At 38.8% G+C, this 57671-nt stretch carries 57 protein-coding genes (2 of these 57 cut by a window edge); 29 read left to right on the top strand and 28 right to left on the bottom strand.

What is annotated here, in order from left to right:
• The 5 genes in view from CGC57_RS02245 to CGC57_RS02225 are tightly spaced (at most 17 nt apart) and all read right to left on the bottom strand, a layout consistent with a single transcriptional unit that may run on beyond the window.
• Positions 1-164 carry the beginning of a hypothetical protein gene (locus CGC57_RS02245; protein ID WP_095897791.1) on the bottom strand. It extends 316 nt beyond the left edge of the window, so only the first 164 of its 480 coding nucleotides appear in the window; the start codon lies at positions 162-164; its stop codon lies beyond the left edge, outside the window.
• Between the two features lie 17 nt (positions 165-181).
• Entirely contained in the window at positions 182-799 is a 618-nt protein-coding gene (locus CGC57_RS02240; RefSeq protein WP_095897790.1) for a porin family protein, read from the bottom strand.
• A gap of 5 nt (positions 800-804) precedes the next feature.
• Positions 805-1035: a ferredoxin gene (locus CGC57_RS02235; protein WP_002680813.1), complete on the bottom strand. Its 231-nt coding sequence runs from the start codon at positions 1033-1035 to the stop codon at positions 805-807.
• Positions 1036-1039: 4 nt separating this feature from the next.
• Positions 1040-1291 carry a DUF3098 domain-containing protein gene (locus CGC57_RS02230; protein WP_095897789.1) on the bottom strand — a complete coding sequence of 84 codons (252 nt, stop codon included), beginning with the start codon at positions 1289-1291 and terminating at the stop codon, positions 1040-1042.
• Between the two features lie 16 nt (positions 1292-1307).
• Complete coding sequence (locus CGC57_RS02225) at positions 1308-2186, bottom strand: cell division protein FtsX (protein ID WP_002680866.1); 879 nt, start codon at positions 2184-2186, stop codon at positions 1308-1310.
• A gap of 226 nt (positions 2187-2412) precedes the next feature.
• Between CGC57_RS02225 and CGC57_RS02220 the strand changes: the two genes are divergently transcribed.
• A complete protein-coding gene (locus CGC57_RS02220; RefSeq protein ID WP_095897788.1) occupies positions 2413-5292 on the top strand; it encodes a SusC/RagA family TonB-linked outer membrane protein in 2880 nt (959 codons plus the stop codon).
• Between the two features lie 12 nt (positions 5293-5304).
• On the top strand, positions 5305-6447 hold the full coding sequence (locus CGC57_RS02215) for a DUF1735 and LamG domain-containing protein (protein WP_095899445.1): 1143 nt from the start codon (positions 5305-5307) through the stop codon (positions 6445-6447).
• Between the two features lie 32 nt (positions 6448-6479).
• Here CGC57_RS02215 and CGC57_RS02210 read toward each other — a convergent pair whose 3' ends face one another.
• Entirely contained in the window at positions 6480-6737 is a 258-nt protein-coding gene (locus CGC57_RS02210; protein ID WP_095897787.1) for a chaperone modulator CbpM, read from the bottom strand.
• Positions 6738-6739: 2 nt separating this feature from the next.
• Entirely contained in the window at positions 6740-7651 is a 912-nt protein-coding gene (locus CGC57_RS02205; protein ID WP_095899444.1) for a DnaJ C-terminal domain-containing protein, read from the bottom strand.
• 108 nt (positions 7652-7759) lie between these two features.
• On the opposite strand from CGC57_RS02205, the gene CGC57_RS02200 reads away from it, so the two are divergent.
• Genes CGC57_RS02200 through CGC57_RS02190 form a run of 3 tightly spaced genes read left to right on the top strand, consistent with a single transcriptional unit; the run spans position 7760 to position 12566 of the window.
• On the top strand, positions 7760-9334 hold the full coding sequence (locus CGC57_RS02200) for a GDSL-type esterase/lipase family protein (RefSeq protein WP_002680851.1): 1575 nt from the start codon (positions 7760-7762) through the stop codon (positions 9332-9334).
• A 41-nt stretch (positions 9335-9375) separates the two neighbouring features.
• The gene (locus CGC57_RS02195) at positions 9376-10881 is read left to right on the top strand and encodes a LysM peptidoglycan-binding domain-containing protein (protein ID WP_002680976.1); all 1506 of its coding nucleotides are present in this window, start codon (positions 9376-9378) and stop codon (positions 10879-10881) included.
• Positions 10878-12566, top strand: coding sequence for an MBOAT family O-acyltransferase (locus tag CGC57_RS02190; protein ID WP_095897786.1), 1689 nt, complete (start codon positions 10878-10880; stop codon positions 12564-12566). The genes CGC57_RS02195 and CGC57_RS02190 overlap by 4 nt, the downstream gene beginning before the upstream one ends.
• A gap of 53 nt (positions 12567-12619) precedes the next feature.
• Here CGC57_RS02190 and CGC57_RS02185 read toward each other — a convergent pair whose 3' ends face one another.
• The 3 genes from CGC57_RS02185 to CGC57_RS02175 all read right to left on the bottom strand — a co-directional run bounded on the left by CGC57_RS02185 (position 12620) and on the right by CGC57_RS02175 (position 16732).
• On the bottom strand, positions 12620-13990 hold the full coding sequence (locus CGC57_RS02185; RefSeq protein WP_095897785.1) for a M16 family metallopeptidase: 1371 nt from the start codon (positions 13988-13990) through the stop codon (positions 12620-12622).
• 10 nt (positions 13991-14000) lie between these two features.
• Positions 14001-15269 carry a M16 family metallopeptidase gene (locus CGC57_RS02180; RefSeq protein ID WP_095897784.1) on the bottom strand — a complete coding sequence of 423 codons (1269 nt, stop codon included), beginning with the start codon at positions 15267-15269 and terminating at the stop codon, positions 14001-14003.
• Positions 15270-15370: 101 nt separating this feature from the next.
• Entirely contained in the window at positions 15371-16732 is a 1362-nt protein-coding gene (locus tag CGC57_RS02175; protein ID WP_095897783.1) for a TlpA family protein disulfide reductase, read from the bottom strand.
• Between the two features lie 197 nt (positions 16733-16929).
• On the opposite strand from CGC57_RS02175, the gene CGC57_RS02170 reads away from it, so the two are divergent.
• The 11 genes from CGC57_RS02170 (at position 16930) to CGC57_RS02120 (ending at position 30173) form a co-directional block, all read left to right on the top strand.
• Positions 16930-18594: an outer membrane beta-barrel protein gene (locus tag CGC57_RS02170; protein WP_095897782.1), complete on the top strand. Its 1665-nt coding sequence runs from the start codon at positions 16930-16932 to the stop codon at positions 18592-18594.
• A 2-nt stretch (positions 18595-18596) separates the two neighbouring features.
• The gene (locus CGC57_RS02165) at positions 18597-19637 is read left to right on the top strand and encodes an OmpA family protein (protein WP_095897781.1); all 1041 of its coding nucleotides are present in this window, start codon (positions 18597-18599) and stop codon (positions 19635-19637) included.
• Between the two features lie 78 nt (positions 19638-19715).
• Entirely contained in the window at positions 19716-20366 is a 651-nt protein-coding gene (locus CGC57_RS02160; protein WP_095897780.1) for a phosphatidylserine decarboxylase family protein, read from the top strand.
• Between the two features lie 12 nt (positions 20367-20378).
• Entirely contained in the window at positions 20379-21443 is a 1065-nt protein-coding gene (locus tag CGC57_RS02155; protein WP_095897779.1) for a CapA family protein, read from the top strand.
• Positions 21444-21480: 37 nt separating this feature from the next.
• The gene (locus CGC57_RS02150) at positions 21481-22200 is read left to right on the top strand and encodes a YebC/PmpR family DNA-binding transcriptional regulator (RefSeq protein ID WP_002682057.1); all 720 of its coding nucleotides are present in this window, start codon (positions 21481-21483) and stop codon (positions 22198-22200) included.
• A gap of 105 nt (positions 22201-22305) precedes the next feature.
• Complete coding sequence (gene gltS, locus CGC57_RS02145) at positions 22306-23532, top strand: sodium/glutamate symporter (RefSeq protein WP_095897778.1); 1227 nt, start codon at positions 22306-22308, stop codon at positions 23530-23532.
• An 8-nt stretch (positions 23533-23540) separates the two neighbouring features.
• Positions 23541-23858, top strand: coding sequence for an Imm45 family immunity protein (gene imm45 / locus CGC57_RS02140; protein ID WP_095897777.1), 318 nt, complete (start codon positions 23541-23543; stop codon positions 23856-23858).
• A 358-nt stretch (positions 23859-24216) separates the two neighbouring features.
• Positions 24217-26973, top strand: a complete 2757-nt coding sequence (locus CGC57_RS02135; RefSeq protein ID WP_095897776.1) for a sodium-translocating pyrophosphatase — start codon at positions 24217-24219, stop codon at positions 26971-26973.
• Positions 26974-27061: 88 nt separating this feature from the next.
• Entirely contained in the window at positions 27062-29104 is a 2043-nt protein-coding gene (locus CGC57_RS02130; protein ID WP_095897775.1) for a M3 family metallopeptidase, read from the top strand.
• A gap of 15 nt (positions 29105-29119) precedes the next feature.
• Positions 29120-29545 (top strand): PaaI family thioesterase, encoded by a 426-nt coding sequence (locus tag CGC57_RS02125; protein ID WP_095897774.1) that lies wholly within the window; start codon positions 29120-29122, stop codon positions 29543-29545.
• A 4-nt stretch (positions 29546-29549) separates the two neighbouring features.
• Complete coding sequence (locus CGC57_RS02120) at positions 29550-30173, top strand: L-threonylcarbamoyladenylate synthase (RefSeq protein WP_095897773.1); 624 nt, start codon at positions 29550-29552, stop codon at positions 30171-30173.
• A gap of 59 nt (positions 30174-30232) precedes the next feature.
• On the opposite strand, the gene CGC57_RS02115 is transcribed toward CGC57_RS02120, so the two are convergent.
• Both CGC57_RS02115 and purH read right to left on the bottom strand, forming a co-directional pair.
• The gene (locus tag CGC57_RS02115) at positions 30233-30970 is read right to left on the bottom strand and encodes an MlaE family ABC transporter permease (RefSeq protein ID WP_040361783.1); all 738 of its coding nucleotides are present in this window, start codon (positions 30968-30970) and stop codon (positions 30233-30235) included.
• Positions 30971-30992: 22 nt separating this feature from the next.
• Complete coding sequence (purH, locus tag CGC57_RS02110) at positions 30993-32525, bottom strand: bifunctional phosphoribosylaminoimidazolecarboxamide formyltransferase/IMP cyclohydrolase (protein WP_095897772.1); 1533 nt, start codon at positions 32523-32525, stop codon at positions 30993-30995.
• A gap of 224 nt (positions 32526-32749) precedes the next feature.
• On the opposite strand from purH, the gene CGC57_RS02105 reads away from it, so the two are divergent.
• From CGC57_RS02105 to CGC57_RS02085, 5 genes are all read left to right on the top strand, one after another.
• Complete coding sequence (locus tag CGC57_RS02105; protein ID WP_002681509.1) at positions 32750-33997, top strand: ABC transporter permease; 1248 nt, start codon at positions 32750-32752, stop codon at positions 33995-33997.
• Positions 33998-34057: 60 nt separating this feature from the next.
• Entirely contained in the window at positions 34058-34738 is a 681-nt protein-coding gene (locus CGC57_RS02100) for a hypothetical protein (RefSeq protein WP_095897771.1), read from the top strand.
• Positions 34735-35514 (top strand): hypothetical protein, encoded by a 780-nt coding sequence (locus tag CGC57_RS02095; protein WP_095897770.1) that lies wholly within the window; start codon positions 34735-34737, stop codon positions 35512-35514. Before CGC57_RS02100 ends, CGC57_RS02095 begins: the two co-directional genes overlap by 4 nt.
• A 198-nt stretch (positions 35515-35712) precedes the next feature.
• Entirely contained in the window at positions 35713-37308 is a 1596-nt protein-coding gene (locus CGC57_RS02090; RefSeq protein ID WP_095897769.1) for a flotillin family protein, read from the top strand.
• Entirely contained in the window at positions 37309-38910 is a 1602-nt protein-coding gene (locus CGC57_RS02085) for a DUF4139 domain-containing protein (RefSeq protein WP_095897768.1), read from the top strand.
• Positions 38911-39007: 97 nt separating this feature from the next.
• Here CGC57_RS02085 and cysK read toward each other — a convergent pair whose 3' ends face one another.
• The 5 genes from cysK to CGC57_RS02060 all read right to left on the bottom strand — a co-directional run bounded on the left by cysK (position 39008) and on the right by CGC57_RS02060 (position 43658).
• A complete protein-coding gene (cysK, locus tag CGC57_RS02080; RefSeq protein ID WP_095897767.1) occupies positions 39008-39916 on the bottom strand; it encodes a cysteine synthase A in 909 nt (302 codons plus the stop codon).
• 34 nt (positions 39917-39950) lie between these two features.
• On the bottom strand, positions 39951-40793 hold the full coding sequence (locus CGC57_RS02075; RefSeq protein ID WP_095897766.1) for a serine O-acetyltransferase: 843 nt from the start codon (positions 40791-40793) through the stop codon (positions 39951-39953).
• A gap of 244 nt (positions 40794-41037) precedes the next feature.
• Positions 41038-42540, bottom strand: coding sequence for a glutamate--tRNA ligase (gene gltX, locus CGC57_RS02070; protein WP_095897765.1), 1503 nt, complete (start codon positions 42538-42540; stop codon positions 41038-41040).
• A gap of 6 nt (positions 42541-42546) precedes the next feature.
• A complete protein-coding gene (locus CGC57_RS02065) occupies positions 42547-43209 on the bottom strand; it encodes an aspartate kinase (RefSeq protein ID WP_095899443.1) in 663 nt (220 codons plus the stop codon).
• Between the two features lie 89 nt (positions 43210-43298).
• The gene (locus tag CGC57_RS02060) at positions 43299-43658 is read right to left on the bottom strand and encodes a YraN family protein (protein WP_002681532.1); all 360 of its coding nucleotides are present in this window, start codon (positions 43656-43658) and stop codon (positions 43299-43301) included.
• A gap of 178 nt (positions 43659-43836) precedes the next feature.
• On the opposite strand from CGC57_RS02060, the gene ybiA reads away from it, so the two are divergent.
• The 5 genes from ybiA (at position 43837) to CGC57_RS02035 (ending at position 46671) form a co-directional block, all read left to right on the top strand.
• Positions 43837-44661, top strand: a complete 825-nt coding sequence (ybiA, locus tag CGC57_RS02055) for a riboflavin biosynthesis intermediates N-glycosidase (RefSeq protein WP_095897764.1) — start codon at positions 43837-43839, stop codon at positions 44659-44661.
• A 5-nt stretch (positions 44662-44666) separates the two neighbouring features.
• Positions 44667-45074 carry a hypothetical protein gene (locus tag CGC57_RS02050; RefSeq protein WP_095897763.1) on the top strand — a complete coding sequence of 136 codons (408 nt, stop codon included), beginning with the start codon at positions 44667-44669 and terminating at the stop codon, positions 45072-45074.
• A gap of 171 nt (positions 45075-45245) precedes the next feature.
• Entirely contained in the window at positions 45246-45563 is a 318-nt protein-coding gene (locus tag CGC57_RS02045) for a DUF4298 domain-containing protein (protein WP_095897762.1), read from the top strand.
• A gap of 21 nt (positions 45564-45584) precedes the next feature.
• Positions 45585-46178 (top strand): hypothetical protein, encoded by a 594-nt coding sequence (locus tag CGC57_RS02040; RefSeq protein ID WP_123862249.1) that lies wholly within the window; start codon positions 45585-45587, stop codon positions 46176-46178.
• A gap of 19 nt (positions 46179-46197) precedes the next feature.
• Entirely contained in the window at positions 46198-46671 is a 474-nt protein-coding gene (locus CGC57_RS02035; RefSeq protein ID WP_095897760.1) for a hypothetical protein, read from the top strand.
• A 14-nt stretch (positions 46672-46685) separates the two neighbouring features.
• Here the strand turns inward: CGC57_RS02035 and CGC57_RS02030 are convergent, their stop codons facing one another.
• From CGC57_RS02030 to CGC57_RS02010, 5 genes are all read right to left on the bottom strand, one after another.
• Complete coding sequence (locus CGC57_RS02030) at positions 46686-47804, bottom strand: ABC transporter permease (RefSeq protein WP_095897759.1); 1119 nt, start codon at positions 47802-47804, stop codon at positions 46686-46688.
• 7 nt (positions 47805-47811) lie between these two features.
• The gene (locus CGC57_RS02025) at positions 47812-48918 is read right to left on the bottom strand and encodes an ABC transporter permease (protein WP_095897758.1); all 1107 of its coding nucleotides are present in this window, start codon (positions 48916-48918) and stop codon (positions 47812-47814) included.
• A 3-nt stretch (positions 48919-48921) separates the two neighbouring features.
• Positions 48922-49659, bottom strand: a complete 738-nt coding sequence (locus CGC57_RS02020) for an ABC transporter ATP-binding protein (RefSeq protein WP_095897757.1) — start codon at positions 49657-49659, stop codon at positions 48922-48924.
• A gap of 19 nt (positions 49660-49678) precedes the next feature.
• Positions 49679-50626 carry an ABC transporter ATP-binding protein gene (locus CGC57_RS02015; RefSeq protein WP_095897756.1) on the bottom strand — a complete coding sequence of 316 codons (948 nt, stop codon included), beginning with the start codon at positions 50624-50626 and terminating at the stop codon, positions 49679-49681.
• Between the two features lie 77 nt (positions 50627-50703).
• Positions 50704-51543, bottom strand: a complete 840-nt coding sequence (locus tag CGC57_RS02010) for a hypothetical protein (RefSeq protein ID WP_095897755.1) — start codon at positions 51541-51543, stop codon at positions 50704-50706.
• A gap of 254 nt (positions 51544-51797) precedes the next feature.
• Here CGC57_RS02010 and CGC57_RS02005 point away from each other — a divergent pair, with 254 nt between their 5' ends.
• The gene (locus CGC57_RS02005; protein ID WP_095897754.1) at positions 51798-52127 is read left to right on the top strand and encodes a DMT family transporter; all 330 of its coding nucleotides are present in this window, start codon (positions 51798-51800) and stop codon (positions 52125-52127) included.
• 8 nt (positions 52128-52135) lie between these two features.
• Here CGC57_RS02005 and CGC57_RS02000 read toward each other — a convergent pair whose 3' ends face one another.
• The 6 genes from CGC57_RS02000 to CGC57_RS01980 form a co-directional block, all read right to left on the bottom strand.
• A complete protein-coding gene (locus tag CGC57_RS02000; RefSeq protein WP_095897753.1) occupies positions 52136-52537 on the bottom strand; it encodes a hypothetical protein in 402 nt (133 codons plus the stop codon).
• Between the two features lie 45 nt (positions 52538-52582).
• The gene (locus CGC57_RS12855) at positions 52583-52903 is read right to left on the bottom strand and encodes a hypothetical protein (protein ID WP_123862248.1); all 321 of its coding nucleotides are present in this window, start codon (positions 52901-52903) and stop codon (positions 52583-52585) included.
• A gap of 148 nt (positions 52904-53051) precedes the next feature.
• Positions 53052-53279, bottom strand: a complete 228-nt coding sequence (locus CGC57_RS01995) for a DUF1016 N-terminal domain-containing protein (RefSeq protein ID WP_040361770.1) — start codon at positions 53277-53279, stop codon at positions 53052-53054.
• Positions 53280-53375: 96 nt separating this feature from the next.
• The gene (locus CGC57_RS01990; RefSeq protein ID WP_095897752.1) at positions 53376-54305 is read right to left on the bottom strand and encodes an HlyD family secretion protein; all 930 of its coding nucleotides are present in this window, start codon (positions 54303-54305) and stop codon (positions 53376-53378) included.
• Positions 54306-54432: 127 nt separating this feature from the next.
• The gene (locus CGC57_RS01985) at positions 54433-55746 is read right to left on the bottom strand and encodes a TolC family protein (RefSeq protein WP_095897751.1); all 1314 of its coding nucleotides are present in this window, start codon (positions 55744-55746) and stop codon (positions 54433-54435) included.
• 75 nt (positions 55747-55821) lie between these two features.
• Positions 55822-56451, bottom strand: coding sequence for a TetR/AcrR family transcriptional regulator (locus CGC57_RS01980; RefSeq protein ID WP_095897750.1), 630 nt, complete (start codon positions 56449-56451; stop codon positions 55822-55824).
• A 204-nt stretch (positions 56452-56655) separates the two neighbouring features.
• On the opposite strand from CGC57_RS01980, the gene CGC57_RS01975 reads away from it, so the two are divergent.
• Complete coding sequence (locus tag CGC57_RS01975; protein WP_095897749.1) at positions 56656-57432, top strand: C40 family peptidase; 777 nt, start codon at positions 56656-56658, stop codon at positions 57430-57432.
• A 35-nt stretch (positions 57433-57467) separates the two neighbouring features.
• A protein-coding gene (dapB, locus tag CGC57_RS01970) for a 4-hydroxy-tetrahydrodipicolinate reductase (RefSeq protein WP_095897748.1) crosses the window boundary here: on the top strand, positions 57468-57671 show its beginning. Its footprint extends 501 nt past the window's final position; only the first 204 of its 705 coding nucleotides appear in the window; it begins with the start codon at positions 57468-57470; its stop codon lies beyond the right edge, outside the window.

The following is a 57671-nucleotide window of genomic DNA, read 5'->3' as shown; positions in this document are numbered from 1 at the left end:
AAAACTGTATTCATAGGAGTTTTGAGACTGTTGTAAAGAGGTTGATTTAAATCAATAGTATAAGTGAAATGCGCTTCACCCAAGTAAGGATTGCGTTTTTGCTGTTCTTTTTCACAACCCCACAATCCTATAAAAAGTATTATAATAATTATAAATCTTCTCATCACTTCTTACTTGTTATCTAAAACCTATATCCCACTCCTACAGAAAGTGTTCTATTCTTGAAATTATAATCAGGACTAATACCTATGTGAGTAAGGCTAGTCTCATCTGCTTCAAAAACACTAGTGAGTCCTTGTACCCAGCGAGCTTCAAAAAACCAACCTGCATCGGTCATATAAGCAATACCTACAGTCATTGCTCCATCAATGATGTCTAGAGCATCATCTTTCACGCGTGTTACAGGGTCGGTGCCAGCATCAAAGTAGAAGTTAGGTTTATCAATGCGATATTCTAACTGAGGACCTATGTGCAAGTTAATACCCTTTCCCACATTGAAACGTGCAAGTACGGGTAACGAAAGATAATCTAAATTCAGTTTAGCTTTGCCATAAGTATTAGAAGTAATATTCGCTCCACGTCGGTTATAAATACCTTCTACTTGTAGAGAAAACAAATTAGAGAGCGGAAATTCTAACGTAATTCCTGCATAGTAGCCGTGATAAGGCTTAAAATTAGCACCATCACTCACGTTGCCTTTTAGAGTAGCATAGTTATAACCAGCTTTGAGCCCTATGTATTGCGCTTCTACAGCATAAGAAGCTAATAAACATAATGCTAATAATACTATTTTTTTCATTGTTTTTATATTTTTTTAGTAGTTATAATCTTTACAGGGCAAGCTTTTTGAGCTTTTTCACAATCTTCAAAAATGCTATCATCATAGCTTTTGAGAGTAAAAAAACCTTTTTTCTCAGTAGAGCGCAACAGCACACTTTTTCCATCCTTTTTAGACATTTGGAACTGCTCAGGCGCCATTTCTACACAATAGTTGCATCCTATGCACTTTTCACGTTGTAAGGTTACAATCACCATAGCCTTATGCGTCTTTTTTCTTATCTTCTTTATTAGGTTTTACCAAAATAGCATATATTTCAATAGCAAATCCTAAAAGCACCAAAGCAGGGGCTAAGTGTATACGTCTGAAATTGAAAATTGAAGTGTCAAATACTGCAGGATTATCACTTCCACCGCCGCTCATTAGTATAAAACCAATTGCAATTACAGCCAACCCTATCCCCATTATAAGATAGTTTTTCTTTCCGAATATAAAAGTTGAATGATGTTTCATATTTATTACTTGTTACCTAATAGTAAAGGTCATTTGTGTTTAAATTTAAAAATCGTTGTGTAGCAAAATAGGTGCTCAACCAACTGATGAGAATCCCCATAGCGAGAATTCCTATAAAAACGATACATAATATTGTGTTATCTAACAATATAGAAAACTCAGGATATGATTTTACAATTGCCAAGAGTGCCCCGTAGAATAGCAGTATAGCGAGGAAAGCACTCAAGATACCCAAACGTACATTGGTACGAATAAATGGGCGACGTATAAAACTACGAGTGGCACCTACTAATTGCATTGTTTTGATAATAAAACGTTTAGAGTAAATAGATAGGCGAATAGAAGCATTGATGAGCAGTACTGATACAAAGGAGAATAGTGCGCTAAACACTAAGGTAATAAGTCCTATTCTGTTTACATTCTCGTGAATAAGTGCTACAAGTGATTGGTCGTACACTACTTCTGATACGAAAGAATTTTGCTCCAATTCACGTTTAATTTCAGCCATTCTATCGGGTTCAGCATAATCAGCTTTTAAACTCAAGTCTATGACATTTTGTAAGGGATTGGTGCCAATAAAGCTCACAAAATCTTCACCTATGTCCTTGCTAAAGGTTTCGGCAGCTTTATCTTTGGAGATAAATTGCAATGATTTTACGAAAGAAGCTACTGAGAGTGTTTTTTGTAACTGAGCGATATCAGCACTTTTAGCTTCGTCTTTAATGAGGATAGTAACGGTTACTTGTTCTTTGAAGTGATTGGCTAACTTTTTAGTACTGAACACTAAAAAACCAAAGAATCCCAATAGGAAGAGTACTAAGGTAATGCTCACTATTACCGAAAAATAGGAAGTGAGTAATCGTCGTTTGTTAAAAGAATCAATAGACCGAGCCATTCTTGTTTTTTTCTATTTATAAACTAAAAATCAGGCAAAAGTATAATATTTTTTTGAAATAGCAAAAAATTGGTTATGAGTTATTTGTTTTTAGGTGTTGGTAAGTCCTTTTTTATTCTTTATATTTCTAAAATCGTGATAAAAATAATACTTAAAAAATGCTAAAATTTTTGCAAAAGTAAATAAAAATTGTATTTTTGCGGGGTATATTTATAAATATATCGCTATGAAACAGAAAATACAACTTCTTTTAATCTTGTTGCTCCTAACTTCAGGAGCCCTCCAAGCTCAAATGAAAACCATTACTGGGGAAGTTTTCGACGAGAACAATGAGCCTCTGCCATTAGTTGAAGTAATTATTAAAAACACAAATTCATCAAAAACAACCAAAGGTGTTTCAACAGATATAGATGGTAAATTTGAACTCAAAGCCAGAGTAGGTGATATACTTGAGTTTAATTTTTTCGGGTATGAAACCCAAAGAAGAAAAGTAGAGGGTAAAAATAAAACTATCAACTTTAGGGTGGTTTTAAAAGAACAAAAACTGGAGGTTTTTACTATTATTAATATTCCCCCAGAAACTATGGCTTTAGGGATCCAAAAAGTCCCATATCGTTTAACCTATCTACAACAAGCTGTATCAAGTAAAGATCTCACTCAAGTCAAACAAGTAAATTTTGTGAATAGCCTTGATGGTAGGGTTGCGGGTTTGCATATCCAGCGCAGTGCGACGGGTATAGGTGGGGCTACTAAAGCTACTATGCGTGGGGCTCGCTCGCTTTTTGGTGATAACAACATGCTTTATGTGGTGGATGGAATGCCTATAGCTAACCAAGCTGAAAGAGGGTTTGGAGGCAATGGCAGAGATACTAGCGAAGGTATATCCGACCTTAATCCTGAAGACATTGCAGAGGTCGTAGTACTACAAGGGGCACAAGCCACTGCCCTCTATGGAGCATCGGCTGCTAATGGGGTACTGCTTATTCGTACTAAGAAGGCTAATGACAATCAACTCAATATTAACCTGTCTTCCTCAGTAGAATTTGTAAATAAACTAACAAAACCTGAGTTCCAAGAAACCTATGGCAATGAGTTAGGACAATACACTTCTCTCTCTACTCGCGCCTTACCTAAGGGTACTAATTTCAATATCAATGATTTTTATAGAACAGGTCACATATACCAAAATTCACTAAATGTTTCAGGTGGATTTAATTTTGAAGGTGGCAATAATAAAACGTATGCTTCAGTAGCATCTTTGCAGTCAGGAGGGATAGTGCCTAATAGCGTATACAACCGTTATAATGCTTATTTGCAAAATAGCACTTCTCTGTTAAAGAAGAAGTTGAATATAGATCTTTCAGGTAACTATATCCGTCAGTATGAGCGCAATCAGGTTGCTTCGGGCATCGCTTTCAACCCTATAGTAGGTTTATATCTATATCCAAGAGGTGAACAATTTGCTCAAGAGCGTTATTTTGAGCGTTATGATGCTGTAGCAGGTTATGATAAACAGTATTGGATAGCGGGTTCAGGGACTCCTGATACTCCTGCTAATTTAGGAGAAAATATCCAAAATCCTTATTGGATTGCCTATCGTAATTTGCGTCCTGCTACTAAAAATCGCTATATGTTTTCAGCTAAAGCGAACTACAAAATTATGGATAATTTAGAAGTGGCAGCTCGTTTTCGTATGGATAATACTTCTTCAACTATGGACGACAAGCGTTATGCTTCCACACTTCCTGCTTATGCGGCTGCTAACGGTTACTATGCTCATTGGAAAGAAACCTTTAAACAACAATATGCCGATGTTATCGTTCATTACAATGAAAGATTTTCGGATTTTGGATTAGACGCTCATATAGGAGCTTCTTATGAAGGGTATGATACTCAAGTAGATGGTTATAGAGGAAATTTGATAAATGTAAACAATTTCACTCAAAGCAATATTGCAGCTCCTACGGCGATTTCTCACCCGTTATGGGGAAAAAGAAGCAATACTGCTTTCTTTGCAATGGCTGAAATAGATTGGAAAAATAAATTATACCTCACTCTCTCAGGTCGTGCTGATAAACCATCCGATTTTCCTTACACAAGCGAAAGTACAGTCTTCAGTCCGTCAATAGGATTAGCAATACCCTTATATAATTTTATAAATATAAATAAAGATATATTGAGCTATGGCAAATTGCGTGGTGGCTACAGCCAAGTAGCCGCCCCTATGAGTTATGCGGGGTTAGGCGTTGCTGAAACTTCTCGTGCTTGGATAGGTGATTCGTATACTTTACCTAACTACCCTGCTGATTTACAATTAGAACGTACCACCTCTTACGAAGTAGGTTTAGATACCCGATGGTTTAACAATCTTTCATTGAATGCTACATTCTATCACACCCGCACTAACAATCAGTTAGTTCCTATTTTGTGGCAACAAGTGGGAGAGGTACAAAATCAAGGAGTAGAAGTAGCACTTGGATACACTTATTCTGAGTATAACAGAGCATTGAAAGGAGAAACTCAACTCATTGCCTCTACTAATAAAAATGAGATACTGAGCCTACCTAGTGAGATTGCCAATGGTATGTACACCTTGCGTGAAGGAGGTGAAATAGGCGATATATACGATAGCAATGGCAATAAATTAGGCTCTACAAACCCTGATTGGCTCTTAGGCTGGAAAGGAAAATTGAGCTATAAAAATTTTGATTTAGATTTCTTGTTCAAAGCGCGTTTAGGTGGAATAGTTCTTTCAGAAACAGAACGTTATTTTGATCGTTATGGGGTTTCTAAAGCCTCTGCTGATAATCGAGCTAACTTTGTTCCTTTTATAGCTAATAGAACAGATGCTGATTATCATTATTCGGCTACTAATATTCGCTTGCAAGAAGCTGCTCTTACCTATCATTTTAGAGAAGGTTTTATTGTGAAAGGATTGAAAGACCTCAGTGTGTCATTAGTAGGTAGCAACTTGCTAATGCTCTACAACAAAGCACCTTTCGATCCCGAAATAGTGCCTTCTGTAGGTACTTATGGCAGTGGCTATGATAAGTTTATGTTGCCTTCCGTAAGAAGTTACGGATTGAATGTGAAAATGCAATTCTAAAATTCTATAATGATGAAAAAAATATTTTTAATACTCAGCTTGCTCTCAATAGTAGCTTGTAAAGATGAAACTACCGAAAAAATTGCTCACCCCAATATTGACCAAAAGGTGTATTTTGTAGGCAATAAAGCACAAGAGGTATTTGTACAGCAATACCAAGAAAACCAATTGCAAAATGTAAAAGCCCGACTTATTTATCCGGCTGAGAAAAACCTTTTTGCAGATCTCCTTACAGGGGATGCGCAATATCTCGCTGATTATAATGAACGCTATGGCGTAAATTATAAATTATTACCTGCTGATAAGTACAATGTTGATGAAATTATAGTCTTTGGTAAAGGTGAAAGAGAAACTCCTATAAGAATTACTATAAAAAATCTCATTTTCGATGATGATGAAGTGTATGCCCTTCCCTTGCAAATTGTGAATAGAAAAAGCATACAAGCAATTGAAGGACAAGAACATTTGCTGTTGGTGATCCGTCCTAACAGATATAGTAAAGTGTTGAAAATGGGCACAACCTCGGTAACTTCTACCGAAATTCTTTCTTCAAGTAATGTTTTTCAGCAGTGGAGTTTTGAAACTACAGTGTATGTAGAAAGTCTTACAGGTGAAATACCAATTGTGGGACTCAATAAAAATACAGTAAATCCATTAGAAATAGCGTTTAAAAACGGACAATTACAAGCACAACTGAATGCTGTTACTGCTCTCGAAATTCCTACAACAGCTTTTGCTCCTCAAGTAAACAAATGGTATGCTCTATCGTTTACTTATGATGGTAACACTTTGCGTGCTTTTGTAAATGGCAAACCTGTTGCTACTCAATTGTTACAAGGAGGAGCTCTTCAGCTTAGAAATCTATATATAGCAGGTAGTAATCAGCGTTTGAGAGAGCTGCGCTTTTGGCGAAGAGCTCTTACCCAGCAAGAACTTAAAGCTAACCTATGGCATACTTTACCTACTAACAAAGACTTACAACTCTATTTGCCTCTCAATGGCAAAAAAATAGATTTTAATACCAAAGTGGTAACCGACGACGAAACACAACTTTGGGATTGGTCATCTTATGGAATGCCTACAATCAGTTTGCCTTCAGGAGCTTCTTTTGATAGTGCTACGGGCAATGGTTATAGATTTCCACCAGAAAATTAATAAATAAGCAAATTAGCCATTGGCTAATTTGCTTATTCACTTTTTACTCCTCTAAGTTCTTCAATCTGTTGTAACAAATGATGAATGATTTCCAATCCTGCCATATTTACTTCAAGGTCATAATGCCAATTTGTAAAGCGTTCAAAAGCAGAAAGTTGGTCGTAATGAAGGTAAGTAGTATTGTTGATAACCTCCGTTTGTATGAGTCCGTTGGAGGCTAAGTCGTCAAAAAAAGTAATTTCTATATTGTACAAACGAACGATGTCTTCTCTTGATATTCTCTCTTCCATAACTATGAATTTTTAAGTTGTTCAAACAATTCTTTTTGTTTCTCAGTAAGATTTTTAGGCAATTGTACTTGGTAAGTAACAAAGAGGTCGCCAAAGCTATCTTTTTGTTTGTATACGGGGAATCCCTTACCTTTGAGTCGCACTGTAGTACCGTTTTGGGTTTCAGGGGCAACCTTCATTTTTACCTTGCCACTTAGAGTCTCTATTTGCACCTCTCCACCTAACATAGCGGTATAAAGGTCGATGTTTACAGTTGTTTTTAGGTCGTTGCCATTACGTTCAAACTGAGCGTCAGGTTCTATGTGGAAGGTAATGTACAAATCACCATTAGGACCTCCGTTATAGCCTTCTTGTCCGTGACCTTTGAGTTTGATTTGCAAACCTTCATATACTCCTGCTGGCACAGTTATACGTATGTTCTTGCCGTTCACCGTAAAGGTGCGCTGTTGGGTAGTAGCTACTTCTCGTAATGGGAGAGACATATCGGCATAAAGATCTTGCCCTTTAAATTTACCTGAAGCACTACTATAGCCTCTGCCAAAACCACCTGCACGTCCCCCAAACATATCTCTAAAGAAATCAGAGTAATCCTCATTTGAATAGTTGCCTTCACCAAAACCTTCAAATCCTCCAAAACCGCCAAAACCACCACCACGAGCATATTGCTGTTGTTGGGCTTTTTCATACTCCTCACCGTGTTGCCAATGTTCACCGTACTTGTCATATTTAGCACGGTTTTCGGGATTGCTGAGTACTTCGTTAGCCTCATTAATTTCTTTAAATTTTTGCTCTGCCGTCTTGTCGTTGGGGTTCATATCAGGGTGATATTTTCTTGCCAATTTGCGGTAGGCTTTCTTTATATCATCTTGAGTAGCAGTTTTTTCTACTCCTAGTGTTTTATAATAATCAATCATATTTACTAAAATTAAAGTACGCAAAAGTAATACTTTTTTTTTATTTGTGATACGTAGTTTCCAATTATTTTGTAATTTTGCCCCCTGAAGAAAACTAAGTACCATTTTGTGAACACATCATATTTTAAACAATCGTTTTTTATTGTTTTGCTGGCTACCCTCATCTTTATAGGTTTTAAGGAGTTTTTGCCAGCACGCATATTTCCTGAAGCCAAAGCTATGGATAATGTAGTGGTAGATAGCTTGATGTTAGAAGCTATATCAGGTAAGGAAATTGATAAAGTGCTCAGTCAGGCAAATGATTCAATGGCTACTACTAAGAGATTGAAAAAATCCGATGAATATCTCTTTGCTTTTTTTAAGAAGTTACACGAACTCGAAACTACAAAAAAAGGAAAGATAAGAATAGGCTACTACGGCGATTCTATGACCGATGGTGACTTAATTGTACAGGATTTAAGAGCTCTCTTTCAAGATGCTTTTGGCGGACAAGGAATTGGATTTTTGCCTATTACTTCCGAGTCAGCTAAGTCTCGAGGAAGTGTATGGCACACTTATTCTAATACTTGGAAAACACAATCGTATGTAAATGTAAAACGCCCTAAACGTCCATTTGGGGTGTGTGGGCAAGTGTTCTTTACTCAAGGAAATGGCACTTGGGTTCAGTACAAATCATCTAACCAAAAACATATCAATCAACTGTATGCCCCCGTGCTATATTATGGTTCATCAGGCAATAAGGAAGCAAAAGTAGAAATTATATATAACGATACAGTAAAAGTAGTAAAACCTTTGTCAACTAATAAGTTACTGAATACTCTGTCTCTTACCGAAGGTCATAATACTAAGTCTGTACGTATTAATTTTATCAAATCTGATAGTATTCCTATCTATGGAGTGAGTTCAGGAGAACGACAAGGTGTATACGTTGATAACTTTTCAAGTCGTGGTAATTCAGGCTTGCCAATCTCTCTTTTCAATGTAGATTTGATGAACCGATTTGATGATGCTCTTGGCGGATATGACCTCATTGTGTTGCATTTCGGTGCTAATGTCCTAAACTATGGTACTTTGGATTATTCTTGGTATGAAAGAGGAATGACCAAAGTAGTAAACCAAATACGCGCTTGTTTCCCTAATACCTCTATTCTTATCGTCTCAACTGCCGATAAATCAACTAAGGTGAATATGGAAATGCAAACTGATAAAGCGGTAGTGCCTTTGGCAAATGCCCAACACAAATACGCACGCAATACTCATTCTGGTTTTATCAATTTGTACGAATTGATGGGAGGAAAAGGTTCTATGAAACAATGGGTAGAAGCTAATCCTTCACTTGCAAGTAAGGATTATACTCACTTCAATGCACGAGGTGCTAAAAAGGTTGCTCATTTGTTGTATAATAAATTGATGGAAGAGTACGAACATTACAAAGACCCTCATAATAGTCAGAAAGCTGATGTTTTTGGTGAAAAAATAAAAGAAATACAAGAAGTACACCCTACTACAACCACTACCGCTACAACTACTGTTGCTACTGCTACACGTACTGTACAGCCTGCTACACCAGCGCGACAACAACCAGCTGCACAACCAGCACATCCTGTACAACAAGCACCAGCAGCTCAACGTACTCCTAAAGATAGTGTTAAACCCAAAAAAACAGATTTATACGAATTGTAATACTAAAAAACACTAATAACACACTAAAAGACACAATTATAATGAAAAAGAAACAATTAGTAAAGAAAATCATAATGGGGAGCTGTATGCTCTTGGGGGTAGCACTCTATTTAAGAGCTAACTATACCTCAGCAGAAAATATCTCCCCTCCTTTGGCTGCCAAAGATACCCTCTCAATGTATGCCAAAAACAACGCCCCGAAAGAGTACAACAATATGTACAATACTTCGGTGCTTAATCCTTTTTTTGAAAAATTAGCTACCTTAGAAAAATCTAAAGATCGCAAACTGAATATCGTACACATAGGCGACTCACACATCCAAGCTGATGTAATGCCCAATGTGATGAGACAGCGTTTGCAAGAAAGTTTTGGCAATGCAGGTTTAGGCTTGGTTTTTCCTTACTCTCTAGTCCGTACTAACGGCGGGCGCAATGTAAGTTTTACTTCTAATATCTCTTGGGAAGTTCAAAAAAATACTTCTTCACCTCTCGCAGGAATCACGGGTTACGCTCTTTCTACTAATAAGAAAGATTTCGTGATAGAACTGAACCTAAAAAATAAAGATTACGCTTTTAATACCCTTAAAATTATTACCCCTAAAAATCAACGCCAATTTGAGTTAGCAACCAATGTAGGTAAGGTAACCGCTCCTTTAAAACCTTCAGCTCCTAAGATGATTTCACACAAGGTAACCCAAGGAGAAACCCTCTATGCGATTGCTAAAAAATACCACACTACGGTAGCTTTATTGCAGAAAAACAATCGTTTGAAAGGTAGTAACATCCGTATAGGACAAGTGTTGCATATCGCTTCTGCAAAAGGAATTTCAGGCACTGTACCTGCTTCCACCCCTGCAACTAAAGTGGATATGAGCAATGCGACTATCCTCAAAGCTAATTCACTTTATAACTACTATGCTTATGAAAATTTAAACGTTTCTGATAAAATATACTTAACCCCTAATACCGAAAGCAGTTCGTATACGCTTAATGGTATAGTACTTGAAAATGACCAAAAAGGAATTATTTATCACACTATTGGTGTGAATGGAGCACATTTTTCTGATTACAACAAATCTGAATTGTTCTTTGAACAAATAAGTGCTCTCGAACCCGATTTGATAGTGATTTCCTTGGGAACTAATGAGGCTTATGGCAGGCTTGCTCCTGAAAGATACGATACTGAGGTGATGAAGTTTATCAACACTATACGCACTCAGTATGGCAACTGCCCTATTATACTCACTACTCCTCCTCCTTTTTTGTATAGAAAAAAAAGTACCACTTCATTGTGTGTAGAATATGCTGATACATTGATAGACAACGCTGTAAAGGATGACTATAGTGTGTTCGACCTCTATCGTGCCTTAGGGGGTAATGAAGCAATGAGTAGATTTATTCAACAAAACCTTATCGCAGGTGATCGCGTACATTATACCAGAGATGGTTATTTAGAACAAGGTGCGCTTTTCTTCGATGCTCTTATGAGTAATTACCTAAACTACAAAAAACAATCTAAACACTCTTTTAAATCCATTTTAAATTGAATACAGCAGCATTAGCCCAGTGGTTTACCGATAATTTTAGCTTCACAACTGAACAAGTAAAACAATGGTTTACCTATAACCCCAATCACCCTCTACTATTTAATAGCAGTTTGTTTTTGGGGCTATTTTTGGTGTTTTATTTAGTGTATATTTTCACTAAAAAACACGTCCATTTCCGTACAGTATATGTTACCTTATTTTCACTGTTTTTTTATTACAAAGCAGGTGGTAATTACTTTGTACTACTAATACTCTCTTCGGTATTAGACTATTTTTTTGCTGGACAGATTTACAAAACCCAAAAACCTGCTGCGCGAAAATTCTTCTTGGCAGTGAGTATGATAACCAATTTGGGGATATTGTTCTATTTTAAATATACAAACTTCCTTATTGATAGTTTTAACGCTATTTTCCAAAGCAATTTTGCGCTGATGGATATCATATTGCCAGTAGGGATCTCATTCTATACTTTCCAAACGATGAGTTACACAATTGATGTGTATCGTCGTGAAATAGAACCTGCTAAGAGCTTTTTAGATTTTGCTTTCTTTGTGTGTTTCTTCCCTCAGTTGGTAGCAGGACCTATTGTAAGAGCAAAAGATTTTATTCCACAAATATACAAGAAGCTCACTCTCACTAAAGAAGAAACCTCATTGGCTCTTTTCCTTATCATAGGAGGATTACTCAAAAAGGCTGTGATTTCCGATTATATTTCACTAAACTTTGTAGATAGGGTATTCGAGGCTCCCAATAGTTATACTCCTTTTGAAAACTTAATGGCAGTCTATGGCTATTCATTGCAAATTTATTGTGACTTTTCAGGTTATTCGGATATGGCAATAGGCTTAGCCCTACTGATGGGCTTTACGTTGCCTATAAACTTCCGTACGCCTTATCAATCTAAAAATATTACCGAATTTTGGCGACGTTGGCATATCTCACTTTCAACGTGGTTGAAAGACTATTTGTATTTCTCGGTAGGAGGGAACAGACGAGGTACTTTCTGGGGCTACTTTTTCCCTACTTTATTTTTTGGAGCTACACTATTTTGGGCAGTAAAAATGTACAACACTACTCCTATACCGCTTTATATTGTAGCAGGGGTGATAATAGTATTTGTATTAGCTATTTTAGTAGCCAAAGATAGAAAAAAATCAGTGCGTAGCCATTTCAACCAAATGACAACGATGCTCTTAGGAGGATTATGGCACGGGGCTAATTTGCGTTTTATCATTTGGGGAGCTCTTCACGGACTTGCCTTAGCTGTGCATAAAACTTTTATGGACTTTTTCCCCGCTAAAAAAGAAGATGAGAAAAAAGGTTTCTTCGGTAGTACTGCCAATGTGATATTTGTGATAATTACCTTTCACTTTGTGGCTTTCTGTTGGATATTTTTCAGAGCAAAAGATTTTGATATTGCCCTTACAGTGATGAATAATATTGCAGAACTACAATTCGATTGGCACAAATGGCAAACTATTATTGAGGGGTATAGAAATGTATTCCTACTAATGGCAATAGGCTTTGTATGGCATTTCTTCCCTCAAAATATGAACGATCAACTGAAAAATTTCTTTGGTAGTATGCCTATACTTTTCAAAGCAGTGATAGTGGCGCTCACTTTCTGGGTAGTATATGCTACAGCCTCCAGTGGGGCACAACCTTTTATATACTTCCAGTTTTAAGAATAAGAAATAAAAAAGGCTTCGCTAACTCATAGCAAAGCCTTTTTTACTTTTCACTTCTCATTTCCATAGCTGTCAAACTCCTTCATAGGAATTTTCTTTCCATCGAAGTTGATGTTTTTAAGTTCATCAGCTATGTCACTACCTTTGCCTACAATGATGATTCTGAAGTTTTTTAATAGAAAATAACTATTAGCAACTCGTTGTACATCTTCTTTAGTTACTGCATTAATCTTGGCGATATAGTTCTTGTAAAAATCTTCAGGTAGGTTGCGCACTTTTATATTGATAGCGTAATTAGCAATCGTCTGTGGGCGTTCAGTAGCTAATACAAACTGACCTAAATACTGTGCTTTAGCTTGTGCTAACTTCTCTTCACTCACTATAGTAGTTTGTATGCGTTTTACTTCTTTGAGTATCTCAACAATGGCAGGAGCTGTTACGGCATTGCCTACTTTGGTCTTGATGCTGAAACTGCCTTTTGTCCATTTATCGGTTTTAAAAGTAGAAAAAGCACCATAAGTATAGCCGTGTTCTTCGCGCAAATTCATATTGATATAACTACCAAAATCTCCACCTAAAATGCTATTGGCTACTAATAGAGGGAAGTAATCAGGGTGCGACATCTTGAGGTCGATGAGGTTTGTAACTTGTATTTCCGATTGTACTGCACTGGGCAAATCTATAAAGTTGATTTGCGTTTCACTCACATTCTCAGGGATATATAAAGCAGAAGTTTCTTCTGAATAAGGTTGCCAATCAGCGAAATGTTCGTTTACTAAAGTAATTATCTCTTCGGGATTTACATCTCCTGTTACTACTAAATAGGCATTGTTAGGCACAAAACGCTTGCGGTAATAGTTGGTTACATCGTCTAAGGAGAGGGCAGCAATCTGGGCTTCAGTAATGTATTCACCGTAAGGGTGAGCCGTACTGTAGCGCAAGGTTTGCCGTACGCGTTTCATAATCACTTCAGCATTGCTTTCGTTAGCACGGATACTTTGGATAATCCGTGCTTTTTCTTTTTCCATATCCTCCTCAGTGAAGTTAGGATTCAGGGCAGCATCGGCAATGAGCGCTAATACTCGCGGAAAATATTTAGAGAGTACTTGAGCATAAGCGCCATTAGGAGCGATAGAGAGTGTTGCAGCGAGATAGTCTATTTCCTCGTTAAAATCGTCTTTATTGATAGAGGTAGACCCATTGCCCGCCATTAGTGAAATAAGGTCGGAAATTCCTTTCTTTTCTTTCTCTAATTCTGGACATTCGTCTAAAGAAAGACGGATGCCTACTTGAGGGAGTTGGTGATTTTCTACTATCAATAGCGTAAGTCCGTTTGGAAGGCTATGTGTAATAGGAGTTCCTAAATTGATAATAGGAGCAGCTCCTGGGGTAGGTTGTATAGAGCGGTCTATATGTGTCATTTTTGTTTACTTATTGAACTGAAGGTAAATAATTGAGGTCTAAACGTTGTTTTTTGTCTAAATACTTGCGAGCAGCCTCTCTAATATCCTCACGAGTAATAGCACGATAGTAATCTATGGCTTTGTTGATGAGGTTTGTATCTTTATAGAAAGTATAGTTATCAGCTAAAGAGAGGGCAATTCCTTCCATATTGCTGTTTTGAGCCACAAAGTTAGCCTCTATTTGGTTCTGTAACTTTTCATATTCTCGTTCACTGATGAGTTCAGTTTGTAGTCTTTCAATTTCCTCATCCATTTCTTGTGCTAAAGTTTCTAAACTCACCCCGTCCATAGGGAGCGCTCCCATTATATAAACGCCATAATCTTCTTGAGCATCCGAAAATGCCAATACCTGTAAAGCTGTTTGGTGTTCGTCAATCATTTTTTTGTAGAGGCGAGCACTTTTGCCATCGGTAAGGATATTAGAAAGCAGGTCAATAGTATACGAATCTTTGTCCGTCATTGCAGGAGTGCGATAGGCATATAGTTTAAGAGGAATTTGAATGTTAGGGTCATATTCGGTTACCTCAATAGTTTCAGTGATAGGAGCTTCTTCTATTTTGTTGCGTTGTATCGCATTACCCGTATTAGGAATCGTTGCGAAGTATTGCTCTATCCATTCTTTGGTAGTTGGGGTATCAAAATCGCCAGCTACTACTAATACCGCATTGTTAGGATTGTAGAATTTCTTTTTGAAAGCGATGAATTCTTCTAAGCTGGCAGCATCTAAATGCTCTACTTCACCAATCACTGTGCCGGAGTAGGGGTGTTTTTTAAAAAGGTAAGGATTGATAGCTGAACGATACATTATTCTACCGTAAGGAGCGTTGTCTATACGTTGGTTTTTCTCTTCTTTTACCACTGAATTTTGAGTACTTACTCCAATCTCATTGATAACCGGGTGGAGCATACGTTCAGCTTCCATCCACAAGCCTAATTGCAGGTTGTTAGAGGGAAAAACTTCGTAATAATACGTTTTGTCTTGTGTTGTAAAGGCATTGTTATGCCCGCCATTTGCTGATACAATATCAAACCATTTGCCACGAGCAATATTTTGAGTACCTTCAAAGAGGAGGTGTTCAAAAAAGTGTGCAAAGCCGGTGCGGGTAGGGTCTTCGTCTTTAGCACCTACGTGGTACATTACCCCTATAGTTACCACAGGGGCGGCATTATTAGGGTGAAGAATCACGTGTAGTCCATTAGGGAGGTCGTATTCTTCAAATATGAGAGATTGAGCCATAGTTAATTTGTGAATTTGTCAATGATTTAATCAGAAAAAAACTTTGCTAAAGCCTTTTATAGCCTTAGCAAAGTTATCAATCAATATGAAAAAAGTCTCTGTTATAGATTTGCGTTGATAAGTTCTTTTATCTTAGCCTCAGAAGGGCGAGGAGCATTGATACTGATAAGTTTTCCGTCTTTGCTTACCAAGATAAAACGTGGAATACCTGTAAGGTCGTAGTTTTCTGCAAAATCAGGTGACATTTGTACATTTTTGTGCAATTGTACACCAGTTAATTTTTCAGTGGTTACTGCATTTTTCCAAGCCTCTTTATCATCATCAACAGAAAGACTTACGAAAGTGATATCTTTATCTTTGTACTCTTCTTGTAGTGCTTTGAGTGCAGGTATTTCTTTACGGCAAGGTAAACACCAAGTAGCCCAAATATCAATGTAAAGTAATTTGCCTTTGAGGCTTTCAGAACTAACAGTATTGCCTTGTATATCTTGCGCTTCAAAAGCAGGAAAAGGATTACCATCTTTTAGGCGTTCGAGGTTAGCCAAGCGTTTGTTAATTTCTGCAACACCTTCAGCATCTTTCACATTAGCTTTTACTATTTCAGCGAGTTTTTTGTTGTTTTCTGGAGTATTTGCTACTGAAATACCGCTGATAAGTGAACGAGAAAGACTTTTTTTGATGTTTTCAGATTTGAGAGTATCAAAGTGTTTGATAACTTTATCCCAAGGATTTTCATTCTCTTTGGCACTTTGGTATTTTTCATAGAACTTACTTATAACTAAAGCTTTGTAATAACCATAGATGTCAAAGTCTTGAGAGAGATCGTAGTCCACACGAGCCAATTCATCAGCTATTTCTTTAGGAAGTTTTACCTCTTCACCAGTAAGTTCTTGGTGAGCACCCTCATAAAGGCTTTTCATATAAAGCAATTCATAATTGATGGCTTTAGCTTCTGTAGTTAAGAATTTTTTAGAGAGTTCTTTTTCACCATTGAGAAGGTTGAGGTATTGTTGTCCTATTGCTATGATACTCTTTTTGAAGTCTTCAGGTTTTTGAGCAAAAGTTTTTTCCAATCCGTTTTGCACTTGAAAGTAAAGAGCATTTTTCTTTTGTAAATAGTTATTGATATCTACATTAGCTCCAGTGAAAGTGGCTGCAATAGGATTGCTGTTGAGGTTGATATTCAGAGCTGTTTCTTTTCCTTTTTCCAAATAAACAGGCACTTGAACACCGTACATAGGGTTACCAATAGTGTAATAGAAGTAGTTAGTATCTACTTTCAAAGTATCGCGGAAAGTCCCGTCTTGATTGATATGTAAATCGGACTTGAAATCACCTCCTGTAATTTTCAGAGGCAGACCGTTATAGCTATCAATTTTACCAGATAGCACGATGTAATCAGCTCGTTCACCACAAGCTACAAAGCCTAAAGAGGCTAACGACAAAATAAATAGTTTTTTCATTGCGATTTGATGAAATAAATTAATTAGGTTGCGAAAGTACGAAGTTTTTTTTGAATAGCAAAATATTTTTCAAATTAAGAGTTTGAAAATTTGTTCATTAAATAATTAGTTTGTACTTTTGCAATTGAGAATTAACCTAAATTTAAAAATTAGGTTTTATAACTAAAAAAACATACTATAAAAATTATTTAAAAGAAATGAGAAAAACTTTTTTAAGCGTTAGCGCTTTCGTGCTTTTATCAGTTTCGGCTGTTGCACAAGTAAAGGACATTAGTTTTGCAGTAGCACCTACTGCTGACTATGTGTGGTTTCCAAAGAAAACAGCTGTAACTAATGGCTTTATGGCGGGAGGTTATGTAGGTTTTGGTTTTGGTAGAAATTTAGAACTATTAGGTTCTTATAAACATTCAATAGGGTTGAAATCAACTCTTGATGGTTATGATGCTCCTGCTGCTATTAGCAATGTATTTGAAGCTAAAGATGTATCTATATATCGCTGGGGTGGAGAGCTAAAAGGCAATATCCCAATGGCTTATTCTTTTCAGCCTTATGTTACTTTAGGTTCAGGTGTGCAAACTATCAAAGCTAATGATTTGAGTCAAAATCAAGTGTATTTTGGTTTAGGGATAGGTTCTAAATTTAATCTTGCCCGCCGTCTTACTTTGAATATAGAAGCCAAAGCTACTCACTTTTCATTAGACTCTAGAAATATACTTTATAAACCAACAGAAGCTAACACATCGGCTTACAATAGTTGGATAAACAATAATGTAGAAGATAAAAGTCATTTGGCTTGGAGTGTAGGTGCTGGTTTAGAACTTTATTTAGGAGGTCGCAATCCTAATGAATTAACCGAGTTAGACCAAGTATATACAAGTCTAAAAGGTTTTAAAGTAGTGATAGAACCTACTTTGGGTTACTTAAACTTCAGCGATGACAGCAATTTGCGCGATGCTTATTTTGGAGGTTTGGCATTGGGAGTAGATTTCACTGAGTACATAGGTGTTAGAGGTTACTATCACCGTGCTATGAAAGATGAGAAATTCTCTGCTGAGTTTGATAAACTATCTATATATGGGGGAGATTTCTTAGCCCGATTGAATGTAGCCAAAGGAGTAGTTCCTTATTTGCAAATAGGTGTGGGCTATATGAAAGTAGGTGATGACTATGTAGGCAAGGTAGTTAGCAATACCAATACCTCAGGTATTTTTGCCAAAGGAGGTGTAGGGTTAGCAATACCTTTAGGAAAGCGTGTTGAGCTTTTTGGGGTAGCTAATTTGATGTATACTACTCGTAATGAAGATGTATCTTCTGCCTTGAGTTCAGTACATAAATTGCAAAGCAATGTATTTTATAATGCAGGGGTAAGAATTAAGTTGGCTAAATCAGTAGAAAAAGAATTGTATGAACAAGAATTAGGCGCAGCTGAAGCTGCTAAAGTTTGGGTTGCTACCCCTACAACTACAACAAATGTTGCGTCTACTGTTTCTCCTGAAAAACGAAACTTAGCTTACTACAACAGCCAGATAACCGCTACTGAAAAACAATTACAAATGGCTTACCAAAATGGTGATACAGCAAATGCTAACCGTTTGTTAAAAGAAAAACAACAGTGGGAAAATCTTAGAAACACCTATGTAGCTGAGCGTTTGCCTTATCCAGCTTCAGAGCAAGTGCGTTTAGTACGTATGACTCCTGAAGAACTACAACAGCTAATAAATGATGTAGTAAAACGCATTAGAGAAGGAGAAGTAAAAAGTCCTGAACAACGTATCGACCGATTGGAAAAACTTCTTTTGGAAATGCAAGATTCAAAAGGTGAAATTCAAGAAGAGAAAATAGAAATACCTGCATCAAAATAACTATGAAGTATATCTATTGCATTATAGGGGGGCTATTATTGTGTGTACATAGTATGTATGCACAAGTAGCCCCTAATAAAACAAAAACAGAGATAGTAATGACGGTAGATGAACTGCAATATCTATTAGAACAAATAGGGAGAGCAGAACTCACCAATCTCAGAGATAAGGAGTTGGACAGTATGCTATCGGCTGTAAAATATAAACAAAAAGAGATGCCTTACACTTCAGTAGTAGCTGAAGAAAGTAAATTTGCTACCAAAAGCCCAACAATAGTAGTAGGAACAGCGAGTAATACTGCAGTAGTACGTACGGCAACTAATACAGCTATTGTGCGTACAGCTACCAACACAGCTATCGCACGTAACACTGCAATACCTCGCACCGCAAGTACTACAACCTCTCGTGTAATGCCTCACACTACAGTGACTCCTATGGCAGTATCTCAAACAGGAAGTAGTACTACTGCTATCGCACAACAGGTGGCACAATTGTCGAAAAGTGTAGATCAGTTACGCAAACAGCAACAATTGCTCTTAGCTGCTTTAGCTGCCAATACAGGAGTAGGAATAGCTACAAAAAATGCACGTGCAACAACAGTTACACCTACAACAGCATCTCAAACTCCTATAGTAGTCCAAAATGTAACAGCTACAGGAGTACCTATGCAAATTTCCGCTGAAAGGCGAAGTGAATTGGAGCAGTTGTTAGCCGCGTATGGACATAAAAAAGCTGTGCTTTATTTTGCCAATAACAAGTCAGAGCCCTTAACTTACGACCCTACTACTATAGATGAGATGGTAACGATGCTAAAAACACATCCCGAGTTATCAATACTCTTAGAAGGGTACGCAAGTGAGGTAGGAAGTGTTGCATATAACAATGTATTGTCGATGCAACGCGCTGTAAATGTAGCTCAAATATTGAAAGATAAAGGAATAAGTAGCGAACGTATATTAACTGCTTTTAAAGGAATAGACCCACAAGTTACTCCAGCTGAAGCAAGACGTGTAGAGCTAAGAGTTGTTATTCATAGCTATTAGCCATTTGATTGACAATTAGTAATTGATAATTGCTAATTGTCAATTTTTTCTTATCTTTGCCCCCTAAAATAAATAATAATGTTTCATAAAGAAGGTTTTAAGATTATTCTCGTAACGCTATTTATAGTGATAGGAGTATCGCTAATAGCGCATTATTTTGTTGATATACTATGGCTTAAGAAAGGTATACAACTCTTGGCTATTATATTTCTTATAGCTATTTTACAGTTTTTTAGAAATCCTAAACGCGTAACACCTCAAAACGATCAGCATATCATAGCCCCCGTAGATGGCAAGGTGGTGGTGATAGAAGAAGTGTTTGAAAAAGAGTATTTCAAAGATAAGCGCTTGCAGGTATCCATTTTTATGTCGCCTATTAATGTACACGTAACTCGTTATGCATTAGGAGGTAAAGTTACTTATAGTGAGTATCACCCAGGGAAGTACTTAGTAGCGTGGCATCCTAAGGCTTCCGAAGAAAACGAACGTACTACCGTTGTGGTAGATAATCCTGTATTTGGCGAAGTGTTATACCGACAAATAGCAGGAGCCTTGGCAAAACGCATTGTAAATTATGCTAAAGTAGGCGATACTGCTGTACAAGGAGAAGACGCTGGATTTATTAAATTTGGGTCGCGTGTAGATGTGTATTTACCTTTAGGAACTAAAGTAAAAGTAAAATTGGGCGATAAGGTAAAAGGAGGTGTGCAAGTAATTGCTGAAAAATAAAGTTATATTGCAATGAAAAAATATTTCTTCTCAATAGCACTTATAACAACTTTTTATGCTTCTGCTCAAACAGATAGTCTTATAGTTACTACAACTAAGGATACCCTCAGTATAGTAGCAGTAGGTGATGTGATGATAGGTTCAGGTTTTCCTGACGGATATCTCCCCAAAGATGATGCTGTTGAGAGCTTTAAATACGTAAAACCTTATCTAAAAGGTGATATTGTATTTGGAAACTTAGAAGGAGCAATTCTTGATAGTGGGACTTCTGATAAATGCAAAAACTCAGCTGAAGGTACTTGTTATGCTTTCCGGATGCCCGACCGCTATGGCAAAATTATCAAAGAGGCAGGTTTTAACCTGATGAGTACTGCCAATAACCACGCTAATGACTTTGGAGAAAAAGGACGACGCAATACTGCTAAAATATTAGATGAAGTAGGTATATATCACGCAGGACCCGTAGAAAATAAATCGGTTATATTTGAGAAAGATGGAGTAAAATACGGTTTTTGTGCTTTTTCACCTAATAGCAATATGTTATCGGTGAACAATATCAACCAAGCTACTGATTTAGTAAAGGAATTACGCCCGCAAGTAGATATTGTGATTGTATCGTTTCACGGAGGGGCTGAAGGCTCTAAAAGTACCCGTGTACCACGCGCTAATGAAATTTTCTTTGGTGAAAACAGAGGAAATGTCTATAAATTTGCGCACTCAGTAATCGATGCAGGTGCAGATATTGTGTTAGGACACGGACCTCACGTAACACGTGCTGTGGAAGTATATAATGGTAAGTTTATTGCCTATAGTATGGGTAACTTCAATACCTATGGACGTTTTAGCTTGCAAGGACCTAATGGCATAGCTCCTTTGTTAAACATCAAAATCAATCGCAAAGGCGACTTTTTATATGCCGATGTACTCTCTGTAAAACAAACCAAAGCCAATGGATTGTTACTCGATGATGATTGTAAGGTATTTGAAGAGATGAAACGCCTTACCAAACTTGATTTTCCTGAAACTCCCTTGCACTTTGAAAACGATAGAATACAACTAAAAACTATAACTAACTAACCCCTAACGACTAATAATTAAAAACTAAGTAATATAAATGGGAAGAGCATTTGAATTTAGAAAAGCCCGTAAATTTAAACGTTGGGCTGCAATGGCAAAGACATTTACCCGCATAGGGAAAGACATCGTAATGGCAGTGAAAGAAGGTGGTCCTCACCCCGAAAGTAACTCGCGCTTGCGTGCCGTAATACAAAATGCCAAAGCCGCCAATATGCCCAAAGAAAATATTGAGCGCGCTATTAAAAAAGCAAGCGAAAAAGATACTGCTAACTATAAAGAAGTACTTTTTGAAGGTTATGCCCCTCACGGTATCGCTGTGCTTATCGAAACTGCAACCGACAACAATAACCGCACTGTGGCTAATATCCGTAGTTACTTCAACAAGTGTAATGGTACTTTAGGTACCTCAGGATCAGTAGAATTTATGTTCGACCACACTTGTAACTTCCGTATCAATGCTACAGGTATAGACCCTGAAGAGTTGGAACTCGAAATGATAGATTTTGGAGCTGAAGAAGTGTTTGTAGATGAAGATGGTATCCTTATCTATGCACCTTTTGAGAGTTTTGGAGCTATCCAAAAAGAATTGGAAAGCCGAGGTATTGAAATCTTATCTTCAGGATTTGAACGCATTCCACAAGTAACCAAAGAACTCACCCCTGAAGAACAGGCTGATGTAGAGAAACTTTTGGAAAAAATCGAAGAAGACGAAGATGTGCAGAATGTGTATCACACTATGAAAGAATCGGAAGAATAATCTTGTAAATTTAAACTCTAAACTTATCATTCCCACCCTTTTCTATTTTTAAGAAGGTGGGAATGCTTGCTAATAAAAAACAAAAACTTTTTAACCCTAACAGTAATGAATACCATTATCATCGACCCTTATTACACCCTGATTATCGCTACCCTTGTATTGTTGGTAGGACGTTTGTTAGTAACAAAAATAAAACTCTTACGCGACTTCAATATCCCTGAACCTGTAGCAGGTGGACTCTTGGCGGCTGTTGTCATCTATCTGTTGTATATCAAATACGAGATTTCATTGGACTTCAATACGAATCTGCAAGACGCTTTTATGCTCTTTTTCTTCTCTTCTATCGGGCTCAGTGCCGATTTCTCCCGACTAAAAGCTGGTGGTAAAGGGCTTATCATTTTCTTAGGAGTAGTAGCACTGTTTATTGTCGTACAAAACTCCGTAGGAGTAGGTTTGGCAAGCGCATTGGGACAAAATCCTATTATGGGCTTGATTACAGGTTCTATTACACTTACGGGCGGACACGGAACAGCAGGTGCGTGGGGCAAGATTTTAGAAACTAAATATCATATTGAAGGGGCTACGAGTCTCGGTATGGCTTCAGCTACTTTTGGATTGGTACTCGGCGGACTTATAGGAGGTCCTGTAGCGCGAAAATTAGTAAATAATTTAGGAAGAAAACCTGTAGAAAAACAGAATGACAATGTAGCGGATACTGTAGTAGAAGTTTTTGAAAATGCAGGTAAACAGCGGTTGATTACTTCAAAATCAGCGATAGAAACAATGGCTTTGTTTGCTGCTTGTCTGTCGTTTTCAGCTATTATGGTTTCACCTACAGTAACGGCTTGGTTACCTGAAAAACTTACTATTCCACAATTTGTATGGGCTTTATTCTTTGGGGTGCTCTTACGCAATATACTCACCAACGCCTTCAAAGTGAATATGTTCGATCGTGCTATTGATGTATTTGGCAATGCCTCATTAAGTCTGTTTTTAGGGATTGCCCTCTTAAACCTAAAACTTTGGACGTTGTTAGACATAGCCGTGCCAATGTTCATTATCTTAGTCGTACAAACCTTTGTAATGTGTACGTATGCTTATTTTGTAACTTTTCGCCTGATGGGCTCTGATTATGATGCAGCGGTACTCTGTGCAGGGCATTGTGGTTTTGGTTTAGGTGCTACCCCTACAGCAGTGGCTAATATGCAGTCAGTTACTGAGCGTTTTGGATCTTCACATAAAGCCTTTTTGATTGTACCAATGGTAGGAGCATTCTTTATAGATTTTATCAACGCCTTTATTTTGACTACTTTTATAGGTTTCTTACAATAGTTGTTATAATGAAAAAATTGATAGATTATACAGAAACATCTATTCCAAGAGGAACGATATTCAAATGTAAAGGAGTATATCCTTATGAAGAAGTTGTATATTTTCTATTGTATGAATTAGGTGATAGTTACGGTTTAATGGTAATTTCGGGTTATAAAGCAGGATTAACTTACGTGCTTTTCCCTAAAGAATCTATACCAGAAGGTTACAAATTCGGACTAAGAACAGATTGGCTAAAGGAAAATTGGCAAAAATGGGGCTATATAGATTGCCAACTAAAAGATGTTTATATCTGCGAGAATACCGAAATTTTTTCTCTATTATAGTAAATCAGAATTGGTTTACAAATTTTGCGTCACTACACTTTGCCAAAGTCTGAAACTTTGCCAAAGTTGATTACTCTGAAAATCAATTACTTTTAGAGTATGTTACGTAGAAAAACTATACTTGCAAACGCCCTTAAAAGTGAGAGCTCATTTATTAGCAATCTGTTTGTAGAATAAAGAGAATGAAAAACTTACTTTTTTAGTGTAAACCTATTTCAGGATATGACAACTATCCTCTATCTCCTAATCTCTATTCCCTAACTCCTAAAAAAATTAATATTTTTTTAACTATTATTTTTTCGTTACAATTATCTTTCGTACTTTTACGCCCTAAATTTAACTAATTACTAATATTTGTATGGATAAAATGATGTTATATTTACCGTTAGTCCTTGCTATTCTTGGACTTATCTTTATGATTGTGAAGGCTTCGTGGGTGAACAAACAAACCACAGGCAATGAGCGAATGCAAAGTATTTCCAAAAGTATCAAAGAAGGGGCAATGGCATTCCTCAATGCTGAGTACCGCATTTTGGGTATTTTTGTGATTATTGCTTCTATTGCTCTATTTATTGTTTCTCGTATGGTAGAAACTTCTCACTGGCTTATTGTAGTAGCTTTTGTGTGTGGAGCTTTCTTCTCTGCCTTAGCGGGAAATATCGGGATGCGTATTGCTACCAATGCTAATGTACGCACTACCGAAGCAGCTCGCACTAGCTTGCCAAAAGCTTTGAGAGTATCCTTTGGAGGTGGTACTGTAATGGGATTAGGAGTAGCAGGTTTAGCTGTATTGGGCTTGAGCTTGTTCTTCATTCTTTTTGTAAACACTTTTGTAGGAGGAGGCAAACCTTTCTACGACGAAATGACTCTTGTACTCGAAGCCTTAGCTGGTTTCTCACTTGGTGCTGAGTCTATCGCGCTCTTTGCTCGTGTAGGTGGTGGTATTTACACCAAAGCTGCTGACGTAGGAGCTGACCTCGTAGGTAAAGTAGAAGCTGGTATCCCCGAAGACGACCCTCGTAACCCTGCTACTATTGCCGATAACGTAGGTGATAACGTAGGTGACGTGGCTGGTATGGGTGCTGACTTGTTTGGTTCGTATGTGGCTACTGTACTTGCTTCAATGGTATTGGGTAACTATGTGATTAAAGATATAGCAACTGCCAATGGTGGTGCTTTCACCGATGCTTTTGGTGGTTTAGGTCCTATCTTATTGCCGTTAGTAATTGCTGGTGTAGGTATCATTGCTTCAATTATTGGTACTTTCTGTGTAGGTATCAAAAACAACGATGCTAAAGAAAAACAAGTACAAAGTTCACTAAATACAGGTAACTATGTAGCTTTAGCACTTACTTTAGTAGCTTGCTATTTCCTTATCAAATATATGTTGCCCGAAACTATCCAAATGAGTTTCTTTGGTGAAGGAGTAAAAGAAATCGCAAGTATCAATGTATTCTACGCAACTATCGTAGGTTTGGCAGTAGGCTTACTCATTTCAGCTATTACTGAACATTTTACAGCTTTGGGTAAAAAACCGGTATTGAATATCGTACGCAATTCATCTACTGGAGCTGCTACCAATATTATTGCAGGTTTAGCTACTGGTATGAAATCTACCTTTGGTTCTGTATTGCTTTTTGCTGTGGCTATTTGGGGTTCTTACTCTTTAGCTGGTTTTTATGGTGTAGCGATTGCCGCATCAGCAATGATGGCTACTACTGCTATGCAATTGGCTATCGATGCTTTCGGTCCTATTGCCGATAACGCTGGTGGTGTAGCCGAAATGAGTGAATTGCCAAAAGAAGTACGTCAGCGTACTGATATTTTAGACTCAGTAGGTAATACTACTGCTGCGGTAGGTAAAGGCTTTGCAATTGCTTCAGCTGCACTTACTGCTTTAGCTTTATTCGCTGCTTATGTAACCTTTACAGGTATTTCTGGTATCAATATTTTCAAAGCAAACGTATTAGCTGCTTTGTTTATCGGAGGTATGATTCCAGTAATTTTCTCAGCCTTGGCAATGCAATCAGTAGGGAAAGCTGCTATGGATATGGTGAACGAAGTACGTCGCCAATTCCGTGAAATCCCTGGTATTATGGAAGGTAAAGGTACTCCAGAGTACGGCAGATGTGTAGATATTTCTACCAAAGCTGCTTTGCGTGAAATGATGTTACCTGGTGCAATTACTATCATTACTCCTATTATCATCGGTTTTGTGATGGGTGCTGAAGCTCTTGGCGCTTATATGGCTGGTGTAGCTGTATCAGGAGTTGTATGGGCTATCTTCCAAAACAACGCTGGTGGTGCTTGGGACAATGCTAAGAAATCATTTGAAGCAGGTGTTGAAATCAACGGACAAATGACTTACAAAGGTTCTGACGCTCACAAAGCTGCCGTTACTGGTGATACTGTAGGTGACCCATTCAAAGATACTTCAGGTCCTTCAATGAATATCCTTATCAAACTCACTTGCTTGGTAGGTTTAGTAATCGCTCCTATCTTGGGTGGACATACTGCTGATGCTTCAGGTACTCCTATAGAAGCTCAAATCCGTCAAGGTGAAGGTGAGGAAATGATGCCTGTAGACGAAGTAGTAGTAATAGATGGTATGCTTAACGCCGATGGTAACTTCGAGTACAATGTAGGTGATTTATTCCAATTGAGCCTTTTTGATAATACAATGTTAGAAGTAGGTAAAAATTCATCTGAAGCTCACCTCGTGAAATTGATAGAAGATAAAAGTCTTACTACTCCAGAACAATTCAAAGAAAACTGGATTACTTTGGATAGAACTTACTTCAAAACAGGTAGCGATGAACTTACTGAAGGTTCTGAACAACAATTAAAGAACATTGTAGCTATTTTAAAAGCCTATCCTAAGGTGGCTATTCGTTTAGGAGGTTACACTGATAACACAGGTAGCGCTGAAGGTAACTTGAAACTTTCAGAAAGACGTGCTAATTCAGTGTTAAACAAATTGGTAGCATTGGGTGCTAACAAAGCACAATTGAGCGCTCAAGGTTATGGTCAAGAACACCCTATTTGTGAAGCTAACGACACCGATGAGTGCAAAGCTAAAAATAGACGTATCGACATACGTTTGACTGCTAAATAGCAAAATATTTTAGTTACTATATAACCTCAAAAGGGGTGTTTGAGGAAGTTCTTTCCTTGAACACCCTTTTTATAATCACCTAAAAACTATGAAATTACCTTTATTTTCAGCAGCTATATTACTCACAGCTTTGGTAGGCTGCAACGATTCAAAGACTTCAAAAATGACAGAAAACACAGAGAACAATCCGCTATTGGTAGAAAGCACTTTGCCTTACGGTGCTCCCGACTTCTCAAAAATTAAAGACGAGCATTACCGTCCCGCCTTGCTCAAGGGAATGGCTTTGCAAAACGAACGTATTGCTGCTATCGCTAATAGCAACGAAGTGCCTACTTTTGAGAATACGATTATCGCTTTAGAAAAAAGTGGGGTAGAATTAGAACGTGCTTCAGCGGTATTCAATGCCTTAACTGAGGCAAATACTAATGATACTTTAAAAGTATTGCAAAAAGAACTATCACCTAAGTTTGCCGAACACGCTGATGGCATTCACCTGAACGAAAAACTCTTTGCGCGTATCAAAGCCTTATACGATAAACGTGAGAGCTTGAATTTAGATGCTGAATCGCTTAAATTGTTAGAAAATTACTACGAAGATTTTGTAGTAGCAGGTGCTAACCTATCGGCTACTGATAAAGAAACTCTTAAAAAGTACAATAGTGAGTTAGCTTCTTTAGAAACTGATTTTAACCAAACGCTTTTAGAAGGCTCATTGGCAGCCGCTCAAACTATCAATGGTCAAAAAGTAGCAATTGTGAATACTACTCAGCAACCGCTCCTTAGTGAATTACCCGACCGCAACGCTCGTAAACAATTGTTTGAAGCAAGCTGGAATCGTACCGATGGGGGAGCTCATAATACCAATGATATCCTAAAACGCATTGCTTTACTGCGTGCTAAAAAAGCTGAACTCTTGGGCTTTAAAAACTATGCCGAATGGAGCTTGCAACGCACTATGGCTAAAACACCTGTTGCTATTGCTCAATTCTTTAAAGATTTAGTGCCTGCTTCAGTAGGTAAAGCCAAAGCTGAAGCTAAAGAAATACAAGCACAAATCGCCAAAACGGGAGGTAATTTTACTTTAGAACCTTACGATTGGAACTTCTATGCCGAACAAGTTCGCAAAGCTAAATACGACCTCGATGAGAACGAAATCAAACCTTATTTCGAATTGAAAAATGCTCTTGAAAATGGTGTATTCTATGCAGCTACCAAACTTTATGGCATTACCTTTAAAGAACGCAAAGATATACCCGTATATCACCCCGATGTATTGGTATATGAGCTTTTTGAAGAAGATGGTACGCCATTAGGTCTTTTCTATAGTGATTTCTTTGCTCGTGAAAGCAAACGCGGTGGTGCGTGGATGAGCAACTTTGTAAATCAATCTAAATTGTTTGGTACTAAACCTGTTATTTACAATGTGTGCAACTATGTAAAACCAGCCGAAGGCAAACCTGCTTTGCTTACTTACGATGAACTCACTACTCTTTTCCACGAGTTTGGTCACGCATTACATGGTTTCTTTGCGAATCAACAGTATGCAAGTTTATCAGGAACAGCAGTAGCGCGTGATTTTGTAGAGTTTCCTTCACAATTCAATGAGCATTGGGCTTTGTATCCTGATATTCTTAAAAACTATGCAGTACATTACAAGACTAAACAACCTATTCCACAAGCTCTTATTGATAAGATAAAAAAAGCGAGTACCTTCAATGAGGGCTATGCCTTTACTGAAGTTTTGGCTGCTGCCAATTTAGACTTGCAATGGCATACAATCTCATCGGATACTATCATCAATAATGTAAGTGATTTTGAGAAGAAAGCCCTTGAAAGAACAGGCTTATGGGTGAAAGAAGTACCTCCAAGATATCGTTCGTCTTACTTTGCTCATATTTTTGGCGGAGGCTATGGAGCAGGCTATTACTCTTACCAATGGACAGAAATGCTTTGCCACGATGCCTACCAATGGTTTGAAGAAAACGGCGGACTCACTCGTGCTAATGGACAACGTTTTAGAGATTTGATACTCTCCAAAGGCAATACAATGGATTACGAAAAGATGTATTTAGCCTTCAGAGGGAAAGCTCCTGCTATTGAGCCTCTACTCAAAGCACGTGGGTTGAAGTAACAAAAAGGATATGCTATGCTCAACAAAGAAACTTTATTACAGAAGTGGCAGGCGTTACCTCCAAACAACTTGATGCGCGATTGGCAAATGGAAATTTCCGAAGTAACCGAAGATAGTGTTACTATAACGATGCCTGTTACCGAGAAAGTTACTCAGGTAGATGGGGTGTTACACGGAGGGGCTACTTTAGCTTTAGCTGAAACAGCAGGTAGCATAGGAGCGTACTTACTTTACCGTAATGATGATGAACAGATTCGAGGTATTGAACTCAGTGCTAATCACTTGAGAGCAGGTAGAGTAGGGGATACCCTTTACGCTAAAGCTGTATGTGTGAATGCAGGACGTACGCTCCAACTTTGGGAAATAAAAGTAACAAATCAGGAGGAAAAACTGATTTGTTATTGCAAATTCACCACGATTAGAATTACCCCTAATATTTAGAACAATGGCTGATTTTATTAAATTATACAACGAAAATCCCAACGAAAAGGATATTGCTAAGGTAGTGGAAGTGCTTCGCCTCGGCGGACTCATTATCTATCCTACTGATACCGTTTACGGTTTGGGCTGTGATATTACTAATACCAAAGCCCTTGAGAAAATTGCTCGCATCAAAGGAGTAAAACTCGAAAAAGCAAACTTTTCATTTGTATGCTCCGATTTAAAAAATCTATCTGACTATGTAAAACAGATAGATACGAGCACTTTCAAACTGTTGAAACGCGCTTTACCAGGTCCTTATACCTTTATAATGCAAGGAAATAACAATCTTCCTAAGGATTTTAAAAAGAAGAAAACTGTAGGGATACGTGTCCCCGATAACACTATTGCGCGTACTATTGTAGAGAAGTTAGGTAACCCCATAGTCTCTACCTCTATCTACGACGATGATGATGTGATTGAGTACACCACCGACCCAGAGCTTATCTTCGAGAAATGGCAAAACCGCGTAGATATCGTTATTGATGGTGGTTATGGCGACAATGTAGCCTCCACCGTCATCGACCTCTCAGGTGATGCACCTGTTGTGCTGCGGGAAGGCAAAGGAGATATTGATATTATTTACTAAACAAAAAATCCAGTATAGTAACTCACTATACTGGATTTTTTGTTATTATCTTGATCAAACTAAGCGTAGAACAATTGTGTAAGCACTGAGTTAGCAAGGATAATCACTATACTTGTCCATACAAATGAAACCGTACTAGCTTTTCCAACATCTAAAGCGCCTCCCTTCATATAATAACCGTGATAGGACGGAATAGTAGCCAAGAAAAATGCAAAAACTATTGTTTTAGTGAAGGCATACACCATACTATAAGGTTTGAAGTCGTATTGCACTCCTTGTACAAATTCGGCAGAGGTGGTATAGCCACTCATCACCGCAGAAGCCCAACCACCTAATACCCCTAAGTACATACCTAAGGCGATGAGGAAAGGCATTAACATTAGGGCTACTATTTTGGGGAATATCAAATAATTCACCGAGTTTACCCCCATAATATCAAGGGCGTCAATCTGTTCGGTTACGCGCATTGTACCTATGCTGGAAGTGATAAACGAACCAATTTTCCCTGCTAAAATTACTGCTGTAAAGGTAGGAGCAAACTCCAATACAATAGATTGACGAGTAGCGAAACCTATGAGGTATTTAGGGATAAAAGGGTTGTCGATATTCAAAGCGGTTTGTACAGCTACTACCCCTCCCACGAAGAAAGAGATAAAAGCTACGATACCTATAGATCCAAAGATGAGGTCGTCTATCTCACGCAATATGAGGTCTTTAGTAATCGACCAGCGGGTGCGTTTGCGAAAGACATCATAAAGCATTATAAAATAGCCTCCTACGGCTGCAATGTGTTTCATAGGTTGTTTAAATAGCGTTTAATTAGTGTTTAAAGTGTCGTATTCCTGTGAATACCATTCCCATTTGGTGGGTATCACAATAGTCGATACTGGCTTGATCTTTAATAGAGCCACCGGGTTGTATTACAGAGCGGATACCTTCGTTGTGAGCAATTTCCACGCAATCGGGGAAGGGGAAGAAGGCATCACTTGCCATTACGGCATTGTTGAGATCAAATTTGAATTCTTTAGCCTTTTCGATAGCTTGTTTGAGCGCATCAACACGGCTGGTTTGTCCTGTACCGCTGGCGATGAGCTGTTTGTTTTTAGCTAATACAATGGTATTCGATTTGGTGTTTTTGCATATTTTAGAAGCGAAGAAAAGATCGTCGAGCACTTCTGCTGAAGGTTTTACCGCAGTTACGTATTGTACATCGGCTATGCTATCAGTTTTGAGGTCTTTTTCCTGTACCAAATAGCCATTGAGACACGAACGCACACTTGTTGTAGGCATTTTGGCTTTCTTCTGTACTAAAATAATACGGTTTTTCTTCTGTTCGAGTATTTTTAGAGCTTCATCACTATAAGAAGGAGCAATGATTACCTCAAAAAACAGTGAGTGAATAGTTTCGGCAGTAGCCGAATCGATTTTTGTATTAGAAATGAGGATACCTCCAAAAGCTGAAACGGGGTCGCCTGCGAGCGCATCTTTATAGGCTTCGTGTATCGTTTTGCGAGTTGCTACGCCACAAGCATTGTTGTGTTTTAGTATAGCAAAAGTAGGATCGTCGCCTACAAATTCAGCCATTAGATTTACAGCAGCATCTACATCTAACAAGTTATTATACGAGAGCTCTTTGCCGTGTAATTTATCGAAAAGGGTATCGAAATTACCGTAAAATTCTCCTTTTTGGTGAGGGTTTTCGCCATAGCGCAACACTTGTCCGTGGCACTCGTTGATAGCTAAAGTAGGAATTTCTTCGGTTTGGTTGAAGTAGTTGAAGATAGCAGTATCGTAGTGAGACGATACGCGGAAGGCTTTAGCAGCAAAGTGGCGGCGCTGTTCTAAAGTAGTGCTGCCGTGTTGTTCGTCTAAAATCTGCAAAAGGTCATTGTATTCATCAACTGAGGCTACACAAAGCACATCTTTATAGTTTTTAGCAGCAGCGCGGATGAGCGAAATACCACCTATATCAATTTTTTCAATAATCTCTTGTTCATTAGCACCGCTTGCCACTGTTTTTTCAAAAGGATATAAATCTACAATCACTATATCAATTTGAGGGATAGCGTATTGTTTCATTTCTTCAGTATCCTGCACATTGTCCTGACGGTTGAGGATGCCTCCAAAAATTTTAGGGTGAAGTGTTTTCACACGTCCTCCAAAAATAGAGGGATAATCAGTAATACTTTCCACAGGAATTACCTCTACGCCTAATTTTTTGATAAAATCTTCAGTACCCCCAGTAGAGTAGATGGTAATGCCTAAAGTTTTCATTCTGTGAATGATAGGTTCTAATCCTGTCTTGTCAAAAACAGATATTAAAGCAGATTTTGCTTGTTTTGTAGTGCTCATTTGAAAAAAAAGTTTTATTTTTGGCTACAAAAATAGTACTTTTTACCAATACAAAGCAAACAAAAGAGATTAAAATTTGTTAATGAGCCAATTTGCTAATTAACAAATTAGCAAATTGGCAAATTCTTAAATCAATCCTATATCCTATGAAAAAAGCAGTTTTATACGCTCCTATTCCTCTATTGAAAGACAAGACATTTAGAAATTAATGTAAAAAATACGATATGTTCATTTATCTACAACTATTAAAAGAGAGTTTTAACTTTGCTATCAAGTCACTGCGCGACAACAAGCTCCGCACTTTCCTATCGCTATTAGGTGTAACGGTGGGTATCTTTTCTATTATCTCGGTGTTAGCAGCGGTTGATTCACTCAATAGGAGCATTCAGGAGAGTCTTTCGGGTTTGGATAAGAATATGATTAACCTTTCTAAATATTCTTTTGCCCCCTCGTCTGTGCCTCAATGGCAACGCCTCAGCTTTCCACAAGTTACTTATCAGGAATACGAATTTCTCAAACGTGAATTACCTAATACCGAAGCAGTGGTGTACGAGTTATTCGGTCTCAATTCGGCGGTGAAGTACGGCGGTAAAACTATTCCCTCAATGTCTGTGCAGGCTACCTCAGCAGGGGTGGAACAGATTAGCGACATTCGTATGGGCAAAGGGCGTTTTTACAACGATGCGGAAGCCAATGCAGGAACGGCAGTAACGATATTAGGCTATGAAGCTGCCGAACAACTCTTTGGAGAAGAAGATCCTCTTGATAAAGAAATACGCGTATTTGGCAGGCGACTCACGGTTATTGGGGTACTAAAAAAATACGGAGAATTAGGGGGAGGTCCTGATAATAATGCCTATGTAACAGCTAATTTCGTCCGCAGTTTTATGAATACAGGTCCGCAAGGGATGCCTAGTGGGGTCGTACTCAAACCTAAAAAAGGAGTGGATATGGCAGAATATGAAGCCGTATTGCGCCAGAAATTCCGTACTTATCGCGGACTCAAACCTGAGGATATCGACAATTTTTTCCTCAACAAAATCTCGTCGTTTACTGATATGATAGATGAAACCATTGGAATGATGAATGTAGTAGGTTGGATTATTGGGGGCTTTTCTATCTTGGTAGGTGGTTTTGGGATTGCCAACATTATGTTTGTGAGTGTGAAAGAACGCACAAACCTCATTGGGGTACAAAAGTCGTTAGGCGCTAAAAATCAGTTTATTTTGTTTCAGTTTTTGTTTGAAGCAGTACTTTTGGCGATTATTGGCGGACTTTTTGGGTTGCTCTTCGTATGGTTACTCACCTTTGTAATCCCGAGTAGTGAAGAAGGTTTTACTTTTATACTATCGTTTAAAAATGTAGCTATAGGTTTGAGTATCTCGTTTGTGGTGGGCTTGCTTTCGGGCATCATTCCTGCTTCGTCAGCAGCACGACTCAATCCTGTAGAAGCCATTCGCACGGGGTCATAGTACAGTCGTGGCACGATGAGCTTTTTGTATTACAAATTTTGATTACTAAAAAATCTAAAAATGAAAACACTCTTAATCGCTTTATTTTCCATCACTTGTCTTTCAGCTCAAGAGTTTATAGGCAAAGATTGGGATATTGATAATTTCTTAGGAGAATTTCCCGATGTAACGGATGTTTATTTTCTAAAAAAACCACGCCAGAAAAATCCTTGTGTAGCTGATAATACGATTCTATTTCGCTCTGATGGTACTTTTTTTCCACCTTGTATAATAGATAAAGATCATTATGATGGTCAATACCAAATGGCGGGGGAAAACTATCTGAAGGTAGCTATTGGTAGTTACTACATTCATAAAGTATCTAATGATGAATTTTATCTTATCAAAAGTACAGGAAACCTCATTACCGATAAACAAAAGGCTAAAAATGCGGAGGCTTTAGCACGCTTTATGAAAATATATAGCCGAAATGGTAAATCGCCTAATCCTTCTTTCCAACTGAAAAGTGATGTGCCTAAGGATGAGCGTATTGGCAAACTTGTGCGCAAACTTTTTCACCTTATCTCTTACGAAATCCTCAAAGGTTACCCTACCGATGATAGCACTCTTTACCTTGTGAAAGACTTGAAAACCAATACCTATTACTACCTGCGAGAGGAATATTATAAAGATAAAGTAACAGTTTATTACTTTACTGAAAAAGACTTAAAACAACGTGCTAAAGAACAGAAAAAACAATGATGAAAACACTTTTTATAACACTCAATTTTCTCTGGGTAGGAATACTTTCTGCCCAAGAATTTATAGGTGCTCAATGGAAGATTAACAACATATTAGGGGCTGATATTAATAAAGAGGATTTTTATATCCTTACAAAACCCGAAGACCCTAAATGGAGTTATGGGGATCACCTACAGTTATCTACCGATGGAAATTTCAAATCGTGGTACTCAGCCCCGTGTGGGAATGATTGTTTTACCACTTCTTATGGTACTTATAAAAAAATCAGTGAGGAATATATTAGTTTCCACATTCAAAAAGTAGAACATTGGGGTGATTGCCGCGATGAAGGGGAGGTAAAAAAGAATAAGACTAACACTTATTATGTGTATAAAAAATCAGAAAGTGAAATCTATCTTCTCAAAACTACAGACGACCATTCAAAAGATTTACAAAAAGTTACTTATGCAAAAGTATTAGCCGATTACTTTAGGATAATCCTTAACAAAAACTATAGTAGTTTTGGAAATATTACACTGCCTTCCAAGCTAACTTGTCAACAACGCGCTGATAACTACGCATCGCAATACTTAAAACTCACGAACTATGAAATATGTATTACAGGGAGTAATGATTTTTTTATTTCAGTTCATTTAGTAAAAGATTTAGATAAAAACGCCTACTATTATATAGTAGAACGCCCTCTAAAAGAAGGTTATGGCTTATTTCATTACACTGAAGATCAAGTAAAAGAATTTAGAGATTACTATGAAAAACACTATGGTAAGAGAAAGTAAGCACTTATTTAGTTGGTGCTATGCTTGGATTATCATAACTTATTCCCTATCTTTGTCGCAACATTTGTAAAAAACAGATAAGATTGTGATCAACTTTACCAAAGTGTGAAACTTTGGCAAAGTGTAGCGATGCAAAAGATTATCTCCCTTTTCGAAAATGCGGACTTAAAACAAGAATAAACAATTAAAAATAAACTAATGGAAACATTCACTTCACCAATTGGACTTATCGTTATTTTGGCGGTTGTCCTCTTCGTTACTATCTCATCGCTCGTGGCGCGCTACAAACGCTGTCCGTCCGACAAAATTCTCGTAATCTACGGTAAAACCGGCGGTTCATCTGCCAAGTGTATCCACGGGGGTGGTGCCTTTGTATGGCCTGTGATTCAGGATTATGCCTATTTAGATTTGCGTCCGCTTTCTATCGAGGCAAACCTTACCAATGCGCTGAGCCGTCAGAATATTCGCGTAGATGTACCTTGTCGTTTTACGATTGCGATTTCTACCGAACACGAGAATATGAATGCAGCTGCCGAACGCCTCTTAGGGCTCTCACCTGAGCAAATTCAAGAGTTGGCAAAAGATATTCTTTTCGGTCAGTTGCGTTTGGTTATCGCTACTATGACTATTGAGGAAATCAATTCCGACCGCGATAAGTTCCTCGAAAACATCTCTAAAAACGTAGATAGTGAGCTCAAAAAAATAGGTTTAAAACTCATCAACGTAAACGTAACCGATATCAAAGACGAGTCGGGTTATATTGAAGCTCTTGGTAAAGAAGCGGCTGCCAAAGCTATCAACGAGGCAAAAATCAGTGTGGCTGAACAAGAGAAAATAGGGGAAACAGGTAAAGCCCTTGCCGACCGTGAGAAAGATACCCAAATAGCCGAAACACACCGCGATAGAGATGTGAAAATCGCTATCACTCAAAAAGATAAAGAGATTAGCATCGCCGAGGCTAAGAAAGATGAAACTGTAGGGATTGCCGAAGCTAAGAAGTTTGAGTCTATTGGTAAAGCAGAAGCCGACCGTGATAGTCGTATCAAAATTTCAGAAGCCAATGCCTTAGCTATCAAAGGGGAAAACGAGGCTAAAATCGCTATTGCCAACTCCGAAGCGCTACGTCGTGAAAAAGAAGCCGAATCGTTGCGTATTGCTATTTCGGCTGAAAAAGTACAACAAGCTAAAGCTTTAGAAGAAGCCTATTCAGCTGAAGAAAAAGCTGAAACTGCTCGTTCTGAACGCGAACGTGCTACCCAAGTGGCAAATATCATTGTCCCTGCTGAAATTGACAAACAGCGCGCTATTATCGAGGCACAAGCCGAAGCTGAACGCCTCCGCGAGAAAGCCAAAGGGGAAGCCGATGCTATTTACGCTAAAATGGAAGCTGAAGCAAAAGGTCTCTTCCAAATCCTTACCAAACAAGCTGAAGGTTATAAAGATGTGGTTAGTGCAGCAGGGGGCGACCCTACCAAGGCATTCCAATTGCTCCTTATCGAGAAGTTGCCTGAACTCGTTAAAACCCAAGTGGAAGCTGTTAAGAATATCAAAATCGATAAGATTACAGTATGGGATTCAGGCAAAGGTGAAGATGGCAATAACTCTACTGCCAATTTCGTATCGGGGATGATGAAAACTGTCCCACCTCTCAACGACCTCTTCAATATGGCAGGATTGAACCTCCCTACCTACTTGGCTAAAGAAGGGAAACAAATTACGAATGACGAGGGACGAATAATGAATGACGAGAGACGAATTACGAATGACGAGAAACAAAAAACAAATAATGCGTAGATGAAACAGTTTATTACCTATATTTTATTGTTTAGTTCAGTTTTTGTGTTAGCGCAAAAAGCACAGTTTGCTAATGCTAAACTCGATGCAGCTACAGTATATTTCAATTCAGCTGAACTTACTCATTATTTTAGTGCGAACCTCAACAAGGGTACGAATGAAATTGTAGTGAAAAACGTTGCTAATAGACTGAATGAGAATACGCTTCGCATTGTAGCTCCTAAAAATGTAACGGTACTTTCGGCTCAATTTACCACTCAGTATACTACTGATGGTGACAATCTCTTGCCTAAATCGAAACAAGTAAAAGATAGTATCGACTTGCTGACTTCTCAAATTGATAAACTCAGCAACCAAATTGCTGCTGAAAAGCAGGTGGTAGAGCTTATCAAAGAAAACAAATCGGTGTTAGGAGGTGGTACGGGACTTAATGTAGCTGAGTACGCTAAGTTTCTCGACTATTCTAAAGATAAAATGACCACTTCTCTCGACAAAATAGATACGATGACTGATAAGCAAAACAAATTGCGCTCTCTTCGCTACAATTTAGAGCAACGCCTTAAAGGGGAAGTTACTAAAGAGGAAACGCTCTCCAATGGTAAATTGGTATTGCAAGTGATGACTGATGCAGCTGTTAAAGCCGATTTCAGTGTGAGTTATATCACTCCTAGTGCATCGTGGGTGCCTTTTTATGACTTGCGTGCCGATAATATCTCTCAACCTATCAATTTGATATATAAGGCGCAAGTGCGACAAAACACTGGGGTAGATTGGAAACATATCAAACTGAGTCTTTCTAGTGGTAATCCTAATCAGAATAATCAGTTTACGCTACTAAAAGCGTGGTATCTCTATTTTGGCAGGCGATATGATGACGACTATGACTATGTGAGAGCTAATGTCTATCATTCAGGAGCAGTAAAAAAAGAAGCAATGGTAGAACAGATACAAGAAGAAGCTACTATTTCCGATTATACAAATCTAAACGAAAATCAACTCAATACCTCGTTTGAGATTACTACGCCTTATGATATACTCTCTAACAACAAAGAGCATAGTGTATCACTCAAAGAGCTTAAAATCAAAGCTAAATATGAGTATTACACTGCACCGCGCATAGATAATGGGGTGTATTTGGTAGCTTCAGTTGACGATTATTCACAGTATAACCTGCTTACTGGTCAGGCAAATGTGATTTTTGAAGATATGTATGTAGGCAAAACACTGATAGACCCTAATCAAACCTCAGAGAGTATGCAACTCACTATGGGTAATGATAAGAAGATAAGTGTAAAACGCGAAAAAATAGCTGACAAATCGGCAACTAAGTTTATTTCCAGCTATAAAGAGCAGACTTTTACCTACGAAATTATCGTTAAGAACAATAAAAAAGAGGCTATCGACCTGAAACTAAAAGACCAATACCCGCTTAGCACTGATGATAAGATACAAATAGAACTCTTAGAAGCCTCAAAAGCTGAAGTAAATAAGGAAACGGGTATACTCACTTGGGATACCAACCTCAAAGCAGGTGAAACTAAAAAATTCCGTATTAGTTATAAGGTAAAATACCCTAAAAATGAAGTAATCGGAAATTTGTAATGACGAAATACGAATGATGAGTTACAAAAAAGCAGTTGGATAAAATAAGTATCCAACTGCTTTTTAATTATTAAGACTTTTCATTTTTCACATTTCACTAAAAAAGTCCTTCTACTGACCAATAGCGTTCTCCTGTGTCGTAATTTACGGTGAGGACACGCGCTTTGGGGTCTTTTTTGAGTATTTTCGCTACCGCAGCTAAAGCAGCTCCTGTAGAGATACCGCCTAAAATACCTTCTTCTTTAGCCAATCGGCGAGCGTAATCAAAGGCTTCTTCTTTAGAGATAGGGATAACTTCATCTACTACAGCAGGGTTATAGTTATCGGGTATGAAGCCAGTGCCCAATCCTTGTAAGGCGTGAGGACCTGGAGCGCCACCACTCAACACTGCCGATTGATCGGGTTCTACAGCTACAGTTTTGAGGTTAGGGAAGTGTTGTTTGAGTACTTTTGATACCCCAGAGATATGTCCGCCAGTACCTACTCCCGTTACGAAATAGTCAAAACCTTCGGGGAAAGATTTTAGTATTTCCTGAGCGGTTGTTTTTTCGTGTACATCAGGATTAGCAGGATTTTTAAACTGTTGAGGTACCCAATAGTTAGGTTTGCCTTCGGCTATTTCCAAAGCTTTAGCGACAGCTCCGCCCGTACCTTTTTCTTTAGGCGTGAGTACTACTTCGGCACCATAAGCGGCTACCAACTTGCGGCGTTCAATACTCATTGATTCAGGCATTACCACAATGAGTTTATAGCCCTTTACAGCCGCTACTAATGCCAAGCCCACTCCCGTGTTGCCAGAGGTAGGCTCTACAATCACACTGTCTTTTTTGAGGATGCCTTTAGCTTCGGCATCTTCAACCATAGCGAGCGCAATACGGTCTTTGATACTACCGCCAGGGTTCAAGCGCTCTAATTTGATGAATACGTTGGCATCATTGCCAAACAATCTGTTGATTTTTACCTCGGGAGTATGCCCGATGACTTCTAAAACATTTTTGTATGCCATTATATAAATTATTTATTAGTTACGTGTTTAGGAATCAGATAACAAAATTAATCGGTTCTTCATATACTTCGTTGTCCTTTACAATAATCTGACTTTTGTGGAAAACCTTAGTAAAAGGTTCGATGCTATTGGTGAGCCATACATTTCCGCCGATGATACTATCGTGTCCTATTACGGTTTCACCACCTAAAATAGTAGCACCAGAGTATATCACCACATTATCCTGAATGGTAGGGTGGCGCTTGGTATGAGCTTTATCTACTGATACTGAGAGAGCCCCCAAGGTAACTCCTTGATATACTTTTACATAGTTTCCTATTATCGTAGTTTCTCCAATTACAATACCTGTACCGTGGTCAATCATAAAAGGGACTCCGATGCTTGCCCCTGGGTGAATGTCGATACCCGTTTTGCTATGAGCGTATTCAGTGAGCATACGCGGCAAGAGAGGTACTTTGCGCAACCACAATTCGTGAGCAATGCGATATACCATAATAGCAAAGAAACCAGGGTAGGTGATTTGTACCTCTCTGATAGAAGTTGCTGCAGGGTCGCTATCGATAAAATACTGAGCATCTTCTCGCAATTGCTGATAGATATTAGGCAAAATGCAATCGTAATAATCGGTTGTTTTTGCTTTTTGAGATTCGTTTTGTAGAAAATCGTCTACAATATTGATAAAATCCCAACGCAATTCCTCATAGCGGGCTTCTATACTCACTTTTGATAAGCAGGTGCGTTCGTCAATAAGAAATAAGAACTGAAAAAGGTCGTTTACAAAGCGTGTAATACGCTGTTTGCTTACGTGGTGTTTGATGTTTTTACTTTCGCGATAGAGTTCGTTGATGAGACTCTCAGTACAATTTATTTTTGTCATCGTTATAAAAAAATACCCCCACTACCTTTATAAAGCAGTGGGGGTTGTTATTTCGTTTGTTAAAATATAGTAACTGACATATCTTTAAGAAATAACGAGCCTTGCACTGCTCAAATTGAGTGTGCAACACATCGTCATTATGTTTAAAGTGTACAATGTCATATAATATTGTTCTATTTGATGGGGCAAAGGTAAGAATATTTTTCTAACTACCAAATAAAAAGTGAAAAATTATTTCATTTTTTTATTTTTCAGCAGAAAGAATTGCGTCTAAACGGCGTAGTGTTTCTTCTTTACCTATAACCTCTATAATATCAAATACGTGAGGACCTTTGAGTTCACCTACTAACGCCAAGCGCAATGGAGGCATTACTTGACCAAAGCCTAAGCCCTTTGTTTCCATATATTGCTTTACCGCCTCTTCTAAGGCAATTGAAGTAAAATTAGCAGTATTTTGGATCACTTCCGCTACTTCTTTCACAATGGTAGGAGTTTGTTCTTTCCATTGTTTTTTAATAGCCTTTTCGTCGTATTGGGTAGGTGCTTCAAAGAAGAATTTGCAGAGTTCCCAGAAATCACTTACAAAGGAAGCGCGCTCTTTGATGAGTCCAACTACTTTTTCTACTGTAGCAATTGGGGCAGTTACACCTCTTTCGGTAAGGTCTTTTTGGAAAAGGGTAGCCAATTCATCATTGGGTTTCATTTGCAAATATTGGTGGTTGAACCATTTGATTTTCTCAGGGTCGAAACGAGCCCCAGCCTTGTGTACTTTTTCTAAATCAAATAGTTGAATGAGTTGTTCCATTGAAAAAATCTCCTCATCATTCCCTGGATTCCACCCTAAAAGTGCTAAAAAGTTGATAAGAGCTTCAGGAAAATAACCTTCTCCACTAAATCCTTTTAGCGTTTCGCCATTCTCTGTCCAATCCATTGGGAAGACAGGAAAACCGAGTTTGATACCATCGCGTTTGCTGAGTTTGCCATTCCCTACAGGTTTGAGGATAAGAGGCAAATGAGCAAAAGCAGGAGCTTGCCAACCAAAAGCGCGGTAGAGCATTAGGTGCAAAGCCATAGAAGGCAACCATTCTTCACCGCGTATTACGTGAGTAATTTCCATAAGGTGGTCGTCTACGATGTTTGCTAAGTGGTAAGTAGGCATTCCGTCACTTTTGAAGAGCACTTTGTCGTCTAAGGTACTCGTATCGATAGTTACTTCCCCGCGAATCATATCGTTCATTTTCAATTGTTCGTTGTGGGGCATTTTGAAGCGAATTACATATTCATCACCGCGTTGTAGGCGTTGTTGTACCTCTTCAGCACTCAGCGATAGAGAGTTTTGCAAAGTATCGCGTGTCGCCCAGTTGTATATAAAGGTTTCCCCTTTGGCTTCAGCCTCTTTGCGCGCGTTATCCAATGCCTCAGCGGTATCGAAAGCGTAATACGCCCAACCGTTCTCAATAAGAGCATCAGCGTATTGTTTGTACAGCGGCTTGCGTTCACTTTGGCGGTAGGGGGCGTGTTTGCCCTCTTTGCCTACCCCCTCGTCGTAGGTAAGCCCTAACCAATTGAGTGAGTTGATAATGTACTGTTCTGCGCCTGGTACATAGCGATTTTGGTCGGTATCTTCAATGCGAAGCAAAAAGTCGCCACCGTGTTTTTTGGCGAATAAATAATTGAATAAGGCGGTACGTACGCCTCCGATATGCAATGCTCCTGTAGGACTTGGAGCAAATCTAACTCTAACCATTTATTTTTATAATAATTTTAAATCTTTAATCACTTTAAAAGCAATGTCCACGTGGTATTCAGGAATTACTATAGTAAACTCATTTGCAGTAGAAATTACCTCGTTCATACTCACACCTTCCCACGCCAAACGCTGGAAGATGAAATAATAAATTCCTGGTACCGAAATATTTTCTTCAGGTAATTTCACACTGATAGCCCCTAAATTAGGAAACTTGTGCAATAAGCGTTCTTTCTTGAAAATATCTTCCACAATACTCTCCATTGTACTACTTACAATGAGATTTGTTTCATTTACCCCACGAGTAGCAGCATAGAACACATCTTTGTTGTTTTGAATCTTTTGAAGCAATTCAGCCTGATTGTTCATAAAAGTATCGGATAGTAAGAAAGTATAGTCAATAAGGTTTGATCGAACGATAATATCGCCTATATTTTTTAATACTTTTACGATACGATGCGTAGAACGGAACTCCATATCTACCGATAATCGTTTGAGAGCCATTACTATAGCCCCATTACGGACTTCGCGTGTAGTAGTTTTGCTTTGTATATCTTTGCGAATCACCCTTGCGAGCGACGTGAGGTTGATAATCCCTTGAGAGAGGGCAGTTTGCAAAAAAGGTTTTGATTTGATGTATTGTTCAACGGCTGAGGCTACTGTTTTCATTTTGCTGAGGTTTAAAATTGTTACAAAAGTACTAAAAAAAAATAATTCTATAACAATATAGGGTAAAAAATTATATTTATTTAACATTTTTAGAATGGGTAAAAAGCATCTTCAATATAATTGATAGTAAACTCAACATTGTTTTTTACAATAGAAATGATATCAAATTGAACCTCTAAATCTAAATCGGTTTTTTCCAGATAGTAGTTGGTTGCTCTTACTAAAAGGTCGATTTTTTGTTGGTTCACAAACGATTCGGGTTCGCCATAAGCACTTGAATTACGCGTTTTTACCTCTACAATGTGCAAAATATTGTCCTTTCGAGAAATTATATCAATCTCGGCGTGACCGAATCTAAAATTGCGTTCTAAAATAGTATGACCATTTTCTATAAGGAAGTTTACAGCATCTTGCTCGCCTTCTTTTCCAAAATCATTATGTGCTGCCATAGTTTAGGTGTTAAGTTTCAGGTATTAGGGTTTAGGTGAGGCAAAAGTAGAAAATAATTGTGAAATACGAATAACGAATGACAAATTTTTACTAATTTGCTAATCAGAAAGTTGGCTAATTGACTAATTATTGTTATTTTTGCCCCATTGTTAATCATTAATAATTAATAGTTTAGTTATGAATTATATGGCACCGCAGTGGATTGCGTTCCCTGCTTATACTGAATTTACGATAGGCTGGCGTATGGGCGCTGGCGAAGATTATAAATCCAAGTTTTGGGACTGGTATGAGTCCCTTACCCCAGCACAACAAAAAGAGTACCAAGCACTTTTTCCGTATCCTTGTTTTTGGCATTACAACAGATGGGAAGAGGATGACCAAGATATAGATGACGAGGAGGATTATTACTACGAAGGAATTCCGATTTGGCAACCCAAAGGTGCTTATAAATATTCTAAAGCGACCTTTATCAATTCGCCAAAGAAGCTCAAGTTTGTTTTCTTTTGGAAGCCCAATACAGAGGTAGTAGATGAATCTTGTTTTTCACAATGGCAACCCTCACCTTTTTCTGTAGATGGTGATAAATATTATTGTGCTGAGCAGTATATGATGGCTGAAAAAGCGCGTTTGTTTGGTGATGAAGAGGTGGAGGAAGAAATAATGAACACCTCCGACCCTAAACTGATGAAAGCCTTGGGAAGAAAAGTGCGCAACTTTGACCCTCAGGTGTGGGACAGAGCCAAATACAGCATTGTACTGAATGGAAATTACTACAAATTCACTCAGAATAAGGAAATGATGGACTTTTTGCTCTCTACCGGTGATAAAATATTAGTAGAAGCAAGTCCGATGGATACCATTTGGGGGATAGGCTTGGGGAAAGACAATGAGAAAGCACATAACATCGCTTCGTGGCGTGGCAAGAACCTCTTGGGCTTTGCGCTAATGGAAGTAAGAGACGAGATTAGAAAAGTATATCAGAATGTACATTTGTTAAAATAAAAGAAATGAATAGACTCAAAATCAATGTAGTTACACTAAAAGAAGATGAATACCTTATTCGCGATAGTATTCGTTTTGAAAATTGTAGTTATCTACAGCTTTTCATTGACGATGAGGATATAGCTACTTATCCTGATTTTGAAGATATACTGATAGTCCCCACTGAATTATACAAAAGTAGCTTACAAAGTGATGAATATCTATTGTTTACTTGTGCTTGTGGTGTTGCAGACGATGGAGGATGGGCAACAATTAAGATAACACATTCAGAAGCTATTGTTCAATGGGATTTTTTGAGGGACAAACCTTATTGTTTTAAGTTTTCTAAAGAAAATTACTTAAAAGAGGTTCAAGTTATCAATAAAGAAGACTATAGTTTCATTCCTAAAGAGATTATTTTTCCTGAAATTTAGTTTTTAATATGAGTTTAATAAGAAAATGTGTTCTTTTTAGGTTTAACTTTGCCAAAGTCTAAAAACTTTGGCAAAGTGTAGCGATACAAATACGATTTTGAGACTTTTTAAATAGCCTTTTTGTGATATAGAAATAATGAGTCTGAGAATATAGCTAAAAATAATATTAAAATGAATAAACGATACGAAAACATCCACAAAATGAACGATATCCTCTTACGATTAGAGGGTATTCTTAGCAAAGCTGAAACTCTTTTAGAAGAATGGAAAGCCATACAACCCGAGTATGAGGCTTTGGAGGCGTATTACGACAGCCCTCAATGGCGTGAAGACTATTTCGATAGCAACGATGGCAAAATTCCAGACGAGGTACCACAATGGGTACTTACTCAAGATGCTATTTTTGATGCTATAGGCACTCAGTTCGACCTCGCTGACGGTTTCCAACCGCTATTGGACAGCATCAATGCTAGAAAGTGGAATGAGTAATTTCAAAAGTTAAAAATAAGAATGAAAAAACTACTTATCTATCTTGTTGTTATTATTTTCTGTTTGCCCAATATTTTCATTCTTTATAAGACTTTTAATGTGTTAGACAACCTTGATTCCCTACCTAAAAAAACAGGTTGGGTAAAGGGATATGAGTACTGGGGAATGGGGAAAAAGAAAAATTTAAATATTTATTTGGCTTCAGAACAGGAGGTAAAACAAATGGAAGAGCCTAGCATAGAGGGTGATGTGGACATTAGTTTAAGGTTAAAAAAGTTCAACTTTGTAGACATTCCTGAAATAAAGTTTAGAGATAAAATTACCTATTATGAGTTAGAAGATGATTTTGTCTATAAGACAAGTTTTTCTGATAGGCCTAAACTCATAGGTGTTGCTACAGAAAGGAAGCCCGTAAGTTACCACCACCTCTTTGTGCAAATTATGGAGTTTTATGAAACTTTTGTCAACTATGCTGTGTTTTTGTTAAATGTGCTTGTGATAAACTATTATGAAAGAATTTTTAAAACAGAAAAAGGATTTCTATTGATGTTCATTCCTCCTTTATTTTATGCCATTACCTTTATTGTTTGTCGTATAATTCTTCCTTTTTTTTAAATAAAATTGATATATTCAGATGTTACAAGATCGTATTGAGCAAAAGCAAAAGGAACTCGCTCAAAAAGCAAAAATAATTTCTTATAAAGCTAATCCTTACTGTGAAGTATTAGGATTGGTAAATGCCGAAACGCTAATATCTTTTTATGATTTTGTACGAGAGGCTATACGATATGAGAACAATACCCCTTATAATGATAGGTTGTTGTTGAATGAAGAACTAACTTCAGTTAAAAAGAAAGAATGGATGCTCTCTAAAATACAATCTATTACTACAGTAGGTGATGTAATTATACTTCCATTCCACGATTTTGGTATAAGATTGTGCTTAACTGAAGTGTCTTCATTTTTCCTTAACGAGATAGCGCAATGTGAAACTGAATTTGTAGGTTGGGATATAGGTTATAACAACGAAACTAAAGGGTGTTATCAGTATTTTTCAGATGAAGAATATTACCTATTTGAATATGAAAGGTATACTCGTCATTTGTAATTCGTTATTCGTAATTAACTCGTTTTCTTATAGTTCCAAATTGCCCAGCTGTTCAGCAGTATTGCAAAGCCTACTAAATACAAGAACTCAGTACTGAGTTGTGCAAAACTACTGCCTTTGAGCACAATAAGTCGCATTGCATTGACAAAATGGGTTATTGGAATGGCATTACTCACCTGTCGGCTCCACTCCGGCATACTGTCTACACTGGTGAGGAAACCGCTCATCAGTAGGAATATCATTATAAAGAAATAGGCGATGAACATAGCTTGCAACTGCGAATTAGCATAAGTGGAGACGAGCAGTCCGAAGCCGAGAATTGCGATAAGGTACATTATCGCAAAGGCGTATAAGGTGAGTAGATTCCCTGCGGGGAAGATACCATAGACTACATACATCACCACAAGCCCCAAGGTAAAGAGGATTAACCCTACTACCAAAAAAGGAGTGAGCTTGCCCAAGATAAACTGCCACTTCTTGATAGGTGTTACATTAATCTGCTCGATAGTACCTATTTCCTTTTCTTTAACTACATTGAGAGCTGAAAGAAAGCCCCCAATAATGGTGAGTAATATAGCTAAAATGCCTGGAACAATATAGCGCGTGTATTGCATATAGGGATTGTACCAATGGGTACTCTCCCCCCCGATTTTGGCTACATTACCTATGCGCTGAGGTGTTTTTACATTTACATCGAGCTGAGTGTTGAAGTCACGTATCACCGAAAGCAAATAAGCCCCTCCTAACGACGACTTACTCCCGTTAATGGCATCGATAGAGACACCGAGAGGTTGCTTTCCTTCGCGTACGAGGTTGCGCTCAAAACCTTCGGGGACTTCCAAAACTACATCAGTTTTGCCGTCTTCTATCAGGGCGATACCTTCCTTATAAGAGAAAGGAGCATCTACAAGCTTAAAGTACCTTGACGCAGTAATCTTCTGTATGAGCTCGTGCGAGTACGGACTCTGGTCGTGGTCGATATACACAAGGTTGATATTCTTCACGTCGAAATTGGCAACCAAAGGCAGTATAATCAGTTGCATCATAGGTGCCACAAGCATCATTGCCAAGATCGTCTTATCTCGGAATATCTGCTTAAATTCTTTTTGTAGTATAAAGCTTAATACTTTCATTTCTTCTTTATTGTAATCTAATCTTAAACTTCTTCATTGCAAGGCTTAAGAAAATTACCGCCATTGCTATTAATATCAGCGTTTCTTTCCATACATAAGTGAAATCCAATCCTTTGAGCATTACTTTCTTTACGATAGCGTAGTAGTAACTAGAGGGGAAGACTTTGGATATTCCCTGAAAGATAAGAGGCATATTCTCTATGGGGAACATAAAGCCGGTAAAGAAAGCTGTGGGGAGCATCATTCCCATCATAGCGATGAGCATAGCCGTTTGCTGTGAGGCAGTAACGGTGGATATGAGTAGCCCCAACGACAAACAGATGATGATAAACAAGGTGCTTTCGGCGTACAGCAGCAACAAATTGCCACGTATCGGGACATCGAGCATATAGACCGATAGCAGGAGTATCACGGTGAAGTTGATGAGCGAGAGAATAAGGTAAGGCACGGCTTTGGCAATGAGTATCATTATAGGTTTGAAAGGCGATACCAAAAGGATTTCCATAGTGCCTAACTCTTTTTCGCGCACCACCGCTACCGAGGTGAGGGCAGTGCTCACTATCATAAAGACGAGTGCAATCACCCCAGGGACGAAGTTCATAGAGCCATTCTGCTCCTCGTTGTACAGCATTCGGTTTTGAACGGTTATCTGGTAGGGTAGTTGTACAGTAGGATTCAGCTCTTGCTGATAGCTCGCTACCATAGTTGAGAAGTAGTTTTGCACCATTTTAGCCGTATTGGGGTCGCTACCATCGGTGATGAGTTGTAGTGAGGTACCACTCGAGGTGTAGAGGTCTTTGCCGAAATCGGGAGGGAAGATGAGCGCCGCTTTTATGGTGCCACGCTTAAATTGGTCTTCTACTTGATTGTAATGGTACAGAGGCTCCTTTAGCTTAAAATACGGACTTGCCTGCAAGCGGTGTGTGATTTTTTGGCTATAGGTATTGTTAGCCTCATCTAATACAGCGATACCGATGTTCTTGACCTCGCTGCTGAGGGCTTGACCGAAAAGGATAATCTGCGTTATGGGGATACCAAAGAGTATCAGTAGTGTGCGACGGTCGCGGAATACGTGATAGAATTCCTTGCGTATAAAGGCGATGAGTTGTTTCATTGTTTAGTCTGCTGAACGTTTTGCTTTACGGGCGAGTTGGTAGAACACCTCGTCCATTGAATCGGTGTGAAATTGGTTTTTAAGGTTGGTGGGCGTATCCATTGCTTCCACTTTGCCGTCTACCATTATGCTGATGCGGTGGCAGTATTCGGCTTCATCCATATAGTGGGTGGTAACGAATACAGTGATGCCCTGTGCCGAGGCTTCGTATATCATATCCCAAAACTGACGGCGCGTTATGGGGTCTACGCCACCGGTGGGCTCGTCTAAGAACACGATTTCGGGACGATGGAAGATAGCCACCGAGAAGGCGAGCTTCTGCTTCCAGCCAAGAGGTAGCGAACCTACGAGTTTGTTGGCTTCTGCCTCCAAGCCGAGCTTGGTGATAAGGTCGGTACTGCGGGTTTTGATTTCCTTGCGACTCAAGCCATAGACGCCTCCGTAAAAGGTGATGTTTTCCTGCACGGTGAGGTTATCATACAACGAAAACTTCTGACTCATATAACCGATGTGTTTTTTAATCTGCTCTTGCTCTCGATAGACATCAAAGCCTGCTACCTGAGCCTCGCCTGAAGTAGGGTAGGAGAGTCCGCAGAAGATGCGTATAGCAGTGGTTTTCCCCGCACCATTGGCACCGAGGAAACCAAAGATTTCGCCTTTTTCAACGGTAAGGGAAATGTTGTTCACGGCTTTGAAATCGCCGAATTGCTTTGTTAGGTTATGACAGTGGATTGCGTTCATTTGTTAATTTGTCAATTTGTCAATTGTCGATATTAGGTGAGGGCGAATTGCCATTCGCCCCTACATCACCCTCCATTAATCGTATAAAACTATCCTCGATGGTGGGGGTAATGGCTTCCCATTCGAGGTGGGGGAAGGTGGTTTTCAGCTGTTGCTCGAATATGGAAATGTTGGTGTTTTCCTTGACAGTAATGTGTAGGTACTCGCCAAAGGGGTAACAGCTATCAATGTCGGGGTGCTCTCGCAAATGCTTCAGCAGTGCGTACAGGTTGGGATCCTTGACAGCATAGAGTGCGGTGGGGTACTGGGCTATGATTTGCTCGGGGGTGCTGGTGGAAAGCACCTTGCCTGATTGTATTAAGGCTATGCGGTCGCACAGGCTGGCTTCGTCCATATAGGGAGTGGAAACCAGTATGCTGATGCCTTGCTCCTTTAGTTTCTTCAGCATTTCCCAGAACTCTTTGCGCGAAACCACATCTACCCCCGTGGTGGGTTCGTCTAACAAAAGGACTTTGGGCTTGTGAATGAGGGCGCAACATAGGGCTAACTTTTGCTTCATACCCCCTGAGAGCTTGCCCGCGCGACGGTTGCTGAACGGCTTTATCTGCTCGTAAATATCCTTAATAAGGTCGTAATTTTCGGCGATAGTCGTACCAAAAACGGTAGCGAAGAAGGAGAGGTTTTCCTCGACAGTGAGATCTTGGTACAAAGAGAAGCGCCCAGGCATATAGCCCACGTGCTTGCGGATTTCTTTATAATCCTTAACGATATCCCAGCCCTCGATGCTTGCTGTACCCTCATCAGGCAATAGGAGGGTGGTGAGCATACGAAAGACGGTGGTTTTGCCTGCCCCATCGGGACCGATGAGCCCGAAAAGTTCGCCCTTTTTAACTTCTAAGGAAAGGTGTTGCACGGCGTGGATATCGCCGTAGGACTTGTTGAGATTATGTATAGTGATGCTATTCATCTTTTGATTTACTGATTTGGTTATGAGCTACAAACTCTTTTCTTGGTAGGCACGAGCTACAAGAAAAGCACCAGCAATTAGTTTAGGTATTTTTGGATAAGGGTAGATAAATAGGCTTTATCCACAGCAAACCATTGGCTTTCTTCTTTTTTATCTTGGTAACTCCAATGCTCGAAAAGGAACTTATCAGGTGTTGGAATAAGAGCTGCAATGTGTGAGTAATAGTATTCTCCCTCTGTAATAGGCTCATAACCTTTTATCACGCATTCACTAATAATCTCAAGGGTATCTAAACTAAAAGCATACCATATTCCTTGTGTACTGGAGAAAATACCAAAATGCTCGTCTACTTGCCATATATTAAGTATACCTTCACCATCAGTATCAGAGAGTTGTTTTTCTTTTAGTATCTCAAAATCGGGATAGGAAGCTAACATCAGTCTGTTATCAAAGTTAGTAAGAAGGGAACGATTGCCAAGAGGAAACATATATATGTAGCTGTCAGGCAGTTTTTGATAGATTCTCAGTTCATTACCTTCCAAAGCAATATAGTAACTTTCTGACCAACCTGCACCATCTAATAAGGAAATGGTTACTTCATTTTCTTTAGGCAGATGGGTAAGCCATAAACTCGCTGCACCAAAAGGGTCTTCCATCTCCAATGAGGCTATAGTTTTGCCATTTTCATCAATAGCCATAAGAGTAAAAGTCTCATCTTCATTGTATAGGGCACACCATAGGTAGGTGTGATTTAGAGATTCTTCGTAATGGAGCACATCCCCTTTGATAAAGTACTCTTTACCTGTTTTTGTGTTCTTTACCGAGAGTCCTTCCTCGGTAAGAGTCATAAGTTTATCCCCACTGTTGAGTTTTTCGGGAATAGAAGTAAGGGTTTGATATTGTTCAATGTAAATCATAGTATAAAGGTTTCATTTTTCTTCTTTATTCTTGTACCTAACCACAATAGAAGTATAAGTACCTACATTATAATACTTTTCAGGAAGTATTTTACTAAAGTTAGCCCAATTACTGGGTAATACTATTCATTTTTCTGATTTGTTAATTTGTCGATTTTGCCAATGAGCTACAAGCTTTATGTGTTCTATGAGTTTTAATTTTATTTTCAGTAAAATTGTTATATTTTTGCCACGAAATTAGATACTATACTTATATGCATTACCTATACCTTACTTTAGCGATTGTTTTAGAGGTCTTAGCCACTGCTCTTTTAGGTAAATCGGAAGGGTTTACCAAGTGGTTGTTTGCTGTAGGCTCACTATTGTCTTATGGTGTTTGTTTTTATTTTTTATCCTTAGCCCTCAAGAATATTTCGTTGGGGGTAGCCTACGCTGTCTGGTCGGGGGTAGGGATTGTACTGACAGCCATTGTAAGTATTCTTGTTTTTAAGAACAAAATAGACTTGCCTTTTGTATTGGGTTCTCTGCTTATCATCGCTGGGGTGGTGGTGATTAACCTTTTTTCAAAGGCAAATGAACATTGATTTTCTTTTTATTTTTCCTCTTTTTTTCTTGTACCTAACCACAATACAAGTATAAGTACCCACATTATAATACTTTCAGGAAGTATTTTAGTAAAGTTAGCCCAATCGGCAGTTAAGGTACTAAATGCAATACTTGCCCAACGTACTGCTAATAAAGCCATTACAAACTGAGCAATATACTTGCCTGCGTTGTCGTTTTTGCGCAGCGCTATAAGCACTAAAGCAATACCCATTACCACGTTTTCGGTGGCTATGATATGCCAAAGATAATTGAATGTTACCTTGCTTTCGGCATCGATGTTGGTGTTTGACAAGGCAGGGAAAAGGGTTGTGAATCCGTTCATCTCGTGAGTAACGGCAGAGAGTAAGCAAAGTACTCCCACTACAAGGTAGAAATAATTACGTATCATATTTTTTTTATAATTGTTACTAATTTAATTTATATGTTATTAATCTTAGAGGAAGAGGCGGGCGAGAAGGCTCAGGAGCACGAGTGCTAAGGTGATGAGCGATAGGTTGAAGCTGGTTGTGCGCTTGTGTTGCCTCTTTCTAAGGCTGTGTTGGTACATAAAATTAAGGTTGATTTCGGCTATTATTAGATAGATAAAAAATAGCGGAAATATGATATAAGTTGTAATAAAAACGGCTTTGGATAGAATTATCCCAAGGGTTGAATGGTAGTAACTGGGGTATAGTGTGCGTATTACTACTATGATGGGTGCGAGTATGGCTGCGGATAAAAACGTGATACTTAGGTATAAAAGACGTTTTTTCATTAGTGTGTTTTTTAGATAAGAAAGGCTGTTTAGGGGTAGAAATCCTTAAACAATTATTCTTTCTTTTTTAAAATTTCTATCATTTTATTTACATCAGGCAAAGCCTTGCGCAATTTTTCAGGCATATCGTCCAAAGTCTTATAGGTAGCTACTCCCATAAGCTTGATATAGTAGCGTTCCCGTACATATCACTGATAACCACTAAGGCGCCTTCCCTCCAACTGCGATTACGGGTGTGCTGTGATAGGTATTTGCCAATAGCAAAATACAAAACAAGTTGTACTCGGTTTACATCCTTTGCGGCTTCATACTGCCCTTGTAAGATAGCGGTCTTTATTGTCTTAACAGCATTATCGTATGACACTAAACTATTCATAACAACATATATTAAAAAAGTGATACTCTAATAAAATGCAAATATATGAATTTGTTTGCTTATTTCATCGTATTCAGTGGCTTCACTTTTTATTTTTTACTTAAACACCACTTCCCCATACATTCCTATCTTTAAATAACCATCATTTTTTACTTTGACCTTGATAGCATAGACCAGGTTGGCACGTTCGGATTTGGTTTGTATGGTTTTAGGGGTAAACTCAGCTTTATTAGATATATGAGTGATTTCGCCTTGATAGGTGCGATATTCGCCTTTGCCGGCATCAGTACGGACGGTAACTTGCTGTCCTAACTTGATTTGGGTCAGCTGGTCGCCAGTGATGTAGGCTTTTAGGGTTAGGACATCGGTATTAGCGATTTTATAGAGAGGCTTCCCAAAAGTCTGCATTTCCCCTTTGAGAGCGTAATTGACGAGTACTGTTCCCACTATGGGGTTGATAATTTCCCCTTGGTTGATTTGCTCTTGAACAGCCTGAGCATTCTTTTGCAAGGGAGCTTCTTGGCTGAGCACATTGCGGTTCTGGGTGTTGATGTTGGTGAGACTGACCTTGAGTTGGTTCTGAGTAACGGCAAGTTGCTTGCGGAGCTGGTCAACTAAAGCGGTGAGATCGTCCAATTGCTTTTGGGTAGCAGCGCCTCCTGCCACGAGTTGTCGCACACGGGTAAGTTCGCGCTCCTGCTGTTCGAGTTGTGCTTTCTGTACCTCATATTGGCTACGGATAAGTGCTACTTGGTCGGCAGGGTTTAGGGTCTTCTCTTTGAGGGAAGAAATGGTAGCCTCGACCTGCTCTTTTTGGATCTTGAGGACTTCGACGTTTATTTGCCCTACCTTTTGTCCTTCGGTGAGAGTCTTGCCTTCTTCCACCTCGTAGGCGATGAGTTGCCCTGTTTGCTGGGCAGAAACAATTACTTCGTCGGCAGTGAAGTTGCCAGAAGCGTCGAACTGAGGTTTGTTGTTGCAGGCGATAAGGACTGCAAGGGCGGTGATGAGTGTTATCTTTTTCATTTTAGTTCCTCACCCCCGTTCCCCCTCTCCTTGGGAGAGGGGGCAAGCCGTAAAGGCGATAGGGGTGCTTTTTATTGGGTTGTTATTCAGTAAATGGTATTCTTGTTCTGTTTTATTGTTAGCCTCGCTACAACTCCCCTCCTTGGGAGGGGCTGGGGGAGGACTGTCCAATAATTAATTGATGATTCTCTTGAGCTTGCAAGAGTTGTATTTTGTGAAGCGATAGCGTTTGTTGTGCAAGATGCCAAGCATTGACTTTCTGCAGGTATTCGTGGGTAGTGATGACCCCGTTGTCTAACTGTACTTCGGCTGCTTTGGCGACGGACTGGCGGAGGGTTACCGATGTTTCATCTTGTTCTATTAGCTTTTGTAGCTTTTTGAGTTGCTCGGACTGCTGGGGAAGTTCAAGTTTTGTGTTGAGCAAGAAGGCTTGACGGTCGGTTGCGATACTTTCGCGATTCAGGCGCAAGATGTGTCTCTTGCTCGATAGGTTGTATAGTGGACTGAGATTCCACTGCAAGCGGAGTCCTGTGATGCAGTAGAAATCCGCTTGGTTGTTGAGTATATTGAGCGTGGGACGCCCGTAACCGCCTTGGAAAAACGCACTGAGCTTGGGCATATATTCACTGTTGAGCTGTTTTTCTTGGGCTTTGAGCAACGATTCCTGTAGCTGAAATCCCTTGAGTTCAGGGCGAAAAACTTCGGTGGATAGGGTTTGAGACTGGTACTGAGGCGCAGGCTGTGTGAGCTGGGAAGCGCTGGTGAGCTCTTTGTCTATAAAGGTAGACAGCATTTGCAAGTAGGTAGCTTGGGCGGCTTCGTACTCGGTGGTCTGCATTGCTACGCGGAGGATTTCGGCTTTGAGCTCATTGACATTGCTGGGGAGGGTCGTGCCGTTTTTTAGGGCTACTTCCGCCTTTTTGAGTTGCGACTCAAGCGTTTCGATATTGAGGCGGTTTTGCGATAACTGAGCATCAATTAGGAGCACCCCAAAATATAGGTTGCTCACACGCTGTTTTAGGGTGTATAACTGCGTTTCAACAGCTTGCGCTTGTATAGTACTCTGGGCTTTGGCGACTGCCTTCTGACTGTGAATCGCACCACCCCCATAGAGGAGTTGGCTTACCTCGCCCACCACTTTGTATTGCTCCTTGTCAATCGTAGGCAAAGAAACATTGGGCGGTAACGGAAGTACCCCCGCTACAGACTTGGAGAGGTCGGTTACTTCCGACTGGTAAGTGGCTTGCCCTAAGATAGAGACCTGCGGGAGATAGGCACGGTTGGCATTGGCAAGGGTGTAAGCTTCGGTTTTGGCTACCAAATCGAGCTTTTTGACAGTAGGGTAATTTTCTCGCGCCAAGCGATAGCAATCCTCCAAGGTAATCGTTTCTTGTGCGATACCTATGATGGGGAAGAGTAAAAGTAATGCTATAAATCTCATATATAGATGTTGTTTACGTTATACAGTGTGTTTAACCATTTGGTTAGGGTATAGATAAAAAAATATATCTCCTCTTTATTCAGCCCTATTTGGGAGGAATAATATTGCTTTAATCCATTGTGGGATAAGGGTTTTGCGCTGAATCATTAAGGCTTTATACTGTTCCTCGGGTAGGTTGATAATTGCACTTAATATAGGCTTAGCAACAAAAGGGAATATCACCAGCCCAATGACATTGAGAATAGCGTGCATTAAATTAGGCTCGCTGATTTCGCCACGGGCTACAGCTTCAGCGTATTGACGGGTGAGCGCCGAGTTAGTAAGTACTTCTCTTATAGGACTTTGCTCTACAAAGAATTGCGGATTAGGACGCACCTCGTTGAGTATAAAGGTTGGCAGGTCAGGTTCTTCCAAGAGCAAATCAATATAGTTAGCCACAACTTGCTCTATTTTCTCCTCTAAAGAGGTACTTTCATCATTGAGGATAACACCTACACCTTTAAAGAATTGCCCCATTGTTTCCATCATTACAATCTCAAAGAGCTTTTCTTTACTGCGGAAATAATAGTTGAGCATCGCGTGATTGATACCTGCTTCCTCGGCAATGTCGCGGGTGCGAGTGCCTGCATAGCCCTTTTGGTGAAAAACTTTGCGGGCAGCAACTTTGATGCGATCTTCAGTGGATGTGTCTTTAGTGTTACTCATTGTTGTTTGATTTCGGGGGCAAAATTATATTAAACGTTTGTATTAACCAAATGGTTGATGTTAAAATTTTGTTAATTGTGTGTTTTAACTTAAATAGTATATTTGATAGAGAAGGTGAACTCTTGTAGTAGAATCATCATATTTACTAATTCTATAGTTTGCTAATTTGCTAATTGACAAATTATTCGTACCTTTGCGCGCGTGATGAGTATGAAAATATTAGAAACCCCTTATGGAATATGCCATTTGAGCGTTGTTCCAGTACGCTTAGAGCCCCTTGAAGGAGCCGAGATGATTACGCAATTACTATTCGGTGAATTGCTACAAGTGATTGATAAAGAAGGACATTGGAGCTATGTGCGCTTGTTATTCGACAATGTAGAAGGCTGGGTAGATAACAGTCAGTTTACAGAAATTTCGGATAAGGACTACAAAAAATGCCTTAAAAAGAAAGAGAAATACGCACATCGATGGCTTACTAAACTCCGTTTGAAAACAGGAGATGATCTCTTTTTGCACATACCCAAAGGGGCAACTTTCTCTCATAATCATCTTTTACACACTTCTCAATCTACCCAAAGAACTCCTCATCAAGGGGTAGTTTCCACTGCTTTAGAATATCTCAATGTACCTTTTTTGGCAGGAGGAAAAACTCCTTTTGGCATAGATGCTTCTGGTTTGGTACAAATGGTTTTTAAACTCAACAATATACATCTACCTCGCACTGCTGAGAAACAAGCGAAATACGGCGAACTCATTAGTTTCATAGAAGAATGTGAGGCAGGCGATTTGGCTTTTTTTGATGATGAAGAAGGAAATATCATTCACGTAGGAATTCTGTTAGGCGATAATAAAATTATTCATTCTTTTGGGAAAGTGCGAATTGATCGTTTCGATCATATAGGAATATTCAATAATGAACTTAGAAATTATACACATCAGTTGCGACTTTTAAAAAGAGTTGTATTTGATAAAAAATAAGAAAATAAAACATTGACTATTAATTTATTAATTATATGAAAATTGCTTTATTAGGATATGGTAAAATGGGTAAAACCATTGAACAAATAGCTGTTGCGCGTGGTCACGAGATTGTTTTGAAAATAGATAATGCTGAAACACCTTACGACATTACTATAGCCGATGTAGCTATAGAGTTCAGCACGCCCAATAGTGCTTTTGCAAATATCAGCAATAGTTTGACACATAAAGTACCTGTG

The organism is Capnocytophaga sputigena (genome assembly GCF_002302495.1).
In the GTDB taxonomy this organism is placed as follows: Bacteria; Bacteroidota; Bacteroidia; order Flavobacteriales; family Flavobacteriaceae; genus Capnocytophaga; species Capnocytophaga sputigena.
This window is presented reverse-complemented; position numbering and strand designations above follow the sequence as displayed.

What these genes read in the sequence shown, in the direction of transcription:
- CGC57_RS02225 (WP_002680866.1), bottom strand. Translation starts at nt 2,186, where the DNA reads ATGGCTCGGTCTATTGATTCTTTTAACAAACGACGATTACTCACTTCC.
- CGC57_RS02075 (WP_095897766.1), bottom strand. Translation starts at nt 40,793, where the DNA reads ATGACAAAAATAAATTGTACTGAGAGTCTCATCAACGAACTCTATCGC.
- CGC57_RS02035 (WP_095897760.1), top strand. Translation starts at nt 46,198, where the DNA reads ATGTTACAAGATCGTATTGAGCAAAAGCAAAAGGAACTCGCTCAAAAA.
- CGC57_RS02210 (WP_095897787.1), bottom strand. Translation starts at nt 6,737, where the DNA reads ATGGAAGAGAGAATATCAAGAGAAGACATCGTTCGTTTGTACAATATA.
- CGC57_RS01975 (WP_095897749.1), top strand. Translation starts at nt 56,656, where the DNA reads ATGAGTATGAAAATATTAGAAACCCCTTATGGAATATGCCATTTGAGC.
- CGC57_RS02235 (WP_002680813.1), bottom strand. Translation starts at nt 1,035, where the DNA reads ATGGTGATTGTAACCTTACAACGTGAAAAGTGCATAGGATGCAACTAT.
- CGC57_RS02015 (WP_095897756.1), bottom strand. Translation starts at nt 50,626, where the DNA reads ATGAATAGCATCACTATACATAATCTCAACAAGTCCTACGGCGATATC.
- CGC57_RS02185 (WP_095897785.1), bottom strand. Translation starts at nt 13,990, where the DNA reads ATGACACATATAGACCGCTCTATACAACCTACCCCAGGAGCTGCTCCT.
- CGC57_RS02195 (WP_002680976.1), top strand. Translation starts at nt 9,376, where the DNA reads ATGAAAAAGAAACAATTAGTAAAGAAAATCATAATGGGGAGCTGTATG.
- CGC57_RS02020 (WP_095897757.1), bottom strand. Translation starts at nt 49,659, where the DNA reads ATGAACGCAATCCACTGTCATAACCTAACAAAGCAATTCGGCGATTTC.
- CGC57_RS02170 (WP_095897782.1), top strand. Translation starts at nt 16,930, where the DNA reads ATGAGAAAAACTTTTTTAAGCGTTAGCGCTTTCGTGCTTTTATCAGTT.
- ybiA (WP_095897764.1), top strand. Translation starts at nt 43,837, where the DNA reads ATGAATTATATGGCACCGCAGTGGATTGCGTTCCCTGCTTATACTGAA.
- CGC57_RS01985 (WP_095897751.1), bottom strand. Translation starts at nt 55,746, where the DNA reads ATGAGATTTATAGCATTACTTTTACTCTTCCCCATCATAGGTATCGCA.
- CGC57_RS01995 (WP_040361770.1), bottom strand. Translation starts at nt 53,279, where the DNA reads ATGAATAGTTTAGTGTCATACGATAATGCTGTTAAGACAATAAAGACC.
- CGC57_RS02045 (WP_095897762.1), top strand. Translation starts at nt 45,246, where the DNA reads ATGAATAAACGATACGAAAACATCCACAAAATGAACGATATCCTCTTA.
- CGC57_RS01980 (WP_095897750.1), bottom strand. Translation starts at nt 56,451, where the DNA reads ATGAGTAACACTAAAGACACATCCACTGAAGATCGCATCAAAGTTGCT.
- CGC57_RS01990 (WP_095897752.1), bottom strand. Translation starts at nt 54,305, where the DNA reads ATGAAAAAGATAACACTCATCACCGCCCTTGCAGTCCTTATCGCCTGC.
- CGC57_RS02090 (WP_095897769.1), top strand. Translation starts at nt 35,713, where the DNA reads ATGGAAACATTCACTTCACCAATTGGACTTATCGTTATTTTGGCGGTT.
- CGC57_RS02220 (WP_095897788.1), top strand. Translation starts at nt 2,413, where the DNA reads ATGAAACAGAAAATACAACTTCTTTTAATCTTGTTGCTCCTAACTTCA.
- CGC57_RS02115 (WP_040361783.1), bottom strand. Translation starts at nt 30,970, where the DNA reads ATGAAACACATTGCAGCCGTAGGAGGCTATTTTATAATGCTTTATGAT.
- CGC57_RS02215 (WP_095899445.1), top strand. Translation starts at nt 5,305, where the DNA reads ATGAAAAAAATATTTTTAATACTCAGCTTGCTCTCAATAGTAGCTTGT.
- CGC57_RS12855 (WP_123862248.1), bottom strand. Translation starts at nt 52,903, where the DNA reads ATGAAAAAACGTCTTTTATACCTAAGTATCACGTTTTTATCCGCAGCC.
- CGC57_RS02050 (WP_095897763.1), top strand. Translation starts at nt 44,667, where the DNA reads ATGAATAGACTCAAAATCAATGTAGTTACACTAAAAGAAGATGAATAC.
- CGC57_RS02025 (WP_095897758.1), bottom strand. Translation starts at nt 48,918, where the DNA reads ATGAAACAACTCATCGCCTTTATACGCAAGGAATTCTATCACGTATTC.
- gltS (WP_095897778.1), top strand. Translation starts at nt 22,306, where the DNA reads ATGAATACCATTATCATCGACCCTTATTACACCCTGATTATCGCTACC.
- CGC57_RS02120 (WP_095897773.1), top strand. Translation starts at nt 29,550, where the DNA reads ATGGCTGATTTTATTAAATTATACAACGAAAATCCCAACGAAAAGGAT.
- CGC57_RS02125 (WP_095897774.1), top strand. Translation starts at nt 29,120, where the DNA reads ATGCTCAACAAAGAAACTTTATTACAGAAGTGGCAGGCGTTACCTCCA.
- CGC57_RS02095 (WP_095897770.1), top strand. Translation starts at nt 34,735, where the DNA reads ATGATGAAAACACTTTTTATAACACTCAATTTTCTCTGGGTAGGAATA.
- CGC57_RS02010 (WP_095897755.1), bottom strand. Translation starts at nt 51,543, where the DNA reads ATGATTTACATTGAACAATATCAAACCCTTACTTCTATTCCCGAAAAA.
- CGC57_RS02085 (WP_095897768.1), top strand. Translation starts at nt 37,309, where the DNA reads ATGAAACAGTTTATTACCTATATTTTATTGTTTAGTTCAGTTTTTGTG.
- CGC57_RS02135 (WP_095897776.1), top strand. Translation starts at nt 24,217, where the DNA reads ATGGATAAAATGATGTTATATTTACCGTTAGTCCTTGCTATTCTTGGA.
- CGC57_RS02205 (WP_095899444.1), bottom strand. Translation starts at nt 7,651, where the DNA reads ATGATTGATTATTATAAAACACTAGGAGTAGAAAAAACTGCTACTCAA.
- CGC57_RS02155 (WP_095897779.1), top strand. Translation starts at nt 20,379, where the DNA reads ATGAAAAAATATTTCTTCTCAATAGCACTTATAACAACTTTTTATGCT.
- CGC57_RS02030 (WP_095897759.1), bottom strand. Translation starts at nt 47,804, where the DNA reads ATGAAAGTATTAAGCTTTATACTACAAAAAGAATTTAAGCAGATATTC.
- CGC57_RS02000 (WP_095897753.1), bottom strand. Translation starts at nt 52,537, where the DNA reads ATGATACGTAATTATTTCTACCTTGTAGTGGGAGTACTTTGCTTACTC.
- imm45 (WP_095897777.1), top strand. Translation starts at nt 23,541, where the DNA reads ATGAAAAAATTGATAGATTATACAGAAACATCTATTCCAAGAGGAACG.
- CGC57_RS02175 (WP_095897783.1), bottom strand. Translation starts at nt 16,732, where the DNA reads ATGAAAAAACTATTTATTTTGTCGTTAGCCTCTTTAGGCTTTGTAGCT.
- CGC57_RS02150 (WP_002682057.1), top strand. Translation starts at nt 21,481, where the DNA reads ATGGGAAGAGCATTTGAATTTAGAAAAGCCCGTAAATTTAAACGTTGG.
- CGC57_RS02005 (WP_095897754.1), top strand. Translation starts at nt 51,798, where the DNA reads ATGCATTACCTATACCTTACTTTAGCGATTGTTTTAGAGGTCTTAGCC.
- CGC57_RS02230 (WP_095897789.1), bottom strand. Translation starts at nt 1,291, where the DNA reads ATGAAACATCATTCAACTTTTATATTCGGAAAGAAAAACTATCTTATA.
- CGC57_RS02180 (WP_095897784.1), bottom strand. Translation starts at nt 15,269, where the DNA reads ATGGCTCAATCTCTCATATTTGAAGAATACGACCTCCCTAATGGACTA.
- CGC57_RS02130 (WP_095897775.1), top strand. Translation starts at nt 27,062, where the DNA reads ATGAAATTACCTTTATTTTCAGCAGCTATATTACTCACAGCTTTGGTA.
- cysK (WP_095897767.1), bottom strand. Translation starts at nt 39,916, where the DNA reads ATGGCATACAAAAATGTTTTAGAAGTCATCGGGCATACTCCCGAGGTA.
- CGC57_RS02165 (WP_095897781.1), top strand. Translation starts at nt 18,597, where the DNA reads ATGAAGTATATCTATTGCATTATAGGGGGGCTATTATTGTGTGTACAT.
- CGC57_RS02240 (WP_095897790.1), bottom strand. Translation starts at nt 799, where the DNA reads ATGAAAAAAATAGTATTATTAGCATTATGTTTATTAGCTTCTTATGCT.
- CGC57_RS02105 (WP_002681509.1), top strand. Translation starts at nt 32,750, where the DNA reads ATGTTCATTTATCTACAACTATTAAAAGAGAGTTTTAACTTTGCTATC.
- CGC57_RS02040 (WP_123862249.1), top strand. Translation starts at nt 45,585, where the DNA reads ATGAAAAAACTACTTATCTATCTTGTTGTTATTATTTTCTGTTTGCCC.
- CGC57_RS02065 (WP_095899443.1), bottom strand. Translation starts at nt 43,209, where the DNA reads ATGAAAACAGTAGCCTCAGCCGTTGAACAATACATCAAATCAAAACCT.
- CGC57_RS02100 (WP_095897771.1), top strand. Translation starts at nt 34,058, where the DNA reads ATGAAAACACTCTTAATCGCTTTATTTTCCATCACTTGTCTTTCAGCT.
- purH (WP_095897772.1), bottom strand. Translation starts at nt 32,525, where the DNA reads ATGAGCACTACAAAACAAGCAAAATCTGCTTTAATATCTGTTTTTGAC.
- CGC57_RS02060 (WP_002681532.1), bottom strand. Translation starts at nt 43,658, where the DNA reads ATGGCAGCACATAATGATTTTGGAAAAGAAGGCGAGCAAGATGCTGTA.
- CGC57_RS02160 (WP_095897780.1), top strand. Translation starts at nt 19,716, where the DNA reads ATGTTTCATAAAGAAGGTTTTAAGATTATTCTCGTAACGCTATTTATA.
- gltX (WP_095897765.1), bottom strand. Translation starts at nt 42,540, where the DNA reads ATGGTTAGAGTTAGATTTGCTCCAAGTCCTACAGGAGCATTGCATATC.